Genomic DNA, 57,671 nt, shown 5'->3' on the forward strand with positions numbered 1-57,671 from the left:
GGCCGGCACATGGAGAAGCTGGTGCCGGCCATCGAGGCCGCGCTGGACGGCTGGCAGACCCGCGTCCCGACCGGCCAGCTGAACGCGTTCCTCGGCCGGTTGGTTGCCGCGCACCCCCATCCGGTGCGCTCGGGCAAGCAGCCGAAGATCCTGTTCGGCACCCAGGCCACCACGATGCCGCCGACCTTCGCGATCTTCACCTCCGGGCAGATCGAGCCGTCGTACCAGCGGTTCATCGAACGCCGGCTGCGCGAGGACTTCGGCTTCGTCGGCAGTCCGGTGCACGTCCAGATCCGGGCCCGGCAGAAGAAGGCGAAACGCTGATCGGGGCGGTGCGAAAGTACTCCGGATGATGGGGTAAGGTTTACCCGCTCGCTCCTGCTGGAGCTAGCGGTTCGGGCTGTGGCGCAGTTGGTAGCGCACCGGTCTGGGGGACCGGGGGTCGCCAGTTCAAGTCTGGCCAGCCCGACAGTGTGCGAAGGGCACCGGCATCGCGCCGGTGCCCTTCGTCGTTTCGCTCAGGACGCGAAGGTCGTCAGGTCTCGAACGTCGCGGCCATCCGGGCGAGCGCGTCGAGCGCCCCTTCGAGCTCGGCCGCGCTGAGCGGCCCGACCAGGCGCGCCGCCGACAGCAGTCCGATCGTCGCGCTCGACAAGGCCAGCGCGACGTGCTCGGGATCGACGTCCGCGACCAGCATCCCCTGTGCCTGCAGGTCGCGCAGCCACGCGAGCACGCCCTGGTGGCGTTCGCGGTACCGGCCGTCGGTCACCGTGGTGACGTGGCTGCCGAGCACGCCACGGTCGTCCAGGAAGGCCGCGGTCATCAACCGGTCCTCGAGCAGAACCCGTACGGCGGCGCGGTACGCCGCACCGAGCCGCGGCCGCTCACCGACGGCCGCCCTGGTCCGCAGGCGTTCGGTCCCACGAAGCAGCAGCGCGTCGAGGATCTCGTGCTTGCTCGCGAACTCCAGGTACACCGCTCCTTTGCCGACCCCGGCCCGCGCCGCGATCTCGGCGACGCTCATCGCGTCGAAGCCGCGATCCAGCACGAGGTCCTCGGCGGCGTCGAGCAGGCGTTCGCGCCGGTTCGGGACGAGCGGCCGGGGCATCAGCCGAGCCCTCGGAGGAAGTCCTGCAGGGCAGGGAGAACGAGATCGGGCCGATCGCGCTGGACCCAGTGCCCTGCCTCCGGGACCGTCAGCAGGGTCGCGTTCGGCAGCAGCCCAGCAGCGGCTCGCGCCCGGGCGATCGGTACGCCGCTGTCGTGGTCGCCGTGGACGAGCAGCACCGGGAGCTCGATCTGGGCCAGCTGGCTCGTGTAGTCGGTGCGGAGTCTGTTCCACAGCACCTGATCGCGCTGCCACTCGCCGAACGTCCGCAGGCTCTGGCCCGTTGCGGCTTCCTCGACCACGGCGCTGACCAGTTCCGGCGTCCGTGCCGCCGGGTTGCGGACGATCGAGCGCAGCCCGCGCTCCATCGCGGCGGCGTTGCGCGCGTACGAGCGGGTGAGGGCGGCCAGTACGCCGCTGCGCAGGAGGGCGTAGGTGGCGAGCTGGTTCAGCTTGCTGAACGGGCCGTCGGTCAGCCGCGGCATGATGCCGAACGATCCCAGCAGCAGCGCGCCGCGCGCACCCGCCGGGCGCTCCAGGAGGTGTCCAAGGGTGAGGCCTCCGCCGAGTGACAGGCCACCGATCACGTAGTCGTCGAGGCCGAGCGCGTCGACGAGCTCACCGACGTACTGGATCAGTCGCTGCTGGGTCAACGGCCAGCTGGCTCGTGGGCTCTGTCCGAAGCCGGGGTGGTCGGGTGCGACCACTCGGAAACCGGCGTCAGCCAGCGCAGGGCCGGTCTGGCCCCAGGACAGTTCGGCGTTGTCGGCGCCACCGCCGTGGAGCAACAGGACGGTCGGCCCGGCCGGATCGGCCGGCGCCCACTCCAGCACGGAGATCGTCGCGCCGGTGACGGCGACGGTGGTACGGCGTACGTCCATGGCAGCTCCTGTCGTTGTGACCAGAATAGCTTGCTGGGTCACTACGTTTCGGTCTGGTGCCCCGGCGCGGACGCAGGTACGTTGCGAAGTGCGGGCCCGTGAAGGTGGGGGCATCGGAACCGGACCCGCGTCGATGGGGGTGACACCATGCGTTCGATTCGTGCTGTCCTGTCCGGCGCCGTGGCGGTGCTGCTGCTCGCGCCCGTGCTGGTCTTCCTGTCCGCACCACCGGCCGCGGCGGCCAACCTGACCGCTGACCTGGTGCGCACGGTCCAGCTGTCTGCCGCCGACCCGCCGATGCCGGACCCGTCCGGGATCACCTACCTGCCCGGCCGGGACCGCCTGCTCATCTCGGACGCGGAGGTGGACGAGGTCAGCGTCTTCGAAGGCGCCAACCTGTTCGAGATCACCCGCGCCGGCGTGGTGCAGAACACCGGGCTGAGCACCGCGTACACGAAGGAGCCGGCCGGGGTCGGTTTCAACCCGGTCAACGAGCATCTGTTCGTCTCCGACGACGACCAGTTCCGGGTGTACGAGCTGGCGGCCGGTGCGGACGGGCGGTACGGCACCAGCGACGACGTACGGACGACGTTCAGCACCGCGGGCTTCCTCAGCCAGGACCCGGAGGAGATCGAGTACTTCCCGCCGACCGGCGAGCTGTTCGTGCTCGACGGCGCGGACAACAACGTGCACCGGGTGTCGCCCGGTCTGGACGGCCTCTTCAACGGGGTCGCGCCGGCCGGTGACGACGTCGACACCGAGTTCGACATCGGCCGGTACGGCGTACTGGACCCCGAGGGCATCGGCTTCCATCCGGGCCGGAACACGATGATGGTCGTCGACAGCTACTCCAACTCGGTGTACGAGTTCAACCGCAACCTGATGCTGGTCAACAAGATCAACATCTCCGCCTCGAACGAGGTCTTCGTCGGCGGTGTCACCGTCGCGCCGGCCACCGCGGACCCGTCGCAGTGGAACCTCTACCTCGTCGACCGCGGCGTCGACAACGACACGAACCCGGCCGAGAACGACGGGAAGCTGTACGAGATGTCGGTGGCGCTGCCGCCGATCCCGAACCTGGTGCCGGTCGTGTCCGCGGGAGCCGACAAGTCCACGCACGTCGGCGCGCCGGTCGCGCTGCGCGCCGAGGTGTGGGACGACGGTCCGTCGACATCGGTCGGCTGGCAGTTGGTGAGCGGGCCGGGGACCGTCACGTTCGGTACGCCGGCCGCCGCCGAGACGGCCGCGACGTTCAGCGCGCCGGGGACGTACGTCGTCCGCGCGTCCGGCAGCGACTCCGCACTGACCGGTTCGGACGACGTACGGGTGACCGTGGTCGCTGCGGGCGGCGCGCTGCCGCTGGACGTCTCCGCGGTCCGCGCCTTCGACGACGTCGAGCAGAAGCCGACCGGCTTCGCGGACTGGGCGTCGTCGACCCTGAACCTCCCGAACGCCGGGGCGACGGCGCAGACGATCGGGCTGCGGTTCGACGACGTCGACGTGCCGGACGGCGCGACGATCACCGAGGCGTGGATCCAGTTCACGTCGAGCGGGTCGAACTCGGGCGCGACGTCGATGCAGGTCGCGGGGATCGCCGAGAACGACACCGCGCTGTTCACGGTGCAGCCCACCACGGTGTCGGCGCGACCGAAGACGCAGGCCCGGGCGACGTGGGCTCCACCCGCGTGGAGTGGCTCCGGACAGTCGGGAGCCGCGCAGCGGACGTCCGACCTGCGCACGCTCGTGCAGGAGGTGCTGAACCGACCGGGCTGGAACCAGGGCAACGCGGTGGGCTTCGTGCTCACCGGGACCGGTGAGCGGCGTGCGGCTTCGACCGATGGTTCGGTCGCTCCGGTGCTGCACCTGGCCTACACCGTGCCCGCCGGGAACACGGCGCCGGTCGCGGCGTTCACGTCGTCGTGCGGCGCGCTGTCCTGCGCCTTCGACGGCTCGGGCTCTTCGGACGCCGAGGGTCCGATCGCGTCGTACGCCTGGACCTTCGGGGACGGCGGCACGGGCACGGGCGTCGCGCCGAACCACACGTACGCCACCGCGGGCACGTACACCGTGACGCTCACCGTGACCGACGGTGGGGGACTCACCCACCAGGTCAGCCATCCCGTCACCGTGGCCGCCTCGGCCGGCATCGGCTACCGCGCTGCGACCGGCTACGTGGGCAACGCGACGATGCCGACCGTCACCGTGCCTGGCGGCGTACAGGCTGGGGACTCGCTGCTGCTCTTCGCCTCGGTCAACGCCAACACCACAGCGATCACCGGGCCGCCCGGCTGGACCCAGCTGGCGAACGTGGTCAACAGCTCCCAACGCACCCTCGCCTGGTGGAAGCCCGCTACCGCCGCCGACGCCGGTACGCCGGTCCGGTTGACCTTCGACGTCTACACGAAGGTCACCCTCCAGCTGGCGGCGTACAGCGGCAGCACCGCACAGCCGGTCGTCACCACACGAGCGGAGACCACCGTCACCACGTCCCACGCCACCCCCACAGCCACCATCAACACGGCCGGCTCCTGGCTCGTCTCCTACTGGGCCGACAAGTCCTCGACCACGACCAACTGGACGGCACCAGGTTCAACTGTCACCCGAGACGAACGCATCGGCTCCGGCAGCGGCCGCACCAGCGCTCTCCTGGCCGACAGCGGAGCACCTGTCCCCAACGGCCCAGCCGGCGGCCTGACAGCAACCACCGATGTGGCCTCCCGCGCCACGACGCTGAGCGTCGTACTCACGCCGTAGGAAGCTCGGCCGGCCGGGTGCCGGCCGGCCGAGCTGTCCGGCCTACCAGCCCCGCGCGCGCCACTCGGCGAGGTGGGGGCGTTCGGTGCCGAGGGTGGTGTCGGCGCCGTGGCCGGGGTAGACCCAGGTTTCGTCGGGGAGGCGGTCGAAGAGTTTGGACTCGACGTCGTTGATCAGGGAGGTGAAGCGTTCGGCGTCGCCCTGGGTGTTGCCGACGCCGCCGGGGAAGAGGGAGTCGCCGGTGAACAGGTGCGGGGCGCCCTTCGGGTCGTCGTACAGGAGGGCGATGGAGCCGGGGGTGTGGCCGACCAGGTGGATGACGCGGAGGCCGACGGCGCCGAAGGAGATCTCGTCGCCGTCCTCGACCTGGGTGGTGGTCGGGACGTCGATGCCCTCGGCGTCGTACCGGCCGGCGATCGTGGTCGCGCCGGTGCCGGCGACGACGTCGGCCAGGGCTTGCCAGTGGTCGCCGTGGCGGTGCGTGGTGATCACCCGGCTGATCCCGGCGGCGCCGATCAGCGTCAGCAGCGTGTGCGCGTCGTTGGCGGCGTCGATCAGCACCTGCTCGTCGGTCTGCCGGCAACGCAGCAGGTACGCGTTGTTGTTCATCGGCCCGACGGCGACCTTCGAGATCATCAGCTGGGCCAGCTCGTGGGTCTGCGCGGGGCCGCCGACGCGGACGTTGCCGTGGTAATCGTTCATGCGCCGATCCTCGCACCCCGGACCCCCGGGTGTCCGCGTGACCTGGGGTGGGTACCGCTCGTTCGTCGGGTGTGAGGCGGTCGAATATACTTTCGAAAGCGGACCCCGGGATCCGGGTCGCCCGGCGGAGCGGAAGTTTTTGTCGGTGGGCCTCGTTAGCCTGTATCGGGCCTGTCCCTGAACCCTTCGAACGGCTGAGAGTGAGCTTGTGTCTGACCGTCTGATCGTGCGTGGAGCGCGTGAGCACAACCTGAAGGACGTCTCGCTCGACCTGCCGCGCGACGCCATGATCGTTTTCACCGGTCTGTCCGGGTCCGGCAAGTCCAGCCTGGCCTTCGACACGATCTTCGCCGAGGGCCAGCGGCGCTACGTGGAGTCCCTGTCCGCGTACGCCCGGCAGTTCCTCGGCCAGATGGACAAACCCGACGTCGACTTCATCGAGGGGCTGTCCCCGGCGGTCTCGATCGACCAGAAGTCCACCTCACGCAACCCGCGCTCGACGGTCGGCACGATCACCGAGGTCTACGACTACCTGCGACTCCTGTTCGCGCGGGCCGGCCGCCCGCACTGCCCGGAGTGCGGCGAGCCGATCGCGAAGCAGACCCCGCAGCAGATCGTCGACCGGGTGATGGAGCTCGACGAGGGCACCCGCTTCCAGGTCCTCGCGCCGGTCATCCGCGGCCGCAAGGGTGAGTACCTCGACCTCTTCCGCCAGCTCACCGGCCAGGGCTTCAGCCGCGCCCGCGTGGACGGCGAGACGATTCAGCTGACCGAGCCGCCGAAGCTCGACAAGCAGAAGAAGCACACCATCGACGTGGTCGTCGACCGGCTCGCGGTGAAGGGCTCCGCGAAGCAGCGGCTGACCGACTCGGTCGAGACCGCGCTCGGCCTGTCCGGTGGCATCGTCACCCTCGACTTCGTCGACCTCGAGGAGAACGACCCGTACCGGGAGCGCCGCTTCAGCGAGAAGCTCGCCTGCCCGAACGACCACCCCCTGCAGCTCGACGAGCTCGAGCCGCGCTCGTTCTCGTTCAACTCGCCGTACGGCGCCTGCCCGGCCTGCTCGGGCCTCGGCACCCGGATGGAGGTCGACCCGGAGCTGCTGGTCCCGGACCCGTCGAAGTCGCTGGACGAGGGTGCGATCCAGCCGTGGTCCGGCGCGAACGTCTCGCAGTACTTCGAGCGCCTGCTGAGCGCGCTGGCCAAGGACCTGAAGATCAAGTCGAGCACGCCGTTCGGTGAGCTGCCGGCGAAGGCGCAGAAGGCGCTGCTCAGCGGTCACGACCGCCAGGTGCACGTCTCGTACAAGAACCGGTACGGCCGCGAGCGCTCGTACTACACGACCTTCGAGGGCGTCATCCCGTACGTCGAGCGCCGGCACGCCGAGGCGTCCAGCGACACCAGCCGGGAGCGCTTCGAGGAGTACATGCGCGAGGTCCCGTGCCTGACCTGCAACGGCGCCCGGCTGAAGCCGATCTCGCTCGCGGTCACGCTCGGCGGCAAGAACATCGCCGAGATCAGCGCGATGTCGATCGACGAGGTGCACGGCTTCCTGGTCGACCTGGACCTGACGCCGCGGGAGAAGCAGATCGCGGAGCGGGTCACCAAGGAGATCGGTGAGCGGCTGCGGTTCCTGCTCGACGTCGGCCTGGACTACCTGGCGCTGAACCGGCCGGCCGGCTCGCTGTCCGGCGGCGAGGCGCAGCGGATCCGGCTGGCGACGCAGATCGGCTCCGGCCTGGTCGGCGTGCTGTACGTGCTGGACGAGCCGTCGATCGGTCTGCACCAGCGCGACAACCGGCGGCTGATCGACACCCTGGTCCGGCTCAAGGACCTGGGCAACACGCTGATCGTCGTCGAGCACGACGAGGACACCATCGACCACGCCGACTGGGTGGTGGACATCGGCCCGGGCGCGGGGGAGCACGGCGGTCAGGTGGTCGTCTCGGGCACGGTCGACGACCTGCGCAACCACCCGGACTCGATCACCGGCCAGTACGTGTCGGGCCGGCGCGAGATCCCGATCCCCGCCGTCCGGCGTCCGCTCACCGAGGGCCGGGAGCTGACCGTGTACGGCGCCCGCGAGCACAACCTGCAGGACATCGACGTGACGATCCCGCTCGGGGTGTTCGTCGCGGTCACCGGGGTCTCGGGCTCGGGCAAGTCGACGCTGGTCAACGACATCCTCTACACGTCGCTGGCGCGGCAGATCTACGGTGCCCGCGCGGTGCCGGGCCGGCACACCAAGATCTCTGGGCTCGACCAGGTCGACAAGGTGATCCACGTCGACCAGTCGCCGATCGGCCGCACGCCGCGGTCCAATCCGGCGACGTACACCGGGGTCTGGGACCACGTCCGCAAGCTGTTCGCGGAGACGCCGGAGGCGAAGGTCCGCGGGTACCAGCAGGGCCGGTTCTCGTTCAACGTCAAGGGCGGCCGCTGCGAGGCCTGCTCGGGTGACGGCACGCTGAAGATCGAGATGAACTTCCTGCCGGACGTCTACGTGCCCTGTGAGGTCTGCCACGGTGCGCGGTACAACCGCGAGACGCTCGAGGTGCACTACAAGAACAAGACCGTGTCCGACATCCTGGACATGCCGATCGAGGAGGCGGCGGAGTTCTTCGCCGCGATTCCGGCGATCTCGCGGCACCTGAAGACGCTGAACGAGGTCGGTCTGGGCTACGTCCGGCTCGGTCAGCCGGCGCCGACGCTGTCCGGCGGTGAGGCGCAGCGGGTGAAGCTGGCGTCGGAGCTGCAGAAGCGTTCCACCGGGCGGACGGTGTACGTGCTCGACGAGCCGACCACGGGTCTGCACTTCGAGGACATCCGCAAGCTGCTCGGCGTACTGGGTGGACTCGTTGACAAGGGCAACTCGGTGCTGGTGATCGAGCACAACCTCGACGTGATCAAGACCGCCGACTGGATCGTCGACCTCGGCCCGGAGGGTGGCCGCCGCGGCGGCACGCTGGTCGCCGAGGGGACGCCGGAGGAGGTCGCGGCCAACCCGGCGTCGTACACCGGGCAGTTCCTGGCCGAGATCCTGCACGGGCGGGCCGCGAAGCCGAGCGCCAAGCAGGCGGCCCCGGTGGCGGTGACCGCGGGCAAGAAGGCGGTCGCGAAGAAGGCGCCGGCGAAGAAGACCGCGGCCACGAAGGCGGCAGCGACGAAGACGGCGCCGGCGAAGAAGACAGCCGCTGTGAAGAAGGCCACTGCGGCCAAGAAGGCGCCGGCGCGGAAGACCGCGGCGAAGCGCGCGGCGGGCTGAGGCACCGCAGGCTGAAGCAGTGCGGAGGTGGGCGGACCGGATCGGTCCGCCCACCTTTGCGTTCTGCTCGAACGGTCCGTGGCGGTAACCCCTCGAGCGTTTAGATTGGCCCCGGAACAAGTAGCGGATCGAAGGGGCAGATGTGCCGCGGCAGTACGACACCCAGCTGATCGAGTCGGTCGCCGTCCGGCGCCGGCGACTGCGCGAGGCGTGGCTGTTCGGCGCCGCCCGGTCCCGGAACACCCTCGACGAAGGCGTCAACAAACTGTTCGCCAGCGCCGCGGTCGCCGCGGTGGTCTGCGCGGGCTGCGTCGGCTACTCGTTCATCCAGGGCTCCAAGGACAAGGGCCCGAACGGACCCGTTGCCCCGAGCCCCAGTTCTCCGGCGACCCCGGGCCCGAGCGGCACACCGTCCGGTACGCCGGATTCGACCGGCACCCCGCCGCCCAGCGGCACCCCGCGGCCGCCCACGCCGCCGCGGACCTGAACCCCCTGCCACAGCAAGGAACTCACGGCGTACGGGCCGGAAACCGGTGCGTTCGGGAGGGAACCGGACGCGACCCCGGCCGCGTCTATGGTGGGGAAGTCGGCAGCCAGCAGATCACTTCGGAGGGACAGCAATCGTGGGTGGACAGCGTTGGAGCATGGGTAAGGACACCCTTGGCACCCTGGCCAAGAAGACGGGTGGCAAGACCCAGGACCTCGGTGGTCTGGTCAAGCGCCTGGCCGCGGCCGCACAGCCGCTGGAGGGCAAGCTGCAGGGTTCCGGCCACGACGCCTTCATGAGCTTCAAGGGCCGGGTGGACGGCATCGCCGCCGACCTGAACGCGGGACTGGCCGCGATCAACAAGGGCCAGCAGGGCATGGACGCCGCGACCCAGACCGGTATGAGCGACATGGCCCAGGCCGCCAAGAAGAGTGAAGGCGCGGCGAACTTCGACGGCGCCAAGTTCAACAAGCGCTGAGACGGGGAGACACAGGCAGATGACCGGACGCAACAGCTACGACAGCGGCGCCAGCGGCGAGACCCAGGCCGCGATCAAGAGCCTGTCGGCGCAGATCGAGTCGCTGATCGCGCAGCACCAGGCGAACGTGAAGGCGATGCGCGGCGACGCGACGATGACCAAGGTGATGGACGACTACGGCGCGGTCGAGGAGAAGTTCAACTCCGCCGCCACCGAGGTCCAGGGGATCATCAAGTCACTGGCCAGCACGCTGGCCGAGTTCGACACGCACGCGGACACCGCGTTCAAGGCGGCGTCCAAGGCCGTCACGGACATCGGCAACATGTGATCCGCGCGGGGGACCCGGCCGGGTTCCCCGTCAGATCAAACGCCGGCGCGCGGTTCTCGCGCGCTGGTTCTCGGTGCTGCCGTCGGCAGCGACGGCAGGACGACGAAGTTCACGGGTGAGCCCTGCGCGGGGCGGCGAGAGGTAGAGGCATGGTCAACTGGACGGTCGAGGCGACGGCGGCAATGAACGGGCTGAAGGGTATGCAGACCGACGCCGCCGGGTTCGAGGCGATCGGGACGAAGCTCAGCAGTGGGCTGGAGAAGGGCGCCACGCAGACCTCGCTGAGCGGCAAGGGTGGCCCGGTCGGGGTCGCGATCAGCGAGTTCGTCGAGAAGTGGAAGGACTCGCTGCCCGGCATGGTCAAGCACACCGGTGACGTCATGAAGGGCACCGTCAACGCGCTGACCGCGCTGGCCAACGGTCACCAGGAGATGGCTCTGGCCGCCCAGCGTGGCATCCAGCTGGCCGACGGCGTCGACCCGCGCCAGGTGATCCGGAACGCCGCTTCCGCTGCTCGCGCCGAGCAGGCGGCGCAGCAGCCACCGTCCAACTACCGCGCCGTCTGACCTGGGGGAGACGAACAGATGATCAAGCCCGAGGGCATTCCGAAGTTCGAAGGCAACCTGGAGCAGGTCACCCAGGCGGCCAAGGACCTCACCGCGGCCGGCGGCGAGATCAAGAAGATCGGCGGCGACCTGGAGAAGAAGTTCCGGGACAACATCAACGCCAACTACGCCAAGGGCCCGGAGACGCACCTGCTGGCCCGGGCGATGGAGCCGGTCAAGAAAGAGGGCGATCTGTTCGGCCCGAACCTGGAGAAGATCGGCACCGCGCTGAACGTCTTCGTCAGCGAGGTCGGCGGCAAGGACGGCCCGAAGGAAGGCCTGGTCTCGGTCCGCAACCGCGCCGACGCGTGGAAGCGCAAGGTCGGTGACACCCCCGAGGACGAGATCGACGACAACGAGGACTGGGTCAACGAGGAGAACCAGATCCACAAGGATCTGCAGGCCCAGCTCGACAAGATCAGCGCCGCCGAGCGCAAGTGCGCGAACGCGATCGCCGACCTGTACGGCGGCAAGAAGTGGGAGGACAGCGGCCTGCGGGAAGGCGAGAAGCCGCCGGAGGACAACGGCGAGGAGGAGAAGGACCCGCCGTGGGGTACTCCGCTGGAGTACGACGCCCCGTGGTACGAGGACTGCGTCGACTTCGTCGGCGGTGTGCTCAAGGGTGTCTTCGTCGACGGCCTGCTCGGCACGCTGGACGCCCTGACCACGCTGATCCCGATCCAGCCGCTGCTGAAGTCGATCGGTGTGGAGAGCATCTTCGGCCACGAGCTCGCCGGCTGGGACAAGGCCGGTGAAGCCTGGAAGGGCGTCGGCCTGACGCTCGCCTCGGCCGCGATGTACGCGATCCCGGGCGCCGCGGCGTTCATGCACGTGGCGTTCCCGGAGACCGCGGCGTACCTGGACAACGTCGGGCTCACCGTCCTCAAGGGCATGGTCGCCTGGGACATGTGGGGCGAGGACCCCGGGCGCGCGCTCGGGCAGGTCGGCTTCAACGTCATCACCACGGTCGGTACCGGTGGTGCCGCGGGAGGTGTGCGTGCGGCGGCGATCGGCGGCAAGTACGGCGCGGCCGCGGCGAAGGTTGCCAAGGGCGCCGATGTCGCGGTGAACATCGCCGGGAAGCTGCGGCCCGGTCAGCTCGCGCTGAACACGGCGCTGAAGCTGCCGAAGGTCTCCGACCTGGTGATCAAGGTCGGCAACGCGCCGGTGATCGGCGGGCTGGCGAAGTTCGGCGGGCTGGACATCCCGACGTCGAAGGCCGGCGGGGTTTCGCACGCGGGCGGGATCGACGTACCGAACGTCGAGCACGCGCCGGCGTCGGTCGGTTCGCACAACTCGACGACGACGTCCGCGCCGTCGCACGTGGACACACCGAGCAGCCCGACAGGCGGCACGAACTTCGGTGGGCGGTCGGACGGTCCGGCTTCGCCGACCGGTGGGGATGCTCCGGCGTCGCACTCCGATGCTCCGGCTTCTCATTCGGACGCTCCGGCGTCGCACTCCGATGCGCCTGCGTCCCACTCGGATGCTCCCGCGTCGCATTCGGACGCGCCTGCCGCGCACTCCGACGCTCCCGGGCGCCAGGCCGACGCGCCGGCGACCCACCCGGACAGCCCGGCGTCGCACTCGGACTCCCCGGCGTCGCACAGCGACAGCCCGAGCTCGCACAGCGACAGCCCGAGCTCGCACAGCGACTCCCCGAGCCAGTCGCACTCCGACTCGCCGAGCCAGTCGCACTCCGACAGCCCGAGCTCTCACAGCGACAGCCCGAACAGTTCGCACAGCGACGCTCCGTCGCGCGCCGACAGCTCCCACGGCGATTCGCCGAGCACCCACGGGGACAGCCCCAGCGGCACGCACGGCGACTCGTCGCCGTCCTCGCGCGGCGATTCGTCCCCGTCGTCCCACGGCGATTCGTCTCCGTCGTCGCACGGCGACTCTTCACCCTCGTCGCACGGCGACTCGTCCCCGTCCTCGCACGCGGACGGCCAGACCACTCCCGGCAGCCGCACCCCGGACTCGCCGACCCACTCGCCCGACAGCCCGCGGACCAACCCGGACGCTCCGGCAGCCCACCACAGCTCCCCGGACTCGCCCCGGCCCACGCCGGACGCGCCGCGTACCCCGGACGCTCCGCGTTCTCACCCGGATGCCCCGGCTGCGCACCACAGCTCGCCGGACGCACCGCGTACCCCTGATGCCCCGCGCACCCCGGACGCTCCGCGTTCTCACCCGGACGCGTCGGCTGCGCACCACAGCTCGCCGGACGCCCCGCGTACGCCGGATGCACCGCGGTCGCACTCGGATTCCCCGGCTGGGCACCACACCTCGCCGGACACCCCGCGGACGAACACTCCGGATGCCCCGCGCACGCCGGACGCTCCCCGCTCGCACCAGGACGTCCCGGCAGCCCACCACAGCTCGCCGGACACCCCGCGGACGAACACTCCGGATGCCCCGCGCACCCCGGATGCTCCCCGCACGCACGCGGACGCCCCGCGCACTCCGGACGCCCCGCACACGGGCGACGTCGTACCGCCGGTGGTGGCACCGCACGTCGGCGGCCGGTCGGGCCCGCACGGGGGCGACGCTCCCCACGGGACCACGCCGCACCAGCCGAACGCGCCGCACCAGCCGAACGCGCCGCACAACCCGAACGCGCCGCACAACCCGAATGCCCCGCACAACCCGAACGCGCCGCACCAGCCCAACGCGCCGCACAACCCCAACGCGCCGCACAACCCCAACGCTCCGCACAACCCCAACGCCCCGCACAACCCCAACGCCCCGCACCAGCCCAACGCACCGCAGGCGCCGAACCAGCCGCCGCCGGTGCGGGTCGACCCGCACGCGCACGGGCGTCCGGGGGAGCACCGGCACGACGTGGAGCCGCGGCGGTACAACCCGAAGGACCCGTTCGGGCGTGGGCTGCGCAAGCTGAAGGCGAAGATCGGCGACAACCCGCTGAAGAACGTCGCGGAGTGGATCAAGGAAGGCAACCCGCGGTTCCGGGGCGGCCGTGGTCCGCGGAGCGCCACCAACAACTGTGGCGACAACTCGCGGGCGTTCGCGGACAACCTGCAGGGCGCCGAGCCGCGTCTGGCCAACAACGACCTGCGGACCGGTGTCACGCCGAACGGCAAGAAGGTCCCGGTCCCCGGTGAGCGCTCGGAGATGTACGAGTACACCGGTGTCCGCCCGGAGGCCATCCAGGTCCGGGACGTCAACGGCAACCCGGTCAACCCGAAGCAGGACCCCAAGGCCTACACCATGGGTGCCTACAAGCGGATCTACGACGACCTGCGCAACCAGCCGCCCGGTACGGTCGCGATCGTCGGCGGCACCTGGGCCCGGCGCGGCCCGGCCGGCGAGGTCAGCGGTCACTGGTTCAACGCGTTCGTCGACGACGCCGGCAAGGTGAAGTGGGCGGACATGCAGTCCGGCAAGATCACCGACGGACCGCCGTACGCCGACCTGTTCGACGAGCTCGAGGTCATGACCCGCCGCCCCGGCGGCGACTGGCAGTCCCCGCTGTCCCCGAGCCTCAAGGTCGACGGCCCGAACTTCACCCCGAACCCCTGGCCCGCCAACCACCCCCACCAGCCCAACTGGATCCAGCCGGCCCAGCCGCACATCCCCCCGATGCCGCAGCACCCGCCGATGCCGCAACATCCGCCGGCACCGCACGCTCCCCAGCAACCCCACAACCCGCAACAGCCGTACCCGCAGCAGCCGGTACAGCCGCACGCGCCGCAGCAGCCGCATGCACCGCAGCAGCCCAACGCGCCACAGCAGCCGATGCAGCCGCACCCGCAGCAGCCCAACGCGCCACAGCAGCCGGTACAGCCGCATCCGCAGCAGCCGATGCAGCCGCACGCACCGCAGCAGCCGCACCCGCAGCAGCCCGTGCAGCCGCACCCGCAGCAGCCGGCTCAGCCGCACGCGCCGCAGCAGCACCCGGCGCAGCCGCACGCACCCCAGCAGCCGCATCCGCAGCAGCCGGCTCAGCCGCAGGCGCCGCATCAGCAGCCTGGGCAGCCGCAGCACGCGCCTGAGCAGCCTCAGGCTCGGCACCCGGAGCAGCCGCCGGCCAGCAAGCCGGATGGGCACCAGGAGCCTGCTCAGGCCAAGCATCCTGAGCAGCCGGCCACGCCGGAGAACCCGGCCGAGCGGGCGCCTGCGCCTGACCCGCACGACCGGCGACCCGACCGTGAGCCTCCGCGCGATCCGCGTGAGGACTTCATGGATCGTCGCGACCCGGCGGGTGACCGTACGCCGGAACAGCCGCGCGACCCGCGGGAGGACTTCATGCAGCGGCCTGGGGATCGGTCGATCCCGGAGCGGCTGCACCCGGATAGTCCGCCTGCTCCGCGTGATCCGAACCGGATCGAGAACGCGCTGCACCCAGACGGCCCGCCCGCACCGCACGACCCGAACCGGATCGACAACCGGCTGAACCCGGACCGTCCTCCGCGGGACCCGCGTGAGGACTTCATGGACCGTCGCGACCCGGCGGCCGACCGTACGCCGGAACAGCCGCGCGACCCGCGCGAGGACTTCATGGATCGCCGTGACCCGGCGGCTGACCGTACGCCGGAGCAGCCGCGGGATCCGCGGGAGGACTTCATGCAGCGGCCGGGCGAGCGGTCGATCCCGGAGCGTCTGCACCCGGATGGTCCGCCTGCTCCGCGTGATCCGAACCGGATCGAGAACGCGCTGCACCCGGACGGGCCGCCGGCGCCGCGTGCTCCGCATGACCCGAACCGGATCGAGAACGCGCTGCACCCCGACGGACCGCCGGCGCCTCGCGACCCCAATCGGATCGAGAACGCCTTGCACCCGGACGGGCCGCCCGCGCCGCGTGCGCCGCACGATCCGAACCGGATCGAAAATGCGCTGCACCCCGACGGACCGCCCGCGCCTCGCGACCCGAACCGGATCGAGAACGCGCTGCACCCCGACGGACCGCCCGCGCCGCACGATCCGAACCGGATCGACAACCGGCTGAACCCGGAGGGGCCCGCGCAGCCGCGGGATCCGCGGGAGGAGTTCATGCAGCGGCCTGTGCAGCCGCCGCGGAACGACTCGTGGGGGAGCAGCCCGGAGCAGCCGGGTGGGCACTCGGATCAGCCGTCGACAGGTGACGGCCACTCGGACCAGCCGGGTGGGCACTCCGACCAACCCTCGACAGGTGACCGCGGCCCCGCGACCAGCGGGCAGCCGGACGCGCCGGACTGGACGCCTACGGACCCGAAGTACGGGGTGAGCAAGAAGGACGGGTTCGACCCGGCCTTCCACCACAAGGCGCTGGGGGAGGACTTCGCGCCGGTGGTGCACGACGTGGACGGGTCGTTCGTGCCCAAGGAGCGGGCGATCGCCGACACGGTGGTGGAGCAGCGTGGGTGGCGGGTCGACGCGCGGACGGCGGACCACACGGTCAAGGACCAGAAGAACCCCGAGGCGATGACCCGGAAGGGGCCGGACGACGAAGGTGTTGTGACGGAGTACAAGACGCTGGAGGCCAAGGACGCCGACGATCCCAGCATCGCGGTCAAGTCGAACATCATGCGCGCCACCAAGCAGGTTCCCCAGGGTGGTGAGGTGGTGATCGACGGGCGCGTCATCGGGCTGACCGAGGACGACGCGTTGCGCGGCTTCAAGCGTGCCGCCGGGCAGGCCAAGCAGGGCCGGGGAAAGATGGTCGACACCGTGCACATCATCGTGGCCGACGGCCGGATGATCACCTACGTGAAGGAGGCCTGATGCAGGACCGGGAGTACGTCTTCCTGCGGACCGACGAGTCGGTGCAGGCGGTCGCCGAGTGGATCCAGAAGCTGTTCGCGCTGGAGCCGATCCCGAACGGGAGCGACGACGAGGACGAGATCGGTCTGCGTGGGCCGGCGCGGACGGCCGATGCCACGGTCGGGTACGAGGTGCAGTACAACATCTACCCGGTGTACGACCCGGAGCCGGACGAGCTGCAGGCCTTCGACGCCTACCCGGTCGAGATCGACATCTGGCTCGGCAAGGACGAGGGGACGCAGGCGCAGGAGGCGCGGCTGGTGTTCGACCAGTTGGTCCAGGCCCGGCCCGACGTGCCGATGCTGCTCTGCCATGATCTGAGCGGCCTGGTTGCGGCGTACCTGCCGGGTCGCGGTGTGCACGAGTTCCCGGACAACACGACCACCTACGCGCGCCACGCCGACGTCTGGCGCGACTGGGTCCAGGCATGAGCCGGGCCCGAGGAGAGGACTGAAGATGGCGGAAGAGATCGACCCGGCGGTCCTGGTCCGGGCGCGGCAGGCGCTGGCCGAGTGGATGAACGCGCAGGAGGACGAGGAGGACGTCGACGAGCTGATCGACGCCGAGTCGCTGGAGGGCTGGCAGGTCTACCCGGTCGAGGAGTTCCTGGCGTTCAGCTCACCGGGCGGCTTCACCAACCAGCTGTACCTGGTCGGTGAGGGCGTGGTGCGCCCGTTCTCGTACTCCAGCGAGACGCAGGAGTACGCCGTCGAGGCCACCCGCGCCGAACGCGACGGCCTGCAGCCGCCGGAGCCCCCGGGCCCGGCGATCACGCTCGAGGAGTGGAACGACTTCCTGGAGCGCTGATCCCTGCGCAGCGCGATGCGATGGAAGGCCCAGCCGCCACGGCTGGGCCTTCGGTCGTTCTCAGTGGCGGCCGCGGCGCCAGAACGGGGATTTGAGGGCCTTGGGCAACGTCACCGACGGGGTGACGTCCAGGTCGACCGGGAGCTCGGCGAGGAGCTCGCCGGTGAGCCAGTAGACACCGGGGGAGCAGGGGTCGGCGGCGTCGGCGTACGACTTGGCGACCCAGCGGGCGAACTCGTCGACGCGAGCCTGCATGTCCAGTTTGCGGTCGACGGGGCAGACGACGAGCTGGTCGGTGGAGGGCAGGGCGAGGATCGAGCCGCGGCCCTTGCCGCCGCCGGGCAGGAGCTGCTCGTGGTCGACGAGGGCCAGGCCGACGGTCTGGTCGCCGGGGCGGTGGAAGCGCTGGTACGGCGTACCGGGGACGTCCTGCAGCTCCAGGCCGGTGAGGCCGTCGAGGGTGAGCTCGAGGCCCGAGGGGCTGCCCGGCAGGTGCAGGCCGTGCATGACGCGGCGGACCTGGGTGAGGCGGTGCCAGTCGGGGCCGCTCTGGATGCCGAAGGCGATCTCGAAGTAGCGGCCGAAGGGGACGCTGAGGCCGGCCAGGACGCTGCCGTACGCCGCGGTCCAGCCCTGCGGGCGCAGCGTCACCCGCTGGCGGTTCGCGACGGCGCCGTACAGGTGCTCGTCGGTGGCGACGCCGATCTCGGCGACGACGGCGCGCAGCCAGTCGTCGACGGTTCGCGGCCACAGGTGGTTCGGTTGCTGGCGGCATCGATCGACGAGCTCGGTGAGTCCGACCTCGGCGCTGGAGACCAGGCCGCCGCGGCTCCAGCGCAGCTTGACGATCGGGCCGGCGGCGTCCAGCTCCGCGTCGGGCAGCAGCACCGGCAGCAGGTCGGCGACCAGGTCCAGCACCTGCCGCGGGTCGAACGGTGTCTCGGTCATCGGTAGTGAGCCGCCCCTCCACTAGAGTCCGGTGCAGCATGCCATCTGAGGCGTTCATGTCATGCAGTCGAGGGGCCGGTCGGGCCCAGCTGAGGAGAGACAGTGTCGACACGACTCGTGCACCGCCCGGCGCGGAGCACCCGGAGTATCGACACCGGGCAGCCGCGGGTCATCGAGACCCCACCGCCCGGCGCGCGAGGCAAGGCCGGCGGGAACGCGATGCAGGCGCTGATGCCGGCCGTCGGTGTGCTCGGGTCGGTCGGGATGATGAGCACGATGCGGACCGGGACGTCCGCCGTGATCGGCGTCGGCGTGCTCGCGCTCACCGTGGTCGGCACGTTCGGGATGATGTTCTCCCAGCGCGGCCGCTCCGGCAAGGAGAGCCGGGACCAGCGCAACCGGTACCTGGACTACCTCGAGCGGCTGCGCGAGGAGTTCGGCAAGATGGAGCGGCAGAACCGCAAGACCGCTCTCTCGCTGAACCCGCCGGCCGACGCTCTGGTCGACTGCGTCCGCGACCCGGCCCGGCTGTGGGAGCGGCGCCGCAGCGACCCGGATTTCCTGCTGGTCCGCTGCGCGACCGGGCGGATGCCCGTGGTCCCGGCGACCCTGGCGCAGAGCGGCTCGATGATGGACCCGCCGGACCCGTTCATGATGGCCGAGGCGGAGGCGCTGGCGCGTCGGTTCGCGCTGATGCCGGACATGCCGCTGACCATCCCGCTGGACCTCGCGGGCAACGTGAGCATCGTCGGCGACCGCGACGGCGTCGTACGGATCGCTCGGGCGCTGATGCTGCAGGCAGCGGTCTTCCACGCGCCGGAGGACCTGGAGGTGGCGGCCACCTTCCCGGCGTCCGCGCTCGACCAGTGGCAGTGGGTCGGCTGGCTGCCGCACACTGTCGACCCGGAGCGTCGCGAGGGCCCGCACCCGTTCCGCCGGATCGCTGCGAAGCCGGGTGACCTGGCCGAGCTGATCCGCGACGACGTCGCCTCCCGCGTCACGCTGGCCAGCGAGGCCCGCCGCGGCTCGCTCGGCAGCGACCAGCGCCGGATGATCCAGCGCATGCTCGTCCTGCACGACACGTACGGCGACGTGGCGACCGAGGTGACCCCGGCTGACCCGACGCTCGGTATCGGCGAGCTGGGCGTGACCGTGCTGCACCTGGTTCAGGACCGGATGCAGGAGCCGAGCAACGTGGCCATCCGCATCACCGTGCAGGAGGGCCACGTCCTGGTCGAGGACCTGCGCGGCGGTGGCTACATGACCGCCGAGGGCCAGCTCGACGACACCCCGCTGGCCACTGCTGAGGGCCTGGCGCGTTCGCTGGCACCGCTGCGGCTGTCGGAGGAGTCGCTGGAGGAGGACGCGTCGCTGAAGACCGTCGACTTCATGGGACTGCTGCAGATCCAGGACCCGGGTGACCTCGACCTGGAGCGGATGTGGGTGCCCCGCCACGAGCGGGCGTTCCTGCGGGTGCCGCTGGGTGTCGACAACCTCGGCCAGCCCGTCGTACTGGACCTGAAGGAGTCGGCGCAGCTGGGCATGGGTCCGCACGGTCTGTGCATCGGTGCGACCGGTTCCGGCAAGTCCGAGGTACTGCGAACCCTGGTCATGGGTCTGCTCGCGACGCACTCGCCGGAGGACCTGGCGATGGTGCTGATCGACTACAAGGGTGGTGCGACGTTCGCGCCGTTCGACGGCGTACCGCACGTCGCCGGCATCATCACCAACCTGGTCGACGACCCGTCGCTGACCGAGCGGGCCTACGCCAGCCTCGCCGGTGAGGTGCAGCGCCGGCAGCAGATGCTGAAGGACGCCGGCAACGTCGCCAACATCACCGACTACCGGCTGCTGCGCCAGCAGCGGCCGGAGATGCCGCCGTACCCGCACCTGTTCGTGCTGATCGACGAGTTCGGTGAGCTGCTCACCGCGCGGCCGGACTTCATCGACCTGTTCCTGTCGATCGGCCGGATCGGCCGGTCGATCGGTGTGCACCTGCTGCTGGCCAGCCAGCGGGTCGAGGGCGGCAAGCTGCGCGGCCTGGAGACCTACCTGTCGTACCGGCTGGGCCTGCGGACGTTCTCCGAGGAGGAGAGCCGCACAGTGCTCGACACCGAGGACGCCTTCCACCTGCCGCCGCTGCCGGGCTTCGGGTACCTGAAGGTCGACACCAGCGTCTACCAGCGCTTCCGCGCCGCCTACGTGTCCGGGCCGTACAAGGGCCGCGTGGTGCCGGAGGAGGAGAAGGCCAAGGACGGTCCCGCAGTCCGGCCGTACCTGGTCACGCCGTACCAGCAGCCGGACCTGGCCAAGCTCGCCGCCGAGGACGAGAAGAAGGACGACAAGGACGACTCGACCGAGCGCACTACCGGACCGACGGTGCTCGGGGTGTTCGTCGACCAGGTCAAGCCGGCCGCGACGCCGGTGCCGCAGGTGTGGCTGCCGCCGCTGCCGAAGGTCTGCACGCTGGACCAGGTCGGCGGTCCGGTCGACATCACCGCGGCCCGCGGTCTCCAGTACGCCGTACCGGCGCCGCCGATGTCACCGGCGATCGGTGTCATCGACGACCCGCGCAAGCAGAGCCAGAGCGTGTTCCGGCTGGACCTGACGCACACCGGTGGGCACTGCGCGCTGATCGGCGGCCCGTCGTCGGGCAAGACGACGTTCCTGCGCACGCTGGTCACCTCGCTCGCGCACAGCTACACGCCGCAGGAGGTCGCGATCTACGCGATCGACCTGGCCGGTGGTGGTCTGCAGCCGCTGGCCGACCTGCCGCACGTCGGTGGCGTCGCGATCCGGACCGACCGCGAGAAGATCCGCCGGACGCTGGAGGAGGTCCGCGGCATGCTCGACCAGCGCGAGATCGTCTTCCGCGACCGCGGCATCGACACGATGGAGCGGATGCGTGCGATGCACGCCGCTGGTGAGCTGCCCGAGCTGCCGGTCGCCGACGTGGTGCTGGTGCTGGACAACTACGGCGCGATCAAGACCACGTTCGACGAGCTGGAGGAGCCGATCGCGGACCTGGTCCAGCGCGGCAGCAGCTACGGAATCCACATGGTCACCGCGATGCTGCGCTGGAGCGACGTCCGGATGGCGACCCAGACCCTGTTCGGCACCGTGCTGGAGCTGCGGCTGAACGACCCGTCGGACTCCAACATCGACCGCCGGCTGCAGGAGACGATGCGCAACGCCGGTCCGGGCCGGGTGCTGACGCCGCGCGGCAAGCTGTTCGGCCAGCTGGCGCTGCCGCGGACCGACAGCCTGCTGCAGGACGACGACCTGAGCGAGGCGATCCAGGGCCAGGCGCTGGCGCTGAGCTCGGCCTGGCAGGGTCCGGTCGCGCCGCGGGTGCGGGTGCTCCCGCACAAGCTGGAGCGGTCGACGATGCCCGGTCCGCAGCAGGAGCCCGTACGGGTGCCCATCGGCCTCGACGAGACCGCGATGGCGCCGGTGCTGCTCGACCTGTTCGAGCGCGACGGCAACCTGGTCATCTTCGGCGACACCGCCTCCGGCAAGACCAACCTGCTGAAGCTGATCATGGAGCAGCTCACCGACCGGTACAGCTCGGACGAGGTCGTGTTCGCCGTGATGGACCCGCGGCGCGGGCTGCGCGGCTTCCTCCCGGACAAGTACCTGGGCGGCTACGCGACCAGCGGCCGGGTCGGTGCCGGGCTGGCCGCCGGTGTGGCGGGCGAGCTGGAGAAGCGGCTGCCGGACGACCTGAACGACGCGGCGCCGCCGCCGGTCGCCGGTCCGAAGGTGATCGTCGTCGCCGACGACTACGACCTGCTGACCAGCGGTGGGCAGGCGCCGATGGACCCGTTCCTGCCGTACATCGCCTCCGGCCGCGACATCAGCCTGCACTTCGTGATCGCCCGCCGGGCCGCCGGTGCCGGCCGGGCGCTGTACGAGCCGTTCCTGACCACCGTGATGGAGTCCGGCACCGCTGGTCTGGTGCTGTCGGGCGACAAGGCCGAGGGCGCGCTGTTCACCGGCGCCCCTCCGGGCAACTACCCGCCGGGACGCGGGCTGTTCGTCCGCCGCGGTGAGCGGCCCTCCCTGATCCAGACCGCACTGGCGGACGGTACGACGTCCGCTGCCGACGAGAAGGCGGAGTGAAGTGAGCTACGACGTGGTGGCACTGATCGACGGCAGGCCGTCGTACCAGGACGTGCTGGCGGGCATGATGGCCGCGGGACCGGACTGGCTGGTGCGTGAGGTCTCCGACGGCGCGGTGCTGCAGCTGTGCAGCCCGGACGGTACTCCGCTGGCGTCGCTGGAGGCGCCGATCCTGATCCAGGTCCCCGGTGAGGTCGAGCGGATGCTCGGCCCGGAGCTGGCCGGCACCCAGACCCCGGTCTGGTGGATGGAGGTCCGCGCCAACCCGCAGGACGGCGGGCCCGAGCTGGCCGACCGGTACGCCGAGACGCTGGTGCAGCGGCTCGGTGGCCGGGTCTGGAAGCCCGCCCCGCCGCCGTTCAACCCGCCCACCCCCGCTGCTACCGCTGGAGGCCAGCATGGCTAACCCGGTCGAGCTCAGTCCGGCGATCGACATCCGGACCGACAAGGTCGTCGTGATCATGCAGGACCGCCCGGTGGTCGGCATGTCCGCCTGGATGGTGGACTCGCTGGCCGCGGCCGAGGCGGCCGGTCTCGGCCTGCAGCTGGTCACTCCGGCGACCACGCAGCTCACCTTCAACGCCCGGGCCACGCTGTTCAGCGGCGTCGACTCGCGCTGGGTGGTGACCGAACCGAACGGCGAGGGCGCGTACGACGGCCAGGGCGGCTCGAAGCTGCAGTGGGACGGGCAGATGTTCTCCGCTGTCGCCGCCGGCGAGCAGGACAAGGTCGACATGAGCCCCACCTTCACGACGATCGACCTGGAGCTGCCCTGGCAGCTGATGATCACCGCGCGGGTCCGGTACCAGGCGCTGGAGACCACGGTGGTCGGCAAGGCCGCCGAGCAGCTGTTCACGGACCTGACCGGTGCCGCACCTGGGGGCTGGGGCACGGCCGAGCCGGTCACCCAGCCCTGGAACGTCGGCCAGCTGACGGCGTACTGCCGTCGCCGGGCGCCGAAGCCGACCTGGTTGTCGCTGAGCGGCGGCAAGGACGGGCTGAGCGCAGCGGGCGCTGTGGAGATCCACCGGCGTCCTGCTGGGCTGGAGGAGGTCATCACGATGGCCGTCTCGACGCCGGACGGTCTGCCGACGCCGGACGCCGTGCGCAAGGTGGGGGAGCGGCTGGCCAACTCGTTCGAGCTGGTCTCGTTCTTCGCCCAGGGCGCGCGGGGCAACGGCAAGGACACCAACGCGATCCCGCACTGGACCGGCGTACCGGCTCCGATGGCGATGGCGGTCGGGAACGAGGCGCTGCAGGGCACCGGGGCCGAGCGGGCGCTGGACCTGACCGGCGTCGCGGAGATCACCCCGGAGAAGATCGGCCCGACCGGCCGGCCCGCGGTGTGGTACCCGATCGGCGACGGCAAGAACCAGCTCGACTGGAACATCTACAGCGCGCTGCTCGGCCGCCTGGTGCCTCCGGGCGCTCCTGTCCAGGCCTGAGCATTTTCAGTAGTAGTGACGATCAGAGAGGTGTGACGGGTGGCTGCGGTCTACAGCCGGGTGACCATCATCGGCCGGCAGCGTCAGATGGACGCCGTACTGCCGGTGGACGAGCCGTTGGGCCGGTTGATGCCCGACCTGCTCCGGATGCTCGGCGAACCGGTCGATCCGTCGCCGCGGCGCCGGTACCTGACCACCCCGACGGGGCAGACGGTCTCGCTGGAGCTCACGCTGGGCTCGGCGCAGATCGGTGACGGCGCCGTGCTCCGGCTGGCTGCCGAGGGCGAGGTCCCGCCGCCTCCGACCGTGTACGACGTGGCCGAGGAGGCCGTCGACGACCTGGAGCGGCGGGGGACCACCTTCCAGCGCAAGCACCGCCAGTGGGCCGCCGGGGCCGCGCTGATCTTCGCGCTGCTGGCCGGTGCGATCGCGCTGGTCCGAGCCACCCAGCCGGACATCGCGGCGTTCGTCGTACTGGTGGTGGCGATCATCACCGGGCTCGGTGGCGTCGTACTGGGCCGGGCCGACCAGCGGGCGACGGCGATCACGCTGCTGGTGGTGACACCGGTGCTGCTGGCCATCGTGGCCTGGTCGCTGGGCATGTCGGAGGACTGGTCGGTGCCGATGCGCGGTGGGATCGTGGCGCTCGCGCTGGGCGTCGGGCCGCTGCTGTTCGCGATGGCGGGCCTGGCCGGTGGTGGTCTGGTCGGCGGCGGTACGGCGATGGTCTTCGCGGTGATCTGGATCATCGGCGTCGGCGCCGGGGTCTCGGCGGACAAGCTGAGCGCGCTGATCGCGGTCGTGGCGGTGCTGCTGCTCGGCGTACTGCCGCGGCTGGCGCTGTCGCTGTCCGGGCTGACCGCGCTGGACGACGTACGGGCGCGGGGCAACGAGATCGGACGGCCGGACGTCGAGGCGGCGCTGAACGCTGCTCACGTCGGTCTGGCGCTGTCGGCCACGGCCATCGCGCTCTGGTCGGCCGCTGCCGGGCTGGTGCTCGCGCTGCACGGCTCTGCCTGGACGGTGAGCATCGCCGCGCTGCTGGCGCTGCTGCTGTGCTCCCGCTCGCGGCTCTACCCGCTGGCCGCGGAGGTGCTCGGGCTGTTCGCCGCGGCCGGAGTTGTGATCGCCGCGCTGGTCCAGGATCTGTCCCAGCAGTCGGTGGGTGGCACACTGGTAGCAGTCGGACTACTCGTGGTGGTGGCGATGGTCGGAGGCTTCGGTCTCTCCTGGACCCCGCAGGACCACGTCCAGGTCCGGCTCGGTCAGGTCCTGGACCAGGTCCAGGTGCTGGCCGTGGTGGCGCTGGTCCCGTTGGTGCTCGGAGCCTTCGGGGTGTTCAGCGATCTGCTCGACGTCTTCTGATCGGATGGTATGACCGGGCCGAACTGGCAGGCGGACATGATGGACCGCCTGGACGACAAATCGGCGGCGACCGGCCCCCCGGCCGCGGTGCAGCCGCCTGCCCAGCACCAGGCACCGGTGCCGGTGGAGCAGACGATGACGCCTCCGCCGGTGCCGACCGGTGGTGGGTGGGGTGCACCTGTGCCTCCGCAGCAGCAGGTGCCCCAGTACGAGCAGGCCCAGTACGAGCAGCAGCAGTACGGCCAGCAGTACCAGCAGCAGCCGGCCCCGCAGCAGCCCCCGCCGCAGCAGTACCAGAACCCGCAGTACCAGCAGCAGTGGCAGCAGCCGCCGCCTCCTCAGCAGTACCAGCAGCCGTACTACCCGCAGCAGCAGGAGTATCAGCAGCAGCCTCCGCCGCCTCCACAGCAGCAGCAACAGCAGTGGCAGCAGCCGCCGTATCCGCAGTACCAGCAGCCGCCGGTCCAGCAGTACGAGCAGCAGTACCAGCAGTACCCGCCACCGCAGGGTGACGGCAGCTGGAACGCTCCCCAGCAGCAGGAGTCCGGCGGCTGGGACAACCCCACGCCGGACGGCGGTCCCGGGCGGCAGGCCTACACGCCGCAGTACCAGGACCCCCTGGCCGGAGCGTTGCCGGTGGCAACGAACACGGTCGGCCTGCAGCACGAGGACAAGCCCGGCGGCTTCTTCCGCAAGATCGGCCGGTTCGCGGCCGAGGCGGCGTACATCGCCGGTGCGTCGGGCCGGATGCAGCGCGACGTCGAGAACATCGCGGTGATCCGCCGCCCGATCGGGATCGGCCGGATGATCGGTGTGCTCGGCCCGGTGCCGCAGAGCGGCACGTCCACGGTGACCGCGCTGCTGGCCGACACGATCGCCTCGCAGCGCAGCGACCTGGTGCTGGCGGTCGACGCGTTCCCGCTCGAGGGCAAGCTCACCCACCGGCTCGACCAGGGCATCGCGAACACGCCGAACTCCCGCGTCCAGCTGGCTCGGGCCGAGTCGACGGCGGACGCGATCAGCGACGTGTTGGCCGCGCGCAACGTCGGCGGCGCGAACCAGATCCCGATCTCGCTGGTGGACTGCCCGGCCGGCCTGTTCGACGAGGCCACGGCGTACGTCGCCGGCTCGGCGCACGCGGTCGCCGTGGTGATCCCGACCGCCCGCGAGGACGCACCGGCCAGCATCGCGCAGCTCGACCAGCTCACCCCGGAGGGTCAGCAGATGCTGGTCCAGAAGGGGCTGGTGATCATCGCGGAGAACCGGCCGGACGACCCGGAGCCGGTCCGCTGGCTGCAGTCGGCGGTCTCGGACCGCGGTCTCGGGTACGTCGTGCTCCCGTACGACGCCCACTTCCAGCACGCCTGGCCGCTGCGCCCGGAGATGCTCGAGCCGGCCACCCGGCGGGCCGCACTCGAGATGGCCGCCCGGCTGGTCGAGCGCGCCACCCGTTGAACAAGTTTCCCGGCGGACTTGAACCGATCACCGGTTCTGCTCGTTTGTGGTTAGTACATCCAGGTTGACGGAGGCCAGATTCATGACTGACCAGACGGACAGACGATCGGTACTGCGCGGAGCCGCGGTGGTCGGTCTCGCCGGCGTGGGCGCGCCGCTGCTCGCCGCGTGCGGTGACGACGGAGACGCCGGCGGCACGCCGAGCAGCACCCAGACCAGTTCCGCCCCGAGCGACGCGCCTTCCTCGGCGCCCAGTTCGGCGCCGTCCAGCACCGGTGGCCCGGTGCTCGGCCCGGCCTCCGACGTACCGGTCGGCGGCGGCGTGATCTTCAAGGACGCGAAGGTGGTCGTCACCCAGCCGACCGCCGGGCAGTACAAGGGTTTCACCGCGGTCTGCACGCACATGGGCTGCATCGTGGCGAAGGTCGAGAACGGTGAGATCGACTGCAACTGCCACGGCAGCAAGTTCAACGCCGCCGACGGCAGCGTGAAGAGCGGCCCGGCCCGCGACCCGCTGGCCGCGGTGAACGTCGCGGTACAGGGCGGCAACATCGTCGGCCCGGCCTGACGCTCGTTCGGAGGGGTACGACGAAGGACCCGGCCGCTGCGCCGGGTCCTTCGTCGTACAGCTGACTACTTTTGGGCTGCCGGGTCGACGGCGCCGACGAAGAGCAGCTTGTTCGGGGAGCCCTCGCCCGGCTCGCCGACCTTGTCGGGCGTGGAGGCGCCGAGCAGCGCGGTGGCCACGTCGGCGGGCTTGGCGTCCGGGTGGTCGGCCAGGTAGAGCGCGACCCCGCCGGCCACGTGCGGCGTGGCCATCGACGTACCGCTCATCGTGTCGGTCGCGTCCGGCCCGGTGATCCCGACCGACTCCACGTCGACCCCCGGCGCGAACAGGTCGACGCACTTGCCGAAGTTCGAGAACGACGCCTTGGCGTCGGTGTCGTCGGTCGCGCCGACCGTGATCGCCGACGGCTCCTTGGCCGGCGAGGTGGTGCAGGCGTCCGCCGTGTCGTTGCCGGCCGCAACGGCGTAGGTGACCCCGGAGTCCACCGACGCCTTGACCGCCGCGTCCAGCGCCGCGTCCGCACCGCCACCGAGGCTCATGTTGGCCACCGCCGGCTTCTTCGCGTTCGCGGTCACCCACTCGATCCCGGCCACCACGGACTCGGTCGAGCCCGAGCCGGCGCAGTCGAGCACCCGGACGCCGAACACCTTCGCGCCCTTGGCCAGACCGTAGGTCTCACCGGCGATCGTGCCCGCGACGTGGCTGCCGTGCCCGGCGCAGTCGATGCCTTCCTTGCCGTCGCCAACGGTGTCGGTGCCGACCGAGGCGCGGCCGCCGAAGTCCTTGTGGTCGGGGTAGATGCCGGTGTCGATCACGTAGACGTTCACGTTCTCGGCGGTCGACGAGCCGGTGTACTTCTTGTCCAGCGGCAGGTCGCGCTGGTCGGCCCGGTCCAGGCCCCACGGCGGGTTGTCCTGGTTCGCCTTCACGGTCTGGTTCTGCTGCACGAACGCGACCCGCTCGTCGCCGGCGAGCTTCTTCGCCTGGTCCTCACTCATCGACGCGGAGAAACCCTGGATCGACGCGCTGAACTGCTTGCGCACGGTCGCGTCGTACGACGCCGCCAGGCTCTGGGTGGTGGCCTTGGTCGCCGCGACGGACCGTTCGCCCTTCAGGACGACGACGTAGCTCCCGGGGATGGCGGTCGCGCTGCCGGCGCCGCGGACGGTCGCGGCGGCCGGTTCGTCGGCGTTGCTGGCCAGTCCGGTGGTCACCAGTCCGGTGACGGCCAGCGCCGACGCGGCGACGCCGCCGAGCACTGCTCTGGTACGGCGGGACGAGATGTTCGGGGACATGGGCGGTATCTCCCTCTGCGAGTTGCGTGCGGCCCGGTGCCTCACGCTCGGTCCTGCCGTACACCCTGGGTGACAGACCGTGCCCGCCGCTCATCCCAACCGGTGATCAGTTCCGAGGTATGGGGCGCTCCGCAACAGAACCGTCGGGCGACCGCAACGTGCTGCTCGGCGTGCCGACCGGGGTCGTGCTCGGCGTCACCACGGGCGTCTCGGTCGGAGTGGGAGTCGGAGTAGGCGTTGGGGTCGGCGTCACCGGGGGAGGAGTGACCGGCGTCGGCGGTACCAAGTAGAGCAGCTTGTTCGGCGACCCGGTCCCCGGGTCCTTCACCGCGTCCGAGGTCGCTGCCTCCAGCAACGCCTTGGTCACCTGCTCGGGCGTCGCCTCCGGGTTGTCCGCCAGGTACAGCGCGATCGCGCCCGCCACATGCGGTGTCGCCATCGACGTACCGCTCTTCACATCGGTTGCCTCCGGCCCCGTGATCCCGACCGACTCGATGTCCACGCCCGGACCGAACAGGTCGACGCAGGCGCCGTAGTTCGAGAAGTTCGCCCGGGTGTCGCTCCGGTCGGTCGCGCCGACCGTCACCGCCGACGGCTCCCGCGACGGCGAGACCCCGCAGGCGTCCGCGCTTTCGTTGCCTGCAGCAACGGCGTAGTTGATGCCCGAGGCCACCGACGCCTTGACCGCGGCGTCCAGCGCCGGGTCGGTGCTTCCGCCCAGGCTCATGTTCGCGACCGCGGGCTTCACGGCGTTCGTGGTGACCCACTCGACCCCGGCGACGACGGACTCGGTGGTCCCGTTGCCGGAGCAGTCGAGAACCCGTACGCCGACCACCTTCGCGGCCTTCGCCACGCCGTACTTGGTGCCGGCGATCGTGCCCGCCACGTGACTGCCGTGCCCGGCGCAGTCGACGCCGTTCTGGCCGTCGCCGATGGTGTCGGTCCCGATCGACGCCCGGCCGTCGAAGTCCTTGTGCTCGGCGTAGATGCCGGTATCGATCACGTAGGCGTGCACCGCGCTCGCGGTGGTGTCGGAAACGAACTTCTCGTCCAGCGGCAGCGTGCGCTGGTCGCTGCGGTCGAGGCCCCATGGCGGGTCGTCTTGCGTTGCCTTGAGTACCTGGTTCTGCTGCACGAAGCCGACCCGCGGGTCGGCGGCGACCTGTTGGGCCTGCTCGGGGCTCATCGCCGCCGAGAAGCCGCGCACCGACGCGTGGAACTCACGCCGTACGGTCACGTCGTACGTCGACGCGAGGCTGCGATTGGTGGCCCGGGTCATGTCCTCCGACGGCGTCCCGCTCAGCACGACGATGTAGCTGCCGGGAACCGCTGTCGGGCTGTTCGCCTCCAGCACGGTCGGCTCGAACCGGTCGGTCTCGGGAGCGACCCGCGCGGCGGCGGGGAGGGCCGCGGAGCAGGCCAGGACAGCGGTGAGCGCGCCGGCCAGCGAGCGCGAGGTGGTGAACGGCTTCATCGATGACTCCCTGACTCGGCACACAGCGGGTCACCGTCGACGCTAGAACCGCGGTCCCGGGCGGCGGCGCCACCGACCGGGAGCAGAGTGGAAGCCGTAACAAGATCTCAGCCGGGCCGAGACGTCAGCGCTTCCGGAAGTTGTCGTACTTGCGGACGGCGAACGCGTACGCCGAGTCGGCCAGCGGTACGAGCTCCTTCAGCGTTGCCTCCGACGGCGAGACCACGCAGATCCAGTACTGCGGGGCGTAGACCGGATGCGGCATCACGGTGTCGAGTGCGGTGTAGTCGATGTCGTCCGGGATGGATGGAAACAGGTCGAGGTAGTCGGCCTTCGGCAGCCCGAGGTTGAGCCGCTCGACCCCGGGGCGGTCCAGGTTCGAGGCGCTGTCGTAGACGTCGGAGGTGACCAGCGTCGCCCACGGCATCTGCCGCTCCGGCGGGAGGTCGCCGGCCGGGTCGTAGATCCAGAACGTGTCGCCGTTCGCGGTCAGGGTCCGGCCGCCGGGCCGGTCGAGGTACTCGTCGAGGTTCATGCCTTCAAGCGTCTCATTGAAGCTGCAGTGGAGACTTTTCGCCGCTGAGGGCAGTACCGGCGAGCGTTGTCGGCGCGGCGAACTAGGGTGGTGCGGTGGCTGATCCATCGTCGTACCGCCCGGCTCCGGGCTCCATCCCCGACTCGCCCGGGGTGTACCGCTTCAGCGACGCCGGCGGCCGGGTGATCTACGTCGGCAAGGCGAAGAACCTGCGCGCCCGGCTGTCGTCGTACTTCCAGGACCTGGCCAACCTGCACCCGCGGACCCAGTCGATGGTGACCACCGCGGCCAAGGTCGACTGGACCGTGGTCTCGACCGAGGTCGAGTCGCTGCAGCTGGAGTACTCCTGGATCAAGGAGTACGACCCGAGGTTCAACGTGAAGTACCGGGACGACAAGTCCTACCCGTGGCTCGCGATCACCCTCAACGAGGAGTACCCGCGGGTGATGGTCGGCCGCGGCCAGAAGAAGAAGGGCATCCGGTACTTCGGTCCGTACAGCCACGCCTGGGCGATCCGCGAGACCGTCGACCTGCTGCTCCGGGTCTTCCCGATGCGCTCCTGCAGCAAGGGCGTCTTCAACCGGCACCGCCAGATCGGCCGGCCCTGCCTGCTCGGCTACATCGGCAAGTGCGCCGCGCCCTGCACCGGCCAGGTCAGCCAGGAGGAGCACCGGCAGATCGTCGACGACTTCGCCGCGTTTCTTTCCGGCCAGACCGCCACGTACGTGCGCCGGCTGGAGAAGGAGATGAAGGCCGCCGCGGCCGAGCTGGAGTACGAGCGGGCCGCGAAGATCCGCGACGACCTCGCCGCGCTGGAGAAGGCGCTGGCCAAGAACGCGGTCGTCCTCGGCGACGGAACCGACACCGACGTGGTCGCGCTCAGCGAGGACCCGCTCGAGGTCGCGGTGCAGATCTTCTACGTCCGCGGCGGCCGGATCCGCGGCCAGCGCGGGTTCATCGCCGATAAGGCCGACGGCACCGCGACCACCGGCGACCTGGTCTCGCGGTTCATCCAGCAGATGTACGCCGCCGAGACCGCCGACGCGATCCCGCGCGAGATCCTGGTGCCCGTCGTACCGGACGACGAGGACGCGCTGACCGAGTGGCTGTCGGAGCTGCGCGGGTCGCGGGTCTCGATCCGGGTCCCGCAGCGCGGCGACAAGAAGGCGCTGATGGAGACCGTCGAGCGGAACGCGCTGCAGACGCTGACCATGCACAAGACCAAGCGGGCCAGCGACCTGACCACTCGCAACCAGGCGCTGGAGGAGATCCAGGCCGCGCTGGACCTGCCCGAGGCGCCGCTGCGGCTGGAGTGCTACGACGTCTCGAACCTGCAGGGCACCGAGGTGGTCGCCTCGATGGTGGTCTTCGAGGACGGGCTGCCGCGCAAGAGCGAGTACCGGCGGTTCGTGATCAAGGGGGTCGAGGGGCAGAACGACGTCGCCTCGATCGCCGAGGTGCTCACCCGCCGGTTCAAGCGGCTGCTCGACGAGCGCGCGACGGTCCCCGAGGACGAGGACCCGACCGCGAACCTGATCGACCCCGAGACCGGGCGGGCGAAGAAGTTCTCCTACGCGCCGGGTCTGGTCGTCGTCGACGGTGGTCCGCCGCAGGTCGCGGCCGCGCGGCAGGCGATGGACGAGCTCGGTCTCGGCGACATCCCGGTCTGCGGCCTGGCCAAGCGGCTCGAGGAGGTCTGGCTGCCCGACGACGAGGACCCGGTGATCTTCTCCCGGACCTCCGAGGGGCTGTACCTGCTGCAGCGGCTGCGCGACGAGGCGCACCGGTTCGCCATCACCCACCACCGCAACCGGCGCTCGAAGTCGATGGTGGAGAGCGTGCTGGACGACGTACCGGGTCTGGGGGAGGTCCGTCGCAAGACCCTGCTGCGGCACTTCGGCTCGCTGCGCAAGCTCCGGTCGGCGACCGTCGACGAGGTCGCCGACCTGCCCGGGTTCGGCCGCCGTACGGCGGAGTCGGTGATCATCGCGGTGAACGCTGCCGCAACGAAGGCCGACACCGGCCGGGCGCCGTCGGTGAACACCGCCACAGGCGAGATACTGGACGACGACGGACCGGGGCCCGCTGGTCCGCCGAACGGGGAGATCCGAAACTGATGGACCAGTCCAGTGGCAACTTGATCATCGTGTCCGGGATGTCCGGCGCCGGCCGCAGCTCGGTGGCCGACGTGCTGGAGGACCTCGGCTGGTTCGTGGTCGACAACCTGCCACCCATGTTCCTGACCACGATCGTCGAGCAGGTGGTCGGCACCGGCGCCTCGCCGCGGCTGGCCGTCGTCGTCGACGTCCGGACCGGGATGTTCTTCGACGAGCTCGGTGGCGCGCTGGAGGACCTGCGCACCAAGGGGTACCGGCCGCAGGTGCTGTTCCTGGAGGCCAGCGACGACGTGATCGTGCGCCGCCAGGAGAGCGTTCGGCGCCCGCACCCGCTGCAGGGCGAGGGCCGGCTGCTGACCGGGATCCAGCGCGAGCGCGCGCTGCTGGGTGACATCCGGGCCGGCGCCGACCTGGTGATCGACACCTCGAACCTGAACATCCACCAGCTCGCCGCGAAGATCGTGAACGCCTTCGGCGACGAGGAGAACGCCGAGCTGCGGGCGACCGTGGTGTCGTTCGGCTTCAAGTACGGCATCCCGGTCGACGCCGACGTGGTGGCCGACATGCGCTTCGTCCCGAACCCGTACTGGCAGCCCGACCTGCGCCCGATGACCGGCCAGGACAAACCTGTGTCAGACTTCGTCCTCGGTCATCCGCTGGCCCAGCAGTTCCTGCAGAACTACGTGGACGTGCTGGACACCCTGCGGACCGGTTATCTGAACGAGGGCAAGCGGTTCGTCACGGTCGCGATCGGCTGCACCGGTGGAAAGCACCGGAGTGTGGCGATGGCCGAGGAGATCGGGCGCCGGCTGCGGGAGAAGGGGTCACCGACGTTGGTGGTGCACAGAGATCTGGGGCGGGAGTGACGAGGGCTCCACGAGTCGTCGCACTGGGCGGCGGGCACGGTCTCGCCGCGAATCTGTCTGCGCTGCGTCAGGTCACCGACCAGCTGACCGCCGTCGTCACGGTGGCTGACAACGGCGGTTCGTCGGGGCGCCTGCGCAAGGAGCTCGGCGTGCTACCGCCGGGTGACCTGCGGATGGCGCTGGCCGCGCTCTGCCGCGACGACGAGTGGGGCCGGACCTGGGCCGACGTGCTCCAGCACCGGTTCCGCAGCGACGGCGCGCTGCACGACCACGCCGTCGGGAACCTGCTGATCGTCGCCCTCTGGGAGCTGCTCGGCGAGGCTGTGGACGGGCTCGACTGGGTGGCCCGGCTGCTCGGCGCTCAGGGCCGCGTGCTGCCGATGTCCGCCGTACCGCTGGACATCACCGCGCGGGTGATCGGGCTCGATCCGGCGCACCCGGAGGCGATCACCGAGATCCGCGGCCAGACCGAGGTCGCCACGACCGAGGGGCACGTCGTCGACGTCGCGCTCGACCCGGCCGATCCGCCGGCCTGCCCGGAGGCGCTGGTCGCGGTCGCCGAGGCCGACTGGGTCGTCGTCGGGCCGGGCTCGTGGTTCACGTCGGTGATCCCGAACCTGCTCGTCCCGGCGCTGTGCCGTGGGCTGGAGCAGACCAGCGCGCGGCGGCTGGTGACGCTCAACCTCGGCGAGCAGAAGGGCGAGACCGACGGGTTCTCGCCCGAGACGCACCTCGAGGTGCTGGCCGCGCACGCGCCGGAGCTGCGGATCGACGTCGTGCTGGCCGACGAGGGGCACGTGCCCGACCCGGCGTCGTTACGGCGTACGGCGAGCTCGCTCGGCGCGGAACTGGTGGTCGCGGACATCGCCGACGACCACCAGCAGCTGCACCACGACTCCGCCAAGCTGGCGAAGATCTACCGCGAGCTGTTCGCCTGAACCCGGCGGCCCCGAACCCCTCAGATCGGGGCCGGCCGGATTCAGCGTCGTGGGACGGGCCGGCTCAGCACCGGCCTGCCTGGGGTCAGCGCCTCGGGAAGACCGGGGCGCGCTCGGCGGGCTTGCCGCCGGGGACGCCGACCTGGTCGTTCTGGAACGGGTTCGCGTTGAAGCGGGCGACCTCGCGGCCCTGGGCGTCGGAGAAGATCGCCCAGATCGGCGCCGACGGGTCACCGACCGTCGTCCGGTGCGAGGACCAGAGGAAGAAGCCGTCGTTGACCACGGCCGGCGTCAGCGCGCCGTCGGCGGTCTTGAAGTCGACCTTGCTCACGCCGGCCGGGACGACGCCCTTCGAGCCGTTGCCGTCGGCCCAGACGACGTACGGCTTGTCGGCGGTCACCGACTGGCGCTGGTAGTCGTCCTTCGGGCCGGTGCTCGCGCTGTTGTCCAGGCAGTAGGCGAAGCGCTGGCGGTCGGGGGAGACCAGGACGGCCTGGAACCAGCTGCCCGCGCCCTGGGAGACCGCGACCTTCCAGCTGTCGATCGAGTCCGAGCCGCCACCCGCCTGGCCGACGCTGCGCCGGTACTGGCTGTCGGCGGCCGAGCAGCGCTCGAGCACCTGGGCGTCGCTCAGCCCGATCTTGCCCGGGACGACCTCGCCGGTCTTGCTGTCGACCGTCACCGTGTCGGCCGGCAGGCCGAGCCCGGCGGCCGGGGTGTCGTCGCCGCCCTGGCCGGGCAGCACGGCGACCGCCGTGGCAACGCCGGCGACCGCGACCGCGCTCAGCGCGACGGCGCCGAACCGGCGGACCCGCTGGCTCTTGCGGCCGCGACGGAGCACATCGTCGACGGTGTGCCGCATCGGCTCGGCCGAGTCGTCGGCCGCCGAGTCCAGCAGGTCCTTGATGTCGCTGCTCATGACAGCACCCCTTCGTTGTCGTTGATCGCGGCCGCGTCGTCGCCGTCGCCTGTCACCAGGTCGGGGCGGTTCAGCTGCTCGCGCAGTGCGGTGAGACCGCGGGAGGTCTGGCTCTTGACCGCGCCGGTGCCGATGCCGAGCACCTGGGCGGTCTCATCGATGCTGAGGTCGGCGTAGTGCCGCAGGACCACGCAGGCCCGCTGCCGCTCCGGCAGCCCGGCCAGCGCCTGCACCACCGCGAGCCGCTCGTCGACGGCACCGGAGTGGTCGGCCAGCGAGCGGTCCGGCACCGAGTCCTCGGAGAACTCCCGGCGCCAGGGTCGCTTCGCCTGGTCGAGCACCACCGACACCACCGCGCGGTGCGCGTAGGTGGTCAGCCCCGCGGTGTGATCGAGCCGGTCCCACGCGCGGTAGATCCGGACCAGGGCGTCCTGGGCCGCATCCTCGGCGCGGTGCCAGTCACCGCACATCAGGTACGCCGTACGGCGCAGGCGGCGTAAAGCCGCTGACGCGAACTCCGTGAAGTCCGCCTCACTGCGTCGTCGCATCCGTGCTCCTCCCGTGGCTGTCGGAAGAGGAACGACAGCCGTACCCCGAAAGGTTGCCACGAAGGCCGGGGCAATCGCGTAACACCGGTCCGGGTGGGGACGTTGAACCCGGGGAACACCTGGCCCGCGGCGACGGTTGGTCCGATTACCGGGCGAGGGTCTTTGACAGCAGTGGGAGGATTTCGTACATGGCGATGACAGCACAGGTGAAGTCCGAGCTGACCAGCATCCAGGTCACCAAACCCTGCTGCCGCAAGGCCGAGGTCTCCTCGGTCCTGCGCTTCGCGGGCGGGCTGCACCTCGTCTCCGGCCGGATCGTGGTGGAAGCCGAGCTGGACAGCGCCCGGGCCGCCCGCCGGCTGCGCAAGGACATCGCGGAGATCTTCGGGCACCCGTCCGAGGTGGTGGTGATCTCGCCGTCCGGGATCCGCAAGCAGACCAAGTACGTCGTCCGCGTGGTCCGCGACGGCGACGCGCTCGCCCGGCAGACCGGCCTGGTCGACAACCGCGGCCGTCCGGTCCGGGGCCTGCCGCCCGCGGTGGTCTCCGGGGCGTCCTGCGACGCCGTGGCGGCCTGGCGCGGTGCGTTCCTGGCCCACGGGTCGCTGACCGAGCCGGGGCGCTCCTCGTCGCTCGAGGTGACCTGCCCGGGTCCGGAGGCCGCGCTCGCGCTGGTCGGTGCCGCGCGGCGGCTCGGGATCGGGTCGAAGGCCCGCGAGGTACGCAACGTCGACCGTGTGGTGATCCGCGACGGCGACGCGATCGGCGCGCTGCTCACCCGGCTGGGTGCGCACGAGTCGGTGCTGGCCTGGGAGGAGCGCCGGATGCGCCGCGAGGTGCGCGCGACCGCGAACCGGCTGGCCAACTTCGACGACGCGAACCTGCGGCGCTCGGCGCGGGCCGCTGTCGCTGCGGGTGCGCGGGTGGAGCGGGCGCTGGAGATCCTCGGGAACGACGTACCGGATCACCTGCAGGTGGCGGGCAAGCTGCGGCTGGAGCACAAGCAGGCCAGCCTCGAGGAGCTCGGCCAGCTGCACGAGCCGGCTCTCACCAAGGACGCGGTCGCCGGCCGGATCCGCCGGCTGCTGGCGATGGCCGACAAGCGGGCGTCCGACCTGGGCATCCCGAACACCGAGGCCAACCTGACGCCGGAGATGCTCGACCCGGCCTGATCGTGTCCGTTCAGTGATCTTCGGTCGGTTGACCGGAATTCCTGCGTCGCTTGGATGGACGCATGGGAACAACCGAGGAAGAAGCCGCCGCACTCGACCGGATCCACCAGGAAGCGATCAGGCGTGAAGCCGAGGCACTGAAGGCCGCCGACGCGGCCCGCAAGGCCGCCGAGGAGGCGGCGAAGAACCAGGGCAACATGGTCGCCGCCGAACCGACCGGCTGGCCTGAGGTCGAGGCCAAGTCCGGTCCGGTGACGGCGATCGCCGGCAAGCTCGGCATCGGCAAGGCGGGTGATCTCGCACTGGCCAAGCAGCTGCTGGACAGCGAGCGTCGGCCCGGCACCAAGCCCGAAGCTTCACGGGGTGACGGCGCCCGGAGCAGGCCGTCGAGTGCGTTCGCCCGCCCGGCAACACCCGCAGTGGAACGCTGACCGGCGCAGTAGTCGTCACCAGTGGGACTACTGGTATTCATGCATCGGCCCCGGGGAATCCCCGGGGCCGCTGTGCGTGTGGTGGTCTGGTCCGGTGGTCTTTGCGGACCTCGGGGTGGTCTCATGTGGACGCTACCAGTGGAGCAAGTGGGCTGTTGGGCTAGTGTTTCGGCTGTAGCGGCAGTGCTCGACAGCTAGTTCAAGGAGACGTAGTCCCGTGACCGTACGCGTAGGTATCAACGGCTTCGGCCGGATCGGCCGTAACTTCTTCCGCGCCGTGCAGGCGTCCGGTGCCGACATCGAGGTCGTCGCCGTCAACGACTTGACCGACAACCAGACCCTGGCCCACCTGCTGAAGTACGACTCGATCCTGGGCCGCTTCCCGGGCGACGTCACCGCGACCGACGACGACATCACCGCCGCCGGCCACACCTTCAAGGCGTTCGCCGAGCGCGACCCCGCCAACCTGAAGTGGTCCGACGTCGGCGCCGACATCGTGATCGAGTCGACCGGCTTCTTCACCGACGCCACCAAGGCCAAGACGCACGCCGACAACGGCGCCAAGAAGGTCATCATCTCCGCCCCGGCGAAGAACGAGGACCTGACCGTCGTGATGGGCGTCAACCACGAGCTGTACGACGCCGACAAGCACACCGTCATCTCGAACGCCTCCTGCACCACGAACTGCCTCGCCCCGATGGCCAAGGCCATCCACGACGCGTTCGAGATCCAGCAGGGCCTGATGACCACGATCCACGCCTACACCCAGGACCAGAACCTGCAGGACGGTCCGCACAAGGACCTGCGCCGCGCCCGCGCCGCGGCCCTGAACGTCGTCCCGACCTCGACCGGTGCCGCCAAGGCGATCGGCCTGGTCATGCCCGAGCTCAAGGGCAAGCTCGACGGCTACGCGCTGCGCGTCCCGGTCCCGACCGGCTCGGCCACCGACCTGACCGTCAACGTCGGCCGCGAGACCACCGCCGAAGAGGTCAACGCCGCCGTCAAGGCCGCCGCCGAGGGCCCGCTGAAGGGCTTCCTCAAGTACACCGAGGACGAGATCGTCTCCACCGACATCGTCACCGACCCGGCCTCCTGCATCTTCGACGCCGGCCTGACCAAGGTGCTCGGCAACCAGGTCAAGGTCGTCGGCTGGTACGACAACGAGTGGGGCTACTCCAACCGCCTCGTCGACCTGGTCAACTACGTCGGCGCCTCGCTCTGACGTTCTTCCTTTCCACAGCTTGCGTCCGGACGGCCTGACGGCCACTCCGGGCGCAAGCCTGTTTCGACAGAGGACCTGAGAACTGTGAAGACCATCGAAGATCTCGGCGACGTCGCCGGCCTGCGGGTGCTGGTCCGCTCCGACCTGAACGTGCCGATCAAGGGCGAGACGATCGGCGACGACGGCCGGATCCGCGCCTCGGTGCCGACCCTGCTGAAGCTGGCCAAGGCCGGCGCCAAGGTGATCGTGACCGCGCACCTGGGCCGCCCGAAGGGCACGCCGAACCCGGAGTTCACCCTGGCGCCGGTCGCCAAGCGGCTCGGTGAGCTGCTCCAGCCCGAGGGCGTCAAGGTGCACTTCGCCACCGACGTCACCGGCGAGAGCGCCCAGGAAGCCGTCCAGGAGCTCGACGAGGGCGAGGTGCTGCTGCTCGAGAACGTGCGGTACGACCCGCGCGAGGAGAGCAAGGACGAGGCCGAGCGCGCCGCGCTGGCCGACGAGCTGGCCGGTCTGGCCGACGTGTTCGTCAGCGACGGCTTCGGTGTCGTGCACCGCAAGCAAGCCAGCGTGTACGACGTCGCCCGCAAGCTCCCGCACGCCGCCGGCGGCCTGGTGCTGGCCGAGGTCGAGGTGCTGAAGAAGCTCACCGAGGAGCCCGCCCGCCCGTACGTCGTCGTGCTCGGCGGCGCGAAGGTGTCGGACAAGCTCGCGGTGATCGACAACCTGCTGGCCAAGGCCGACAAGCTGCTGATCGGTGGCGGCATGGTCTTCACCTTCCTCAAGGCCCAGGGCCACGAGGTCGGCAAGAGCCTGCTCGAGGACGACCAGCTGGACACGGTCAAGGGCTACCTGGAGACCGCGAAGGCCAAGGGCGTCGAGATCGTGCTGCCGACCGACATCGTGGTGGCGCCGGAGTTCAAGGCCGACGCGCCCGCGACCGTGGTCGCCGCCGACGCGATCCCGGCCGACCAGCTCGGGCTCGACATCGGTCCGGACTCCGGCAAGGCGTTCGCCGCCGAGATCGCCGGCGCGAAGACCGTCTTCTGGAACGGCCCGATGGGGGTCTTCGAGATGGAGGCGTTCGCCGGCGGAACCAAGGCGGTGGCCGCCGCGTTGACCGAGGTGGACGGACTCAGTGTCGTCGGAGGTGGCGACTCGGCCGCCGCCGTACGGCAGCTGGGCTTCGCCGACGACCAGTTCGGGCACATCTCCACCGGGGGTGGCGCGTCGCTGGAATACCTGGAGGGCAAGGAGCTCCCGGGTCTCGCTGTGCTGGAAGAGGACTGATGGCTGACACTGCTGCCCGGACGCCGTTGATGGCGGGCAACTGGAAGATGAACGTCAACCACGTCGAGGCCGTGCACCTGCTGCAGAAGCTGAGCTGGACGCTGCAGGACAAGAAGCACGACTTCGAGCGGGTCGAGGTGGCGGTGCTGCCGCCGTTCACCGACATCCGCAGCGTGCAGACGCTCGTCGACGGCGACCGGATGAAGATCGTCTACGGCGCGCAGGACGTGTCGGTGCACGACGAGGGCGCCTACACCGGCGAGATCTCGGCCGCGATGCTGACCAAGCTCGGCTGCACGTACGTGCTGGTCGGTCACTCCGAGCGCCGTCAGTACCACGGTGAGGACGACGCGCTGGTGAACGCCAAGGCGACCAAGGCGCTGGCCGCCGGCCTGACCCCGATCGTCTGCGTCGGCGAGGGCCTGGAGATCCGCAAGGCCGACGGCCACGTCGAGCACTGCGTGAACCAGATCGACGGCGCGCTGGCCGGTCTGAAGGCCGACGACGTACGCAAGCTGGTGATCGCCTACGAGCCGGTCTGGGCGATCGGTACCGGCGAGGTCGCGACCCCGGAGGACGCGCAGGAGGTCTGCGCGGCGATCCGGGCCCGGCTGGAGACGACCTACTCGCCGGCCGTTGCCGATTCGGTGCGGATTCTGTACGGCGGGTCGGTGAAGATGAGCAGCGCAGGTGGCATCATGGCCCAGCCGGACGTCGACGGCTGCCTGGTCGGGGGAGCGAGCCTCAAGGTGGACGAGTTCGCCGGTATCTGCCGTTACCTGGACCTTCAGTTAGGCTACTCCTCGTGATTCTCGCTTTTCAGATCGTCGTCGTCATCTGCAGCCTGATCCTGACGCTGCTCGTGCTGCTGCACAAAGGCCGCGGAGGTGGCCTTTCCGACCTGTTCGGTGGTGGGGTGTCGTCCAGCCTGGGCGGATCCTCGGTCGCCGAGCGGAACCTGGACCGGATCACGATCGGGGTCGGTCTGATCTGGTTCGCGGCCATCGTCGCGCTCGGCCTGCTCTACAAGCTCGGCTGAGGCAGGCGTAGTCGTGGCTGGTAGTGGTGGCGCCATTCGTGGCAGCAGGGTCGGAGCAGGACCGATGGGCGAGGCGGAGCGCGGTGAGTCCGCGCCCCGGCAGCGGATCGTGTTCTTCTGCGCCAACGGCCACGAGACCGCGACGGTGTTCGCGGTCGAGGCGGCCATCCCGGAGGCGTGGGACTGTCCGCGGTGCGGTCTGCCGACCAGCACCGACGTGAACAACCCCCCGCCGCCCCCGAAGATCGAGCCGTACAAGACGCACCTGGCGTACGTGAAGGAACGGCGCAGCGAGCAGGAGGCCGCCCAGATCCTCGAAGAGGCCCTGGAACGCCTGCGCACCCGCCGCGCCAACGGCGAGATCATCTTCTAGCCGGTCGTCGCCGACACCCGGGTGGCCCTCAGTGGGCCGCCCGGGTGTTCGCGTTGCCGTACTTCGCGAACAGCTGGTTGAGCTCACCCTGCGGGATCTGCTGCTCGGCGAACGTGATGGTTCCCTGGTCGCGCAGTTCCTCCGCAGCTCGCCGTACGAACCCGAGCGCGGCCCGCGCGATGCTCCCACCGAGGCTGATCCGCGTGACCCCGAGCTCCTGCAGCTGCCCGACGGTCAACGTCGACGTGCCCAGCCCGATCACCACGTTCAGCGGCCCGTCGACCTCCCGCACCAGCAGCCTCAGCTGCTCCAGGTCCGTCACCCCCGGTACGTACAGGCAGTCCGCCCCGGCCTCGCGGAACAGGTTCGCCCGCCGGATCGAGTTCGCCAGGGGAGTGGGCGCAGCGAGCAGCTGCCCGTCGGTGCGCGCGGTCAGCACGAAGTCCGGCCCGGCCGCCTCCCGCGCGGCCACGATCCGCTCGACCGACAGCTGCTCGTCGTACAGCTCGCGCCCGTCGTAGTCCTCGATGTTCCCGCCGGCCAGTCCGGCCTCGCGAGCCCGGCGGATCGTGCCCGCGACGTCCTCCGGCCGCGCGCCGTACCCGTCCTCCAGATCACCGTTCACCGGTACGCCGACCGCGCGGGTGATCTCCTCGATCCGTTCGAACATGACGTCGGCCGGCACCGCCGGCGCGCCCGCCGGCAGCGTGTGGTCGCCGGCGCCGAGCGAGAACGCGATCCCCGCGCTGGTCGTCGCCAGCGCCGGGAACCCGGCCTCGGCGAGCACGATCGCGCTCCCGGCATCCCAGGCGTTCGGCATCACGAAGGCACCGCTGTGCAGCTCACGAAAGGCAGTCATTCCCCGATCTTCCCGCGGTATCGGTTCGGTCCGCACCGAACGAGTTGTCCACAGTATGGATGTAACACTAGCTACAGTGAAGCTCTGCTTGTAACTTTCGGTACCACACTTGCGCAGTACCGAAGGAGGCCCTTGTGGCGATCGTGCTCGAGGTGGCGTACGCCTACCCACAGCTGTGGCGGATCCTGACCAAGTCCTGCTACTTCCTGAGTACCGGGCTGGCCGGCGGCAGCGTCCTGTTCCACACCTTCGTCCTCCGCCCGGTGCTGAACCGGACCGAGAACGCGTCCGACCGCCGGGTGCTGCGGAACCGCTCGGCGATCCTGCTCGCGATCGCCGGGACCGCGCTGCTGCTCGCGACGTACCCGCAGTTCGCCGGCAAGGTCACCCGCGCCACCAAGGGGATGGAGTTCTCCGAGGGGATGGCGCCGTCGGCGATCTGGGACTACCTGCAGACCGCGGCGCCCAAGAACGCCTGGTGGTTCTCCGGCGTCACCGCCGGGCTGCAGGCGCTCATCTACAGCCTCGGTGCGCTGCTGCTGATGAGCCTGTTCCTGAAGCCGGTCCGCCGGCACGTCGACAAGATCGCGGGCGTCGGCGTCGCGGTGATCCTGATCGCCGCGCTGTTCCTGATGGTCCCGAGCCGTCCGGCCGACCTCGAGGCGGCGTACTTCGCGAGTCACCTGGTCACCACGCTCCACCCGTACTCCGGTGGCTACTGGATCGGCGGCTTGCTGGTGCTCTCCGGGCTGGCGCTGAGCCGCCGGCAGTTGGACACCGGCAGCGGCGGTCTGATCTGGGCCTCGGTGTGGTCGCGGTTCAGCATCATGGCGCAGGCCTGCGTGACGATTCTGCTGGTCTCCGGCCTGCTCGAGACGTGGATGGCGGTCGGTTCGGTCTCGGTAGGCGACATCCTGTCCACGACGTACGGCAAGTACCTGCTGCTCAAGGTGCTGCTGGTGTTCTCGATCCTCGGCCTCGGCGCGTTCAACGAGGCCGTGCTGCTGCCGAAGATCGCTCGGGTGCGTGCCGCGGGTGACCGGCGCGGTCTGTTCCACCTGGTGCTCGGGCACTTCCCCAAGGTGGTGCTGATCGAGTCGGTGCTCGGTCTCGGCGTACTCGCGGTGATGCCGTTCCTGAACGGTTCGGCCCGCGAGGAGGTCGGCCTGGAGGCGGACCCGCCGCCGACCGGTGGGGTCGCGCTGGCGATGGTGCTGCTGTTCGTCGCGCTGGTGGTGTCGTTCGTGGCCCGCTTCCAGATCCAGAAGGCGATCGAGGCGCGCGCCGAGGGCCGGACCGCCGAGCCGGAGCCTGAGGCCGAGGCCGCCGAGGCCGGCTAGAACGCCGCGACCAGCCGGGCGACGGCGGCCTGGGCCTTCGGGCCGTTCACCAGGTCGGCGTCGCCCTCGGTCCCGGGCGTGTTCCAGTACAGGTAGAAGCTCGGCGCCGTTGTCAGCGTCTTCAGGTACGCCGTCTCGCGGTCGATGTCCTTGGCCCGCTGGGCGTCGCTCTTGGTCCCCTTGAAGCCGCGCTCGGTCAGACCCCACTTGGTCGAGGCGCCGGGGGTCTTGAGCACCAGCTCGTCGTACCAGCGCTGGTGGCCCTTGTGCTCGGACAGGATCGCGGTCGCCGGCTGGGTGCCGCCGCTGTAGGTGTCGGCGCCGTAGAAGTCCGCGGCCACCCGCCACGGCTTCGGGTCCTTGGTGGATTTCGGGTGACCCCACTGGTAGGCCATCGCGGAATAGCCGACCTTGACGCCGGGATTCACGGCTTTCATCGTGGCGCGAACCCGCTGAAATGCTTTCGCGAAGACCGGGCCGGACATGTTGTCCTCCGGCTCGTGGTACCAGATGAAATAAGTTTCGGGTTTGTTCTTCAACCATTCCGCGAGCTCGCGGAATCGTGCGTCGTAGCTGCCGGTGCCGGTTTTCGCCGGGTCGGTCTTGATGCTGACGAACGGGATCAGCCCGGCCGCCCAGGACTTCTTCGCCACCGCGTCGTACTTCTTCCGCAGGTCGACGGTGGGTTTCTGCACGCCGTCGACGAACTCCCGGGTCGCCTGGACGCCGGGGTACCGCTTGCTCAGCTCGGCGGGCGCGGTTTTGTCGTGCACACCCATCAGAATGCTGGTCGCGGCCTGGACGTCGTCGCCGCCGGAAACGGCGAATGCCGTCACGGCCAGGGTCAATCCGGACGTGACGGCAATCAGGCGTTTGAACATGCCGCGGAGCTTACACTGTGAATTACTTGATTTTTGAAGCGGCGGCGGCGTCGAGCAGCCACACCGTGCGGGAATTCCCCTTCGGCGTGGCCGCCGGAACATCGCCACCGGACAACGCGGTCTGTACGGCGTCCGCCTTGTCGTCACCGGACACCACGAACCACACCTCGGCCGCCCGGGCCAGCGCCGGGAAGGTCAGCGAGACCCGCGTCGGCGGCGGCTTGGGGGAGTCGTGCACGGCCACCGCGGAGGTGTCGTCGACGGCGAGCTGCGGGAAGCCGGGGAAGAGCGAAGCCACGTGCCCGTCAGGCCCGACGCCCAGCATCAACAAGTCGAAAGCTGGTACTTGGGCCGATTCGCCCGGCGCTGTGGCGGCAGCCGCCAGTTGCTCGGCGTACTCCGTCGCTGCTGCCTCTGGGCCTTGACCGGTGTCGGCCGCCATCTCGTGGACCTTGGCCGGGTCCACGTCGACCTTCGACAGCAGCGCGTCCCAGGCCTGCGTGGCGTTCCGGTCGGCGTCGCCCTCGGGCAGGAACCGCTCGTCACCCCACCAGAACTCGACCCGCTGCCAGTCGATCGCCGACCGGGCGGGGGACTCGGCCACCGCCCGGTACACGGCAGCGGCCACCCGCCCACCGGTCAGTACGACGTGCGCCACCCGCCCGTCGGCCTGGACGTCGATCAGTCGCGTCACGAACCGCGCCGCGACGGCCGCCACCAGCGCGTCGGCGTCGGGCGCGACCAGCACGGCCGGTGCGCCCGCGCCGCTCACCTCGTCGGTCATGAGCGCCCGGCCACCCGCTTGCCGGTGGCCTTCTTGGCCGCGGCCTTCTTGGTGGTCGCCTGCTTGGCCGCCGGTGCCTTCTTGCGGGCCGACTTCGCCGCGGCGCTCGTCTTCTTCGCCGCCGTCTTCTTGGCCGCGGCCTTCGGGGCAGGCTTCTTCGCGTCCGCGGCGTGCGCCTCCAGCGCCGTCGAGGCCGCCTTGCCGCTCACCGCCGCCGTCCGGACCGCCGCCTTCTCGGCCGCCGACTGTGCCGACCGCCGATCCGCCGCGCTGACCTTCTTCGCGTCGGCCGGCATCGCCTCCCGCTCGACCATGCAGGCCAGCGTCTGCGCGTACACGTCGTCCGGGTCGAGACGCCGCAGCTCCTCGCTGAGCAGCTCCGACGTCGTACGGCGCTTGAGCGCGACCGGACGGTCCGGCTGACCGGGCACGCTGAACGTGGCGATCGCCCCGTCCGGCCGGCTCAGCTCGATCGGACCCGCGGGAGTGAACAGCCGTACGGCGGTCAGGCCCGGGCCACGCGAGTTCTTCTGCTCGACCGCGACGCCGAGCTTGCACTGCAGCCACGCGGCCATCAGGTCGGCGCTCGGGTTGCCCTTCGCCGACACGACCTCCGCGCCCGTGACGTGCGCCGGGTACTGGTCCAGGGCGGCCGCCATCAGCGCGCGCCACGGCGTCAGCCGCGCCCACGCGAAGTCGGTGTCACCCGGCTGGTAGCCCTCGGCCCGCGCCGAGAAGTCCACCGAGGCCCGTCGGGTCGCCGCGGCGTCGGTCACCCGGCGCCGGCCGAGCTTGCCCAGCGGGTCGGTGGCGGGCACCTTCGGCCCGCCGCCCGGCCACCAGACGATGACGGGGGAGTCCGGCAGCAGCAGCGGCGTCACGACCGACTCGGGCACCTTCGCGAGCTCGCCGTGCAGTCGCAGCAGCACCGCCTCGCCCGGAACGCCCTCGCCGACGCGGACCTCCGCGTCCAGCCCGCCATCGCCGCGGCCGGGTCGCAGGATCGCCACCAGCACCCGCGACGGGTGCTCGCGGCCGGCCTCGTTCGCAGCCTTCATCGCGTCGTGGTGGGACGCCTCGTCGACGACGACCACGATCGTGCCGACCATGCCCATCGCCGGCGAGCCCGCGTTGCGGCGGGCCTTGATCAGGGCCGACGCGATCTCGCTCGACGTCGTACCGGTCAGGTCGATGATCATGGCCGCCTCCAGGCGCGTCCGTCGCGGGCGAGCATCTCGTGGGCGGAGTCCGGGCCCCAGTCACCGGAGGCGTACTGCTCGGGCTGGCCGTGCTCGGCCCAGTAGTTGATCACCGGGTCGAGGATCTTCCAGCCCAGCTCGACCTCGGTGTGCTGCGGGAACAGCGGCGGGTCGCCGAGCAGCACGTCCAGGATCAGCCGCTCGTAGGCCTCCGGGGAGGACTCGGTGAACGACCCGCCGTAGGCGAAGTCCATGTTCACGTCGCGGATCTCCATCATCGTTCCCGGCACCTTGGCGCCGAACCGCATCGTGATGCCCTCGTCGGGCTGGATCCGCATCACCAGGGCGTTCTGGCCCAGCTCCTCGGTCTCGGTCTTGGTGAACGGCAGGTGCGGCGCCCGCTTGAACATCACCGCGACCTCGGTCACCCGGCGGCCGAGCCGCTTGCCGGTGCGCAGGTAGAACGGGACGCCCGCCCAGCGGCGGGTGTCGACGTCGACGCGCATCGCGGCGAAGGTCTCCGTGGCGGAGTCCTTCGGGATGCCGTCCTCCTGCAGGTAGCCCTTGACCTTGCTGCCCCCGGCCCAGCCGGCGGCGTACTGGCCGCGGGCGGTGTGCAGGTCGAGGCGGTCCGGCAGCTTGACGGCCGCCAGCACCTTCTTCTTCTCCTGCCGCAGCGACCAGGCGTCGAAGCTGACCGGCTCCTCCATCGCGACCAGCGCGAGCAGCTGGAGCAGGTGGTTCTGGATCACGTCGCGGGCCGCGCCGATGCCGTCGTAGTACCCGGCCCGGCCGCCGATGCCGATGTCCTCGGCCATCGTGATCTGGACGTGGTCGACGTAGTGGCTGTTCCAGACCGGCTCGAACATCGCGTTGGCGAACCGCAGGGCCAGCATGTTCTGGACGGTTTCCTTGCCCAGGTAGTGGTCGATCCGGAAGACCGCCTCGGGCGGGAAGACCGACTCGACGACCTGGTTCAGCTCGCGGGCGCTCTTCAGGTCGTGGCCGAACGGCTTCTCGATCACCACCCGCCGCCAGGACCCGGGGGTCTCGTCGGCCAGGCCGTGCTGCTTGAGCTTCTCCACCACCTGCGGGAACAGGCCCGGCGGGATCGACAGGTAGAACGCGTGGTTGCCACCGGTCCCGCGGTTGACGTCCAGCTCGTCCACGGTCTCCCGCAGCCGCTTGAACGCCTCGTCGTCGGTGAGGTCGCCCGGCACGAACCGGAACCCCTCGGCCAGCTGCTGCCAGACCTCCTCGCGGAACGGCGTCCGCGCGTGCTCCTTGACGGAGTCGTGGACGATCTGCGCGAAGTCCTGGTTGGTGAAGTCGCGCCGGGCGAACCCGACCAGGGCGAAGCCCGGGGGCAGCAGCCCCCGGTTCGCCAGGTCGTAGATGGCCGGCATCAGCTTCTTGCGGGCCAGGTCGCCCGTGACCCCGAAGATCACCAGGCTGGAGGGCCCGGCGATCCGGGGGAGCCGCCGGTCCTGGGGATCCCGCAGCGGGTTCACCGGGCCGGTCGGCTCTTCTGCGAGTTCAGCGGTCATTTGCCGCTTGCCTCCGACTTGTCGTGTGCGTCGAGTAGAGAGATGAGCTGCTGTACGCCGGCCTGCGCGTCGGTCAGGTGCAGCCGCAGCACCGGGCGTCCGCGCTCGGCGAGCACCCCGGCGTCACCCGCGGCCTGCGCGGAGATCAGCGTGCCGAAGCTGAACGGCCGGTCCGGGATCTCGACGTCGGCGGTCTCCGAGGTGGTGATCTGCAGGAACACGCCCTGCGGGTGGCCACCCTTGTGGTACTGGCCGGTCGAGTGCAGGAAGCGCGGGCCCCAGCCGAAGGTGACCGGGCGACCGGTCGTCGACGCGAGCGCCGGGCGGATCGCCATCAGGTTCTCGTCGCGCTCGGAGTCCAGGTAGGCCATCACGGCCAGGTACCCGTCGTCGGCGAGCTGGCCGAGCAGCGCGTCGAGCGCACCCTTGGCCGTGTCGACACCGTCGAGCAGGCCGTCGGTGCCGCGGACCTCGATCGAACCGTCGGTGAACGCCGCCGGCTCGGGCTCGGGCTGCGCGTCGAGCAGACCGCGCGCGGCCTTCTTGGCGCTCTCGACATCGGGCTGGTCGAACGGGTTGATCCCGAGCAGGTACCCGGCGACCGCGGTCGCCGTCTCCCAGAGCAGGAACTGCCCGCCGAGCGGACCCGAGGTCAGCGCGGTCGGTACGTCGCTGTTGGCCTTGTCGGCCAGCAGCGCGTGGACCAGGTCGGACGCCGTGCTGTGCAGCTCGGGCGCGTGCACGCCCTTCACCGCGACCGGCAGCACGCCCTTGCCGTTCTTACCGGTGCTCTCCGCGATCAGCTGCTCGGCCCAGTCCGGGAAGCCGACGATGTCGGAGCCCTCGGCCGCGATGATCGCCTTGTCCCGGCCCGCGCTGGCCGCCAGGACGGCGCCCAGGATCAGCGCCGGGTTGTCGGCGGAGTCCGCCTGCAGCGCCGGTGCCGCCTCGGCGGCCTGGTCGAGCAGCTCGGCCACGTCCGCGCCGGCCAGCGCCGACGGGACCAGACCGAACGCCGTCAGCGCGCTGTAGCGCCCACCGACGTGCGGGTCGGCCAGGAAGGTCTTGCGGTAGCCCTCGTCGGCCGAGAGCTTCTCGAACGGCGATCCCGGATCGGTGACGACGACGACCCGCGAGGAAGCGTCGATGCCCGCGTCGGTGAAGGCCTTCACGAAGACCCGGCGCTGGCTGTCGGTCTCGACCGTGCCGCCGGACTTGCTGGAGACGACGATCACGGTGCGCTGCAGGTCCCCGGCCAGGGCCCGGGCGATCACGCTCGGGTTGGTCGAGTCCAGCACGACCAGCTCGACGCCGGCCGTCCGGGTGATCACCTCCGGCGCGAGCGACGAGCCGCCCATGCCGGCCAGGACGATCCGGTCCAGGCCCTCGGCCCGCAGGTCGGCCTGCAGGGCCTCGATCTCGGCCAGCAGCGGCCGGGACGAGTCGTGCAGGCCGACCCAGCTGAGCCGGATCGCCGACTCGGACTCGGCCTCCGGACCCCAGATGGTGGCGTCCTTCGCGGCGATCCGGGAGGCGATCTTCTCCGACACCAGCCGGTCGATCGTCGCTGCCCAGTCGCCGTTCGCGGTGCTGACTGCGGGAGTGGTCACTTGGCCGCCGCCTTCAGGGCCGCGGTGACGGTGTTCTGCAGCTCCGACCAGGAGGCGTCGAACTTGCTGACGCCCTCGTCCTCGAGCAGCTGCACGACCTCGTCGTACGAGATGCCGAGCTTCTCCAGGTCGGCGATCACCTTGCGGTCACCGGCGTAGTCGCCGCGCACGGTGTCACCGGTGATCTCGCCCTCGGCCGCCACCGCGTCGATCGTTGCCTGCGGCATCGTGTTGACGACGCCGGCGGTGACCAGCTGCTCGACGTACATGGTGCTCTTGTACGCCGGGTCCTTGACGCCGGTCGAGGCCCACAGTGGCCGCTGCGGCTTGGCGCCGGCGGTCTCGATCTCGCGCCAGCGGTCCGAGGCGAAGATCTCCTCGTAGGCTTCGAAAGCCAGCCGGGCGTTGGCGATCCCCGCCTTGCCCTTGAGGGCCTTCGCCTCGTCGGTGCCGATGGCGTCGAGCCGCTTGTCGATCTCGGTGTCCACCCGGCTGACGAAGAAGGACGCGACGCTGCCCAGCTTGGTGACGTCGTGCCCGTTGTCGAGCGCCTTCTCCAGGCCGGTCAGGAACGCGTCCGCGACCGCCTTGTAGCGCTCGAGGGAGAAGATCAGTGTCACGTTCACGCTGATCCCGGCGGCCAGCGTCTCGGCGATCGCCGGGATGCCCTCCTTGGTGGCCGGGATCTTCACGAAGACGTTCTCGCGGCCGACGATGTCCCAGAGCAGCTTGGCCTGCTCGATCGTCTTCGCGGTGTCCCGGGCCAGCCCCGGCTCGACCTCGATCGAGACCCGGCCGTCGACGCCGTCGGTGTCGTCGTACACGGGCTTGAACAGGTCCGCGGCGTCCCGGACGTCGTCGGTGGTGATGACGCGGATCGCCTGGTCGGTGGAAACGCCCTCGTTCGCGAGGCGGGTGACCTGCTCGGCGTACGCGCCGGCGTCCGAGATCGCCTTCGCGAAGATCGTCGGGTTGGTGGTCACCCCGCTCACGTGCTGGTCGTGGATCAGGGTGGCCAGGCTGCCGCTGGTCAGCCGCTGACGGGAGAGATCGTCGAGCCAGATCGAGACGCCGGCGTCGGCGAGGTCTTTCAAACGGTCGTTCATTGTCCGAAGCCTCCGAAGTTCTGGGTTGTCAGTTGGCGGCGTAGGTGTCCGCCGGACCGACCGGTCCGGCCGCGGCACGTCCTGCCGGTACACCGCTGCCACCGAGCTCGGCTGCCGCGGCAATGCTGTCCTTCGCGGCCTGTACGACGGCCTCGGCGGTGATGCCGAACTCCGAGTACAGCCGCTTGTAGTCGGCCGAAGCGCCGTAGTGCTCCAGGCTGACGCTGCGCCCGGCGTCGCCGACGATCTCGCGCCAGCCGAGCTTGATCCCGGCCTCGACCGAGACCCGGGCCTTGACCGCCGGCGGGATCACCGAGTCGCGGTAGGCGTCGTCCTGCTCGTCGAACCACTCCCGCGAGACCAGCGAGACGACCCGGGCCTTGATGCCCTCGTCGGCCAGCTTGGCCCGGGCCTCGACGGCCAGCTGCAGCTCCGAACCGGTCCCGATCAGGACCACGTCCGGCGTACCGTCGGTGTCGAGCAGCGTGTACCCGCCCTTGTGCACGTTCTCGGTCGTCGCGTAGCCGTCGGTCCCGCGCGGGAACGTCGGCACGTTCTGCCGGGTCAGCACCAGGCCGGCGGGGCGGTCGGTGTGCTCCAGGATCTGCGCCCAGGCGGCGGCGGTCTCGTTCGCGTCGGCCGGGCGGACCACGTCCAGGCCCGGGATCGCGCGCAGCGCGGCCAGGTGCTCCACCGGCTGGTGGGTCGGGCCGTCCTCGCCGAGACCGATCGAGTCGTGCGTCCACACGTAGGTGACCGGCAGCTTCATCAGCGCGGCCAGCCGGACGGCCGGGCGCATGTAGTCGCTGAAGACCAGGAACGTGCCGCCGTACGGGCGGGTGCCGCCGTGCAGGGCGATGCCGTTCAGCACCGAGCCCATGCCGTGCTCACGGATGCCGAAGTGCAGGACCCGGCCGTACTCGTTGCCCTGAAACTCCTTGGTGGCGTGCTCGGCCGGGATGAACGACGGCTGGCCCTTGGGAGTGGTGTTGTTCGAGCCCGCGAGGTCGGCCGAACCGCCCCACAGCTCCGGCAGCTCCGGCGTGACCTTGGTCAGCACCTCGCCGGACGCGGCGCGGGTGGCGACACCCTTGGCGTCGGCCTCCCAGCTCGGCAGCGCGTCCTTCCAGCCGGCCGGCAGCTCACGCTTCGAGAGCCGGTCCAGCAGAGCGGCCTGCTCGGGAGCGGCCGTGCGCCACGCGTCGTACTTGGTGGTCCACTCGGCCTCGAGCGCCGTGCCGCGCTCGACCAGCCCACGGGTGTGCGCGATCACGTCGTCGGCGACCTGGAAGGACTGCTCCGGGTCGAAACCGAGCACCTCCTTGGTGGCCGCGACCTCAGCAGCCCCCGCGGCCGAGCCGTGGATCTTGCCGGTGTTCTGCGCGTTCGGCGCCGGCCAGCCGATGATCGTGTGCAGCCGGATGAAGGTCGGCTTGTCGGTGACCGCGTGCCCGGCCTCGATCGCGTCGTACAGGGCCTGGACGTTCTCCTCGTACCCGGTGCCGCCGTTGGTCCAGTCGACGTCGTGCACGTCCCAGCCGTACGCCGCGTAGCGGGCGGCGACGTCCTCGGAGAACGCGATGTTGGTGTCGTCCTCGATGGAGATCTTGTTCGCGTCGTAGATCACCGTCAGGTTGCCGAGCTTCTGGTGCCCGGCCAGCGATGAGGCCTCGGAGGAAACGCCCTCCTCCAGGTCACCGTCGGAGGCGATCACGTAGATGTTGTGATCGAACAGACTCTCGCCCTTGGCGCTCGCGGGGTCGTACAGGCCGCGCTCGCGGCGGGCCGCCATCGCCATCCCGACCGCGTTGCCGACACCCTGGCCGAGCGGGCCGGTGGTCGTCTCGACACCGGGGGTGTGGCTGTACTCCGGGTGGCCGGGCGTCGCGCTGCCCCAGGTGCGCAGCGACTTGAGGTCGTCCAGCTCCAGGCCGAAACCGCCCAGGTACAGCTGGATGTAGAGGGTCAGGCTGGAGTGCCCGGCCGAGAGGACGAAGCGGTCGCGGCCGGCCCAGTGCGGGTCGGCGGGGTTGTGCCGCATCACCTTCTGGAACAGCAGGTACGCGGCCGGCGCGAGGCTCATCGCCGTTCCCGGGTGGCCGTTGCCGACCTTCTCCACGGCGTCCAGCGCGAGGACCCGTACGGTGTCGACCGCGCGCTGGTCGACATCGGTCCATTCAAGCTTGCTGCTGGTCTTCTCCGTCACGCCGACGGCGCTCCTCTCGATGGCAAGTTCCTGGGGCACAGATGATCGCTGCGAGCCTACTCGCCAGCCTCCTGATCACCCTTCATCCCTGGCAACCCGGATGTCGTAACTGTTGTTCCCAAGTGTGTAACCAGTCTTGTTGTCTGCTAGGTCACCAACACCCGTCAACTGACTGCGGCAGGGGCCGGTTCGGGACCTCCTACGGGCCGTCGTAGACTCTCTAACCGTCAGCGCCGGTCCCCGGCGTCAACCCCACTGAGTTCGAGGTGTTCGTGACGGCCGTCGACCCGCGTCCAGCCGCGACGACGTCGTACCCGGCGCCGCTGCCGACCGAGACCGCTCCCCATGAGGTGTCCGGCCCGTCGGTACGCGACGTGATCAAGGCGTACGTCGGACTGACCAAGCCGCGCATCATCGAGCTGCTGCTGATCACCACCGTGCCGGTGATGTTCCTGGCCGCCGGGGGAGTCCCCGGGCTGGGCGTCGTCGCCGCCACCCTGGTCGGCGGGATCCTCGCCTCCGGCAGCGCGAACACGATCAACTGCGTGCTGGACCGCGACATCGACGAGCAGATGCGCCGCACGCGGCGCCGCCCGCTGCCCCGGCACGCGGTCAGCCCCCGCTCCGCGATGGTCTTCGGCATCGTCCTCGGTGTCCTCGCGACGCTGGAGCTCGGCTTCTTCGTCAACTGGCTGTCGTCGGTGCTCGCCCTGGTGGCGAACCTGTTCTACGTCTTCGTCTACACGATGGTGCTCAAGCGCCGTACGGTCCAGAACATCGTCTGGGGCGGTATCGCGGGTTGCTTCCCGACCCTGATCGGCTGGACCGCTGTCACCAACGAGCTGGCCTGGACCCCACTGGTCCTCTTCGGCGTCGTCTTCCTCTGGACGCCTCCCCACACCTGGGCCCTGGCGATGCGCTACCGCGAGGACTACGCCTCGGTCGACGTCCCGATGCTCCCGGTGGTCGCCACACCGGTCCAGACCGCCCGCCAGATCGCGGTCTACAGCGTCCTGATGGTCATCACATCGCTGGCCCTGTGGCCGGTCGCCGACACCGGCTTCGTCTACCCGCTGGCCGCTGTGGTCCTCGGCGTCGTCTTCCTCCGCGAAGCCTTCGCCCTGCTGGCCCGAGCCCACACAGGCGCGGAGGGCGCGGCTCTGCGACCGATGCGCCTCTTCCACTTCTCGAACATCTACTTGGCTCTGCTCTTCATCGCGGCTGCGATCGACCCTCTCCTGCACTGACCCACTGGTTGCTGTCGGCACCCGTGCGTGAGCGCAGAGTCCTCCCGTTGACCTGATCGGTTTGCGGTGCTGCCATGGGGTGGTCTGTGGAGCGGTACTCCACCCTGGGGAGGCAGGACACTAGGGGGAACTAGTGGGGGTAGCAAAAGCACGTCTGGCTGCTGTTTCGGCGGCCGTGCTGGTGGGGTCGGTGCTGGTGGCGGCTCCGGCTGAGGCGTCGGGGGCGAACTGGCTCAAACCGGTGGTGACGGGAGTGGACTCACCGCGCGGGGTGTCGACGTTCTGGTCGAAGGTCATCTACAGCACTGGTGACGGCTCGGTCTGGGAGGCCTGGTCCAGCGGGAAGAAGATCCGCAAGCTCGGTACGGTCCCCGGTGGTTTCGCACCCGCCATCGACACCAACGTCTGGGGCACGACCTACGCGCTGACCGGCGCCGGCGGGGAGCCGGGCGCGCCGCTCACACCGGGGGCGGCGACGCTCTACAAGCTCTGGCCGGGCCACGCGCCGATCAAGATCGCCGACATCGGCAAGTACCAGGCGAAGGACCCGGACCCGTACAACCAGGCCGACAGCCCGACGGAGTCCAACCCGTTCGGGGTCGCGGCGCTGCGGGACGGCACGGTGCTGGTCGCCGATGCCGCCAACAACGACCTGCTGCGGGTCTGGCCGAACGGGCACGTGAAGACCGTCGCCCGGCTGAAGCCGCGGATGGTGAAGGTGCCGTCGGGGTACCCGCCGCCGCCGGACTTCCCGCCGGCCGGTACGCCGGTCAACAGCGAGGCCGTCGCCACGTCGGTCACGGTCGGCTCGGACGGCTACTGGTACGTCGGCGAGCTGCGCGGCTTCCCGGCCACGCCGGGGACGTCGCAGATCTGGCGGATCAAACCGGGCTCGGTAGGCGCGGTCTGTGACCCGTACAAGCCGTACAAGGGCAACTGCCAGCGCTGGGCGGACGGCTACACGTCGATCGTCGACCTGGCCGGTGGGCCGCGCGGTGCGATCGCCGCCGTCCAGCTGGCGCGGGACAGCTGGCTGCGCTGGGAGCTCAGTGGTCAGCCGACCGCTGTCGGCTCGCTGATCGTCCAGTGGCCGAACAAGTGGCACTACGGCGGTCCCCGCAAGGAGGTGGCCCGCGGCAAGCTCCAGCTGCCTGGCGGTGCCGCGTGGAGCAGATGGGGCGAGCTGTACGTCTCCTCGCCCGTCTTCGGTCCAGGAGCCATCTACCGCGTGCACTAGCGGCTCCCTGATCAGCCCGGGGCGTCCGGCCGTCTCACCCGACCGGACGCCTCGGGTGCTGTTCTACGTCGCGGGAGTACCGCGTTCGCCGTACACCGCTGTCACCAGCGCGATCAGGACGGCGGCGAAGAACATGTGGATGAGCACGAGCACCCACGGCAGCCCGGTGAAGTACTGCGTGAAGCCGACGACGCCCTGCAGCAGCTCCATCGCCAGCAGCCAGGCCGCCAGCTTGCGCAGCGTCCGGGAGGTGGCCGTGACGCGCGTCGCGATCACCAGGGCGATCGTCACGCCGAGCAGCGCGAACACCACGTCCGCGTGCAGCTGGCTGATCAGCTCCTCGTCGAAGCCGTTGCGGCCGGTCTCGGGATCGCCCGAGTGCGGGCCGGCGCCGGTGACAAGGGTGCCCAGGGCAACGGCCAGCCAGACGGCGACCACCGAAGCGGTCGCGAGCGCGCGGACCACCGGTGGCGTGTGCGGATAGGGACTCGTCCGCGAGCGCCGCATCATCGAGACGGTCAGCGTGATGATGATCGGCGAGACCAGGAAGTGTGCGGAGACGATCCACGGGTTCAGCCCGGTCAGCACGCTGATGCCGCCGATGACGGCCTGCAGCGGTACGCCGAGCGCGGCCGCGGTCGCGAGCCGGCGCAGGTCCTTGCGCTTCGGCCGGTACCGCATCACGGCCAGCCACGTCCCGATCGCCACCACCGCGACGACGAACCCGAGCATCCGGTTGCCGAACTCGATCGCGCCGTGCATCCCCAGCTCCGGGTGCGGCACGTACGACGAGTCGGTGCACTGCGGCCAGGTCGGGCAACCCAGGCCGGAGCCGGTCAGCCGGACCAGGCCACCGGTCACCACGATGCCGATGTTGACGATCACGGACGCCCAGCCCCAGCGCCGGACGACGTCCAGGCTCGGCTCGGGGATCAGTCGCCAGAATCCGGTGACGGGCGGCTCGGTGGCGGGGGCCGGGGTCTCGGTGCTCATCACCGGCACACTCTAATCTGCGGCCCTTTCTCTTCTCACAGAAGGCACAGTCAGTCCCAGCGGAAGGTCCGGGACACCAGGTACCCGAGCACCGCCGCCCACAGCGTCAGCGACAGTACGGCGGCCCAGGGGATCACTCCCTGAACAGTCGAGTGTGCGAACCCGTTGGCCAGCGCAGCACTCGGCAGCAGCCGTACGACGCCCTGCATGCCTTCGGGGTACTCGTCGACCGGCGTCATGATCGCGCCGCCGACCAGCAGCAACAGGTACAGCAGGTTGGCAGCCGCCAGCGTCGCCTCGGCCCGCAGTGTCCCGGCCATCAGCAGCCCGAGCGACGCGAACGCCGCCGTACCGCACAGGACCATCAGCACGATCCCGACGACCGCGTCGACGCCACCGTTCGGCTTCCAGCCGAGAGCGAAGCCGGCGCCGATCAGTACGACCAGCTGGATCAGCTGGATGGCCAGCACCGAGGCGATCTTCCCGGCGAGCAGACCGGTGCGGGACAGGGGAGAGGCGCCGAGGCGCTTGATCACGCCGTACCGGCGCTCGAAGCCGGTGGCGATCGCCAGTGACGTGAACGAGCTCGACAGCACAGCCAGCGCCAGCACCCGCGGTACGGCGAGGTCGACAGCGCGTCCCTCACCGAGCGGCAAGCGGTCGCCGAGACCAGTGCCGCCCAGCAACAGCAGGAGCCCCAGCGGGATCACCAGCGCCAGCAGCAGCTGCTCACCGTTGCGCAGGAGCAGCCGGAACTCCATCTGCGCGTGCGCCAGCACCTTGCGCGGCCACGGCGCCGAGCCGGGGCGCGGGGCGTAGGTGGTCACTGGCGTGTCCGGCATGGTCCTACTCACTTCGTCTCCCGGGCGGGCGGCGCCGTCAACGCCAGGTATACGTCTTCGAGGGTCTTGGCGCCATGCTCGGTGAGAGCGTCCGGGCTGCCGGAGGCGATCACCTTGCCGGCCGACAGCACGTGCACCTGGTCGGACAGCTGCTCGGCCTCGTCCATCGCGTGCGTCGTCAGTACGACGGTGACGCCGTCCTCACGCAGGTCGCGGATCAGCTGCCAGATCTCCCGGCGCCCGTGCGGGTCCAGTCCGGTGGTCGGCTCGTCCAGGAACGCGATCTCCGGGCGCCCGACGATCGCCAGCGCCAGCGACAGCCGCTGCTTCTGCCCGCCCGACAGCCGCCGGTACGGCGTCTTGCCGCAGGTCCCGAGATCCAGGCGCTCGACCAGCGCCGGCAGGTCGAGCGGGTGCGCGTGCAGCGACGCGGCGTACCGGAGCATCTCCAGCGCGCGGACGCCGGACCAGGCGCCGCCCTCCTGCAGCATCACGCCGATCCGCGGCATCAGCTCGTCGTGGT

General features: G+C 70.5%; 49 protein-coding genes and 1 tRNA gene (2 of these 50 only partly in view). 30 read left to right on the top strand and 20 right to left on the bottom strand.

What is annotated here, in order from left to right:
- Both der and AB0M01_RS26420 read left to right on the top strand, forming a co-directional pair.
- A protein-coding gene (der, locus tag AB0M01_RS26415; protein ID WP_363674008.1) for a ribosome biogenesis GTPase Der crosses the window boundary here: on the top strand, window positions 1-324 show its 3' portion. It extends 1,056 nt beyond the left edge of the window; the window shows 324 of its 1,380 coding nt (coding positions 1,057-1,380); the start codon falls outside the window, past its left edge; it ends in the stop codon at window positions 322-324.
- 72 nt (window positions 325-396) lie between these two features.
- Window positions 397-469 (top strand) — tRNA-Pro (locus tag AB0M01_RS26420).
- A 66-nt stretch (window positions 470-535) separates the two neighbouring features.
- On the opposite strand, the gene AB0M01_RS26425 is transcribed toward AB0M01_RS26420, so the two are convergent.
- Both AB0M01_RS26425 and AB0M01_RS26430 read right to left on the bottom strand, forming a co-directional pair.
- Complete coding sequence (locus tag AB0M01_RS26425; RefSeq protein ID WP_363674010.1) at window positions 536-1,108, bottom strand: TetR/AcrR family transcriptional regulator; 573 nt, start codon at window positions 1,106-1,108, stop codon at window positions 536-538.
- The gene (locus tag AB0M01_RS26430) at window positions 1,108-1,989 is read right to left on the bottom strand and encodes an alpha/beta hydrolase (RefSeq protein ID WP_363674012.1); all 882 of its coding nucleotides are present in this window, start codon (window positions 1,987-1,989) and stop codon (window positions 1,108-1,110) included. Before AB0M01_RS26430 ends, AB0M01_RS26425 begins: the two co-directional genes overlap by 1 nt.
- Before the next feature lie 147 nt (window positions 1,990-2,136).
- Here AB0M01_RS26430 and AB0M01_RS26435 point away from each other — a divergent pair, with 147 nt between their 5' ends.
- The gene (locus tag AB0M01_RS26435) at window positions 2,137-4,743 is read left to right on the top strand and encodes a PKD domain-containing protein (RefSeq protein ID WP_363674014.1); all 2,607 of its coding nucleotides are present in this window, start codon (window positions 2,137-2,139) and stop codon (window positions 4,741-4,743) included.
- Window positions 4,744-4,785: 42 nt separating this feature from the next.
- Here the strand turns inward: AB0M01_RS26435 and AB0M01_RS26440 are convergent, their stop codons facing one another.
- Window positions 4,786-5,445, bottom strand: coding sequence for an MBL fold metallo-hydrolase (locus AB0M01_RS26440; RefSeq protein WP_363674016.1), 660 nt, complete (start codon window positions 5,443-5,445; stop codon window positions 4,786-4,788).
- A gap of 208 nt (window positions 5,446-5,653) precedes the next feature.
- Here AB0M01_RS26440 and uvrA point away from each other — a divergent pair, with 208 nt between their 5' ends.
- From uvrA to AB0M01_RS26480, 8 genes are all read left to right on the top strand, one after another.
- Window positions 5,654-8,710 (top strand): excinuclease ABC subunit UvrA, encoded by a 3,057-nt coding sequence (gene uvrA / locus AB0M01_RS26445; protein ID WP_363674018.1) that lies wholly within the window; start codon window positions 5,654-5,656, stop codon window positions 8,708-8,710.
- Between the two features lie 142 nt (window positions 8,711-8,852).
- Complete coding sequence (locus tag AB0M01_RS26450; RefSeq protein ID WP_363674020.1) at window positions 8,853-9,197, top strand: hypothetical protein; 345 nt, start codon at window positions 8,853-8,855, stop codon at window positions 9,195-9,197.
- Between the two features lie 157 nt (window positions 9,198-9,354).
- Window positions 9,355-9,675 (top strand): hypothetical protein, encoded by a 321-nt coding sequence (locus AB0M01_RS26455; protein WP_184794712.1) that lies wholly within the window; start codon window positions 9,355-9,357, stop codon window positions 9,673-9,675.
- Window positions 9,676-9,694: 19 nt separating this feature from the next.
- Window positions 9,695-10,003 carry a hypothetical protein gene (locus AB0M01_RS26460; protein WP_363674022.1) on the top strand — a complete coding sequence of 103 codons (309 nt, stop codon included), beginning with the start codon at window positions 9,695-9,697 and terminating at the stop codon, window positions 10,001-10,003.
- Window positions 10,004-10,152: 149 nt separating this feature from the next.
- Window positions 10,153-10,569 (top strand): DUF6507 family protein, encoded by a 417-nt coding sequence (locus tag AB0M01_RS26465; RefSeq protein ID WP_363674024.1) that lies wholly within the window; start codon window positions 10,153-10,155, stop codon window positions 10,567-10,569.
- 18 nt (window positions 10,570-10,587) lie between these two features.
- On the top strand, window positions 10,588-16,332 hold the full coding sequence (locus tag AB0M01_RS26470) for a toxin glutamine deamidase domain-containing protein (protein WP_363674026.1): 5,745 nt from the start codon (window positions 10,588-10,590) through the stop codon (window positions 16,330-16,332).
- Entirely contained in the window at window positions 16,332-16,802 is a 471-nt protein-coding gene (locus AB0M01_RS26475) for a hypothetical protein (protein WP_363674028.1), read from the top strand. Before AB0M01_RS26470 ends, AB0M01_RS26475 begins: the two co-directional genes overlap by 1 nt.
- 25 nt (window positions 16,803-16,827) lie before the next feature.
- Complete coding sequence (locus tag AB0M01_RS26480) at window positions 16,828-17,178, top strand: hypothetical protein (protein ID WP_363674030.1); 351 nt, start codon at window positions 16,828-16,830, stop codon at window positions 17,176-17,178.
- 60 nt (window positions 17,179-17,238) lie between these two features.
- Here AB0M01_RS26480 and AB0M01_RS26485 read toward each other — a convergent pair whose 3' ends face one another.
- Window positions 17,239-18,126, bottom strand: coding sequence for a hypothetical protein (locus AB0M01_RS26485; RefSeq protein ID WP_363674032.1), 888 nt, complete (start codon window positions 18,124-18,126; stop codon window positions 17,239-17,241).
- A 102-nt stretch (window positions 18,127-18,228) separates the two neighbouring features.
- Between AB0M01_RS26485 and eccCa the strand changes: the two genes are divergently transcribed.
- The 6 genes from eccCa (at window position 18,229) to AB0M01_RS26515 (ending at window position 27,081) form a co-directional block, all read left to right on the top strand.
- Window positions 18,229-22,248: a type VII secretion protein EccCa gene (eccCa, locus tag AB0M01_RS26490; RefSeq protein ID WP_363674034.1), complete on the top strand. Its 4,020-nt coding sequence runs from the start codon at window positions 18,229-18,231 to the stop codon at window positions 22,246-22,248.
- A gap of 1 nt (window position 22,249) precedes the next feature.
- A complete protein-coding gene (locus tag AB0M01_RS26495; protein ID WP_363674036.1) occupies window positions 22,250-22,654 on the top strand; it encodes a hypothetical protein in 405 nt (134 codons plus the stop codon).
- Window positions 22,647-23,693 (top strand): DUF6177 family protein, encoded by a 1,047-nt coding sequence (locus tag AB0M01_RS26500; protein WP_363674038.1) that lies wholly within the window; start codon window positions 22,647-22,649, stop codon window positions 23,691-23,693. The genes AB0M01_RS26495 and AB0M01_RS26500 overlap by 8 nt, the downstream gene beginning before the upstream one ends.
- Window positions 23,694-23,732: 39 nt before the next feature.
- Complete coding sequence (gene eccD / locus AB0M01_RS26505) at window positions 23,733-25,058, top strand: type VII secretion integral membrane protein EccD (protein WP_363674040.1); 1,326 nt, start codon at window positions 23,733-23,735, stop codon at window positions 25,056-25,058.
- A 9-nt stretch (window positions 25,059-25,067) separates the two neighbouring features.
- Window positions 25,068-26,513, top strand: coding sequence for a hypothetical protein (locus AB0M01_RS26510; RefSeq protein WP_363674042.1), 1,446 nt, complete (start codon window positions 25,068-25,070; stop codon window positions 26,511-26,513).
- 82 nt (window positions 26,514-26,595) lie between these two features.
- A complete protein-coding gene (locus tag AB0M01_RS26515; protein WP_363674044.1) occupies window positions 26,596-27,081 on the top strand; it encodes a Rieske (2Fe-2S) protein in 486 nt (161 codons plus the stop codon).
- Window positions 27,082-27,146: 65 nt separating this feature from the next.
- On the opposite strand, the gene AB0M01_RS26520 is transcribed toward AB0M01_RS26515, so the two are convergent.
- From AB0M01_RS26520 to AB0M01_RS26530, 3 genes are all read right to left on the bottom strand, one after another.
- Window positions 27,147-28,376: a S8 family peptidase gene (locus AB0M01_RS26520; RefSeq protein ID WP_363674046.1), complete on the bottom strand. Its 1,230-nt coding sequence runs from the start codon at window positions 28,374-28,376 to the stop codon at window positions 27,147-27,149.
- Between the two features lie 106 nt (window positions 28,377-28,482).
- Entirely contained in the window at window positions 28,483-29,850 is a 1,368-nt protein-coding gene (locus AB0M01_RS26525) for a S8 family serine peptidase (protein ID WP_363674048.1), read from the bottom strand.
- A 124-nt stretch (window positions 29,851-29,974) separates the two neighbouring features.
- Window positions 29,975-30,385 (bottom strand): DUF6194 family protein, encoded by a 411-nt coding sequence (locus AB0M01_RS26530; protein ID WP_363674050.1) that lies wholly within the window; start codon window positions 30,383-30,385, stop codon window positions 29,975-29,977.
- Between the two features lie 95 nt (window positions 30,386-30,480).
- On the opposite strand from AB0M01_RS26530, the gene uvrC reads away from it, so the two are divergent.
- From uvrC to yvcK, 3 genes are read left to right on the top strand one after another with little or no spacing between them, the layout of a single operon-like run.
- Window positions 30,481-32,502 carry an excinuclease ABC subunit UvrC gene (gene uvrC, locus AB0M01_RS26535; protein ID WP_363674052.1) on the top strand — a complete coding sequence of 674 codons (2,022 nt, stop codon included), beginning with the start codon at window positions 30,481-30,483 and terminating at the stop codon, window positions 32,500-32,502.
- Window positions 32,502-33,368, top strand: coding sequence for an RNase adapter RapZ (gene rapZ, locus AB0M01_RS26540; RefSeq protein WP_363674054.1), 867 nt, complete (start codon window positions 32,502-32,504; stop codon window positions 33,366-33,368). The genes uvrC and rapZ overlap by 1 nt, the downstream gene beginning before the upstream one ends.
- Window positions 33,365-34,306: a uridine diphosphate-N-acetylglucosamine-binding protein YvcK gene (gene yvcK, locus AB0M01_RS26545; RefSeq protein ID WP_363674056.1), complete on the top strand. Its 942-nt coding sequence runs from the start codon at window positions 33,365-33,367 to the stop codon at window positions 34,304-34,306. The genes rapZ and yvcK overlap by 4 nt, the downstream gene beginning before the upstream one ends.
- Window positions 34,307-34,391: 85 nt before the next feature.
- Here yvcK and AB0M01_RS26550 read toward each other — a convergent pair whose 3' ends face one another.
- Together AB0M01_RS26550 and AB0M01_RS26555 are read right to left on the bottom strand one after the other, a co-directional pair.
- Window positions 34,392-35,225 (bottom strand): hypothetical protein, encoded by an 834-nt coding sequence (locus AB0M01_RS26550; RefSeq protein WP_363674059.1) that lies wholly within the window; start codon window positions 35,223-35,225, stop codon window positions 34,392-34,394.
- On the bottom strand, window positions 35,222-35,773 hold the full coding sequence (locus AB0M01_RS26555) for a SigE family RNA polymerase sigma factor (protein WP_363674061.1): 552 nt from the start codon (window positions 35,771-35,773) through the stop codon (window positions 35,222-35,224). Before AB0M01_RS26555 ends, AB0M01_RS26550 begins: the two co-directional genes overlap by 4 nt.
- Before the next feature lie 188 nt (window positions 35,774-35,961).
- Here AB0M01_RS26555 and whiA point away from each other — a divergent pair, with 188 nt between their 5' ends.
- The 7 genes from whiA to AB0M01_RS26590 all read left to right on the top strand — a co-directional run bounded on the left by whiA (window position 35,962) and on the right by AB0M01_RS26590 (window position 41,297).
- Entirely contained in the window at window positions 35,962-36,945 is a 984-nt protein-coding gene (gene whiA, locus AB0M01_RS26560) for a DNA-binding protein WhiA (protein ID WP_184794734.1), read from the top strand.
- A 62-nt stretch (window positions 36,946-37,007) separates the two neighbouring features.
- Window positions 37,008-37,376 carry a hypothetical protein gene (locus AB0M01_RS26565; protein WP_363674063.1) on the top strand — a complete coding sequence of 123 codons (369 nt, stop codon included), beginning with the start codon at window positions 37,008-37,010 and terminating at the stop codon, window positions 37,374-37,376.
- A 217-nt stretch (window positions 37,377-37,593) separates the two neighbouring features.
- Window positions 37,594-38,598: a type I glyceraldehyde-3-phosphate dehydrogenase gene (gene gap / locus AB0M01_RS26570; protein WP_363674065.1), complete on the top strand. Its 1,005-nt coding sequence runs from the start codon at window positions 37,594-37,596 to the stop codon at window positions 38,596-38,598.
- An 84-nt stretch (window positions 38,599-38,682) separates the two neighbouring features.
- Window positions 38,683-39,885, top strand: coding sequence for a phosphoglycerate kinase (locus AB0M01_RS26575; RefSeq protein ID WP_363674067.1), 1,203 nt, complete (start codon window positions 38,683-38,685; stop codon window positions 39,883-39,885).
- Entirely contained in the window at window positions 39,885-40,694 is an 810-nt protein-coding gene (gene tpiA, locus AB0M01_RS26580) for a triose-phosphate isomerase (RefSeq protein WP_363674069.1), read from the top strand. The genes AB0M01_RS26575 and tpiA overlap by 1 nt, the downstream gene beginning before the upstream one ends.
- Entirely contained in the window at window positions 40,691-40,924 is a 234-nt protein-coding gene (gene secG, locus AB0M01_RS26585; RefSeq protein WP_077013974.1) for a preprotein translocase subunit SecG, read from the top strand. The genes tpiA and secG overlap by 4 nt, the downstream gene beginning before the upstream one ends.
- Window positions 40,925-40,937: 13 nt before the next feature.
- Complete coding sequence (locus AB0M01_RS26590; protein WP_363674072.1) at window positions 40,938-41,297, top strand: RNA polymerase-binding protein RbpA; 360 nt, start codon at window positions 40,938-40,940, stop codon at window positions 41,295-41,297.
- A gap of 28 nt (window positions 41,298-41,325) precedes the next feature.
- On the opposite strand, the gene AB0M01_RS26595 is transcribed toward AB0M01_RS26590, so the two are convergent.
- The gene (locus AB0M01_RS26595; protein WP_363674074.1) at window positions 41,326-42,156 is read right to left on the bottom strand and encodes an isocitrate lyase/phosphoenolpyruvate mutase family protein; all 831 of its coding nucleotides are present in this window, start codon (window positions 42,154-42,156) and stop codon (window positions 41,326-41,328) included.
- Between the two features lie 134 nt (window positions 42,157-42,290).
- Here AB0M01_RS26595 and AB0M01_RS26600 point away from each other — a divergent pair, with 134 nt between their 5' ends.
- Window positions 42,291-43,496, top strand: coding sequence for a CopD family protein (locus tag AB0M01_RS26600; RefSeq protein ID WP_363674076.1), 1,206 nt, complete (start codon window positions 42,291-42,293; stop codon window positions 43,494-43,496).
- Here AB0M01_RS26600 and AB0M01_RS26605 read toward each other — a convergent pair.
- From AB0M01_RS26605 to tkt, 7 genes are read right to left on the bottom strand one after another with little or no spacing between them, the layout of a single operon-like run.
- Window positions 43,493-44,377, bottom strand: coding sequence for a hypothetical protein (locus AB0M01_RS26605; protein WP_363674078.1), 885 nt, complete (start codon window positions 44,375-44,377; stop codon window positions 43,493-43,495). The genes AB0M01_RS26600 and AB0M01_RS26605 overlap by 4 nt on opposite strands.
- Window positions 44,378-44,399: 22 nt before the next feature.
- On the bottom strand, window positions 44,400-45,161 hold the full coding sequence (gene pgl, locus AB0M01_RS26610; protein ID WP_363674080.1) for a 6-phosphogluconolactonase: 762 nt from the start codon (window positions 45,159-45,161) through the stop codon (window positions 44,400-44,402).
- A complete protein-coding gene (locus AB0M01_RS26615) occupies window positions 45,158-46,360 on the bottom strand; it encodes a glucose-6-phosphate dehydrogenase assembly protein OpcA (RefSeq protein ID WP_363674082.1) in 1,203 nt (400 codons plus the stop codon). The genes pgl and AB0M01_RS26615 overlap by 4 nt, the downstream gene beginning before the upstream one ends.
- Entirely contained in the window at window positions 46,357-47,907 is a 1,551-nt protein-coding gene (gene zwf / locus AB0M01_RS26620; protein ID WP_363674084.1) for a glucose-6-phosphate dehydrogenase, read from the bottom strand. Before zwf ends, AB0M01_RS26615 begins: the two co-directional genes overlap by 4 nt.
- Window positions 47,904-49,517, bottom strand: coding sequence for a glucose-6-phosphate isomerase (locus AB0M01_RS26625; RefSeq protein ID WP_363674086.1), 1,614 nt, complete (start codon window positions 49,515-49,517; stop codon window positions 47,904-47,906). The genes zwf and AB0M01_RS26625 overlap by 4 nt, the downstream gene beginning before the upstream one ends.
- Window positions 49,514-50,623 carry a transaldolase gene (gene tal / locus AB0M01_RS26630; protein WP_363674088.1) on the bottom strand — a complete coding sequence of 370 codons (1,110 nt, stop codon included), beginning with the start codon at window positions 50,621-50,623 and terminating at the stop codon, window positions 49,514-49,516. Before tal ends, AB0M01_RS26625 begins: the two co-directional genes overlap by 4 nt.
- 28 nt (window positions 50,624-50,651) lie before the next feature.
- Window positions 50,652-52,829: a transketolase gene (gene tkt, locus AB0M01_RS26635; protein ID WP_363674090.1), complete on the bottom strand. Its 2,178-nt coding sequence runs from the start codon at window positions 52,827-52,829 to the stop codon at window positions 50,652-50,654.
- Between the two features lie 323 nt (window positions 52,830-53,152).
- On the opposite strand from tkt, the gene AB0M01_RS26640 reads away from it, so the two are divergent.
- Both AB0M01_RS26640 and AB0M01_RS26645 read left to right on the top strand, forming a co-directional pair.
- Window positions 53,153-54,076, top strand: a complete 924-nt coding sequence (locus AB0M01_RS26640) for a heme o synthase (RefSeq protein ID WP_363674312.1) — start codon at window positions 53,153-53,155, stop codon at window positions 54,074-54,076.
- 133 nt (window positions 54,077-54,209) lie between these two features.
- Window positions 54,210-55,313: a ScyD/ScyE family protein gene (locus tag AB0M01_RS26645; protein ID WP_363674092.1), complete on the top strand. Its 1,104-nt coding sequence runs from the start codon at window positions 54,210-54,212 to the stop codon at window positions 55,311-55,313.
- 63 nt (window positions 55,314-55,376) lie between these two features.
- Here the strand turns inward: AB0M01_RS26645 and AB0M01_RS26650 are convergent, their stop codons facing one another.
- The 3 genes in view from AB0M01_RS26650 to AB0M01_RS26660 are tightly spaced (at most 50 nt apart) and all read right to left on the bottom strand, a layout consistent with a single transcriptional unit that may run on beyond the window.
- Complete coding sequence (locus AB0M01_RS26650) at window positions 55,377-56,306, bottom strand: COX15/CtaA family protein (RefSeq protein ID WP_363674094.1); 930 nt, start codon at window positions 56,304-56,306, stop codon at window positions 55,377-55,379.
- A gap of 50 nt (window positions 56,307-56,356) precedes the next feature.
- The gene (locus tag AB0M01_RS26655) at window positions 56,357-57,148 is read right to left on the bottom strand and encodes an ABC transporter permease (RefSeq protein WP_363674096.1); all 792 of its coding nucleotides are present in this window, start codon (window positions 57,146-57,148) and stop codon (window positions 56,357-56,359) included.
- Between the two features lie 8 nt (window positions 57,149-57,156).
- Window positions 57,157-57,671 carry the 3' portion of an ABC transporter ATP-binding protein gene (locus AB0M01_RS26660; protein WP_363674098.1) on the bottom strand. The gene runs 211 nt beyond the window's last position, so 515 of the gene's 726 nt are visible here — the last part of the coding sequence; the start codon falls outside the window, past its right edge; its stop codon occupies window positions 57,157-57,159.

The sequence above is a fragment of the Kribbella sp. NPDC051770 genome (genome assembly GCF_040681455.1).
Taxonomy (GTDB): Bacteria; Actinomycetota; Actinomycetes; order Propionibacteriales; family Kribbellaceae; genus Kribbella.

Coding starts and splice junctions, on each gene's coding strand:
- AB0M01_RS26470 (WP_363674026.1), top strand. CDS start 10,588: ATGATCAAGCCCGAGGGCATTCCGAAGTTCGAAGGCAACCTGGAGCAG.
- zwf (WP_363674084.1), bottom strand. CDS start 47,907: ATGACCGCTGAACTCGCAGAAGAGCCGACCGGCCCGGTGAACCCGCTG.
- AB0M01_RS26435 (WP_363674014.1), top strand. CDS start 2,137: ATGCGTTCGATTCGTGCTGTCCTGTCCGGCGCCGTGGCGGTGCTGCTG.
- AB0M01_RS26525 (WP_363674048.1), bottom strand. CDS start 29,850: ATGAAGCCGTTCACCACCTCGCGCTCGCTGGCCGGCGCGCTCACCGCT.
- AB0M01_RS26565 (WP_363674063.1), top strand. CDS start 37,008: ATGGGAACAACCGAGGAAGAAGCCGCCGCACTCGACCGGATCCACCAG.
- AB0M01_RS26605 (WP_363674078.1), bottom strand. CDS start 44,377: ATGTTCAAACGCCTGATTGCCGTCACGTCCGGATTGACCCTGGCCGTG.
- AB0M01_RS26500 (WP_363674038.1), top strand. CDS start 22,647: ATGGCTAACCCGGTCGAGCTCAGTCCGGCGATCGACATCCGGACCGAC.
- AB0M01_RS26425 (WP_363674010.1), bottom strand. CDS start 1,108: ATGCCCCGGCCGCTCGTCCCGAACCGGCGCGAACGCCTGCTCGACGCC.
- AB0M01_RS26615 (WP_363674082.1), bottom strand. CDS start 46,360: ATGATCATCGACCTGACCGGTACGACGTCGAGCGAGATCGCGTCGGCC.
- AB0M01_RS26515 (WP_363674044.1), top strand. CDS start 26,596: ATGACTGACCAGACGGACAGACGATCGGTACTGCGCGGAGCCGCGGTG.
- rapZ (WP_363674054.1), top strand. CDS start 32,502: ATGGACCAGTCCAGTGGCAACTTGATCATCGTGTCCGGGATGTCCGGC.
- AB0M01_RS26485 (WP_363674032.1), bottom strand. CDS start 18,126: ATGACCGAGACACCGTTCGACCCGCGGCAGGTGCTGGACCTGGTCGCC.
- AB0M01_RS26650 (WP_363674094.1), bottom strand. CDS start 56,306: ATGAGCACCGAGACCCCGGCCCCCGCCACCGAGCCGCCCGTCACCGGA.
- AB0M01_RS26520 (WP_363674046.1), bottom strand. CDS start 28,376: ATGTCCCCGAACATCTCGTCCCGCCGTACCAGAGCAGTGCTCGGCGGC.
- AB0M01_RS26510 (WP_363674042.1), top strand. CDS start 25,068: ATGACCGGGCCGAACTGGCAGGCGGACATGATGGACCGCCTGGACGAC.
- AB0M01_RS26465 (WP_363674024.1), top strand. CDS start 10,153: ATGGTCAACTGGACGGTCGAGGCGACGGCGGCAATGAACGGGCTGAAG.
- AB0M01_RS26550 (WP_363674059.1), bottom strand. CDS start 35,225: ATGAGCAGCGACATCAAGGACCTGCTGGACTCGGCGGCCGACGACTCG.
- AB0M01_RS26460 (WP_363674022.1), top strand. CDS start 9,695: ATGACCGGACGCAACAGCTACGACAGCGGCGCCAGCGGCGAGACCCAG.
- AB0M01_RS26475 (WP_363674028.1), top strand. CDS start 16,332: ATGCAGGACCGGGAGTACGTCTTCCTGCGGACCGACGAGTCGGTGCAG.
- AB0M01_RS26555 (WP_363674061.1), bottom strand. CDS start 35,773: ATGCGACGACGCAGTGAGGCGGACTTCACGGAGTTCGCGTCAGCGGCT.
- whiA (WP_184794734.1), top strand. CDS start 35,962: ATGGCGATGACAGCACAGGTGAAGTCCGAGCTGACCAGCATCCAGGTC.
- tal (WP_363674088.1), bottom strand. CDS start 50,623: ATGAACGACCGTTTGAAAGACCTCGCCGACGCCGGCGTCTCGATCTGG.
- AB0M01_RS26455 (WP_184794712.1), top strand. CDS start 9,355: ATGGGTAAGGACACCCTTGGCACCCTGGCCAAGAAGACGGGTGGCAAG.
- pgl (WP_363674080.1), bottom strand. CDS start 45,161: ATGACCGACGAGGTGAGCGGCGCGGGCGCACCGGCCGTGCTGGTCGCG.
- tpiA (WP_363674069.1), top strand. CDS start 39,885: ATGGCTGACACTGCTGCCCGGACGCCGTTGATGGCGGGCAACTGGAAG.
- AB0M01_RS26530 (WP_363674050.1), bottom strand. CDS start 30,385: ATGAACCTCGACGAGTACCTCGACCGGCCCGGCGGCCGGACCCTGACC.
- AB0M01_RS26655 (WP_363674096.1), bottom strand. CDS start 57,148: ATGCCGGACACGCCAGTGACCACCTACGCCCCGCGCCCCGGCTCGGCG.
- AB0M01_RS26440 (WP_363674016.1), bottom strand. CDS start 5,445: ATGAACGATTACCACGGCAACGTCCGCGTCGGCGGCCCCGCGCAGACC.
- AB0M01_RS26430 (WP_363674012.1), bottom strand. CDS start 1,989: ATGGACGTACGCCGTACCACCGTCGCCGTCACCGGCGCGACGATCTCC.
- AB0M01_RS26480 (WP_363674030.1), top strand. CDS start 16,828: ATGGCGGAAGAGATCGACCCGGCGGTCCTGGTCCGGGCGCGGCAGGCG.
- AB0M01_RS26595 (WP_363674074.1), bottom strand. CDS start 42,156: ATGACTGCCTTTCGTGAGCTGCACAGCGGTGCCTTCGTGATGCCGAAC.